Below are 57,671 nucleotides of genomic sequence, written 5' to 3'. Positions count from 1 at the left end.
TAAAGCGCGCGTGACAGAACTGCTGGAACTGGTCGGCCTCTCCGATAAGCACGATGCCTGGCCCGCTAACCTGTCGGGCGGTCAGAAGCAGCGCGTCGCCATCGCCCGCGCTCTGGCCAGCAATCCAAAAGTATTACTCTGCGATGAAGCCACCAGCGCCCTCGATCCTGCCACGACCCGCTCGATTCTGGAACTGCTGAAGGATATTAACCGGCGACTCGGGCTGACGATTCTGCTGATCACCCATGAGATGGACGTCGTGAAACGCATCTGCGACCAGGTTGCGGTGATAAGTCAGGGTGAGCTGATTGAAAAAGATAGCGTCAGCGAAGTCTTTTCACACCCTAAAACGCCCCTGGCGCAGCAGTTTATTCAGTCGACCCTGCATCTGGATATACCGGATGATTACCAGCAGCGTCTTTCTGCCACCGCGGCTGAAAACACCGTGCCTCTGCTGCGACTGGAATTCACCGGTAAATCGGTGGATGCGCCGCTGCTTTCTGAAGCGGCCCGCCGCTACAACGTGAATAACAATATTATCAGTGCCCAGATGGATTACGCCGGAGGCGTGAAGTTCGGCATCATGCTGGCTGAAATGCATGGCACAGAAAGCGATACCCGCGAGGCGATCGCCTGGCTGAAGGAGAATCATGTGAAAGTAGAGGTATTAGGTTATGTCTGAGGCGATGATGTGGTTGCTGGGACGGGGCGTATGGGAAACGCTGATGATGACCTTTGTCTCTGGCTTTTTCGGTTTTGTGCTGGGTCTGCCGGTGGGCGTTCTGCTCTATGTCACCCGTCCGGGACAGATTTTGCAGAATCAGGGCCTCTATCGGGTGCTTTCCGCGCTGGTGAATATTTTCCGCTCCATTCCTTTTATTATCTTACTGGTCTGGATGATTCCTTTTACCCGCGTCGTAGTCGGCACCTCGATTGGGTTACAGGCCGCCATCGTGCCGTTAACCGTCGGCGCCGCCCCTTTTATTGCGCGTATGGTTGAAAATGCGCTGCTGGAGCTGCCCACCGGCTTAATTGAAGCCTCACGCGCCATGGGTGCCACGCCGATGCAGATTATCCGTAAGGTCCTGCTGCCGGAGGCGATGCCTGGCCTGGTCAACGCGGCGACCATTACGCTGATCACCCTGGTGGGTTACTCAGCGATGGGAGGCGCGGTCGGTGCCGGTGGTCTGGGCCAGATCGGTTATCAGTATGGTTATATCGGTTATAACGCCACCGTGATGAATACGGTATTAGTGTTGTTAGTGGTTTTGGTGTATCTCATTCAATTCTGTGGTGACCGCATCGTCCGTGCGGTGTCCCATAAGTAAGCCAGCAATATCACAATATTAAGGAAAGGATATGTCTTTCAGATTTAAAAAAATTGCCGCTGTGGGTGCACTGATTGGCGCGATTGCGCTGGCAGGATGCGATCAAAAAGAGAAAGATCCTAACCACATCAAAGTGGGCGTGATTGTCGGCGCTGAGCAGCAGGTCGCTGAAGCGGCGCAGAAAGTTGCGAAAGAGAAATATGGTCTGGACGTGGAGCTGGTCACTTTCAACGACTACGTGCTGCCAAACGAAGCGCTGAGCAAAGGCGATATTGACGTCAACGCCTTCCAGCACAAACCTTATCTGGATCAGCAGATCAAAGATCGTGGTTACAAGCTGGTGTCAGTGGGTAACTCTTTTGTCTACCCTATCGCGGGCTATTCGAAAAAGATTAAGTCTCTGGATGAGTTACAGGATGGTGCGCAGGTCGCGATTCCAAACGATCCGACCAACCTGGGTCGTACCCTGCTGCTGTTGCAGAAAGTGGGCCTGATCAAACTGAAGGATGGCGTGGGCCTGCTGCCGACCTCGCTGGATATTATTGAGAATCCTAAGCATCTGAAAATCGTTGAGCTGGAAGCGCCACAGCTGCCACGCTCACTGGACGATCAGCAGATTGCCCTGGCGGTAATCAACACCACTTACGCCAGCCAGATCGGCCTGACGCCCGCTAAAGATGGCATTTTCGTCGAAGATAAAGATTCACCTTATGTGAACCTGATCGTGGCGCGTGAAGACAATAAAGATGCGGAAAACGTGAAGAAATTCGTTAAGGCTTATCAGTCTGACGAAGTTTACGCAGAAGCTAACAAAGTCTTTAACGGCGGCGCGGTTAAAGGCTGGTAATTTAGTCTTTCATCATCCCCAGGGGCGGCGCTATGCCGCCCTTTCTGTTACCGGGCCCCCCTGCCCGACTTGTTATTTATTCTGGTCCTTGTTTCAATAACGCCACTTTTAGAAACCTGAGGATGTTGCCATGCGTTTTTTACCGCTCTGCTTGTTAGCATTGATGCTGACAGGGTGTGTTCATGAGTATCACCCGATAAGCAGCGCACCCTCTCGTCCGCAGCCATCCAGTGAACCGACCCGTAAGCCAGCGACCCGCCCGGCCCCGGTTAAGCTTTACACCGATGCGGCCGATCTGGTCAGCAAACCGTTCCGCGATCTGGGTGAAGTCTCCGCGGAAGATTGTCAGATCAGCAATCAGAACTCCCCCGCCAACATCGCCACCGCCCGCAAGCGCTTGCAGGTCAGAGCGTCGCAGATGAAAGCCAATGCGGTGCTGCTGCATAAGTGTGAGATCGTGACAGGCACGCCAGGCTGCTATCGGCAGGCGGTATGTCAGGGATCGGCCTTGAAAGTCAGTAATCAATGAGTGAATTCGCCTTCACGCAGATCGGGGTTATTCGCTCTCCGTGGAAAGAGAAGTTCGCCGTGCCGCGCCAGCCCGGACTGGTGCAGGATGGCGGCGGCGAGCTGCATCTGCTGACGCCTTACAATCAGCCGGAAGCCGTCCGTGGGCTGGAAGCCTTTAGCCATCTCTGGCTGCTGTTTGTCTTTCATCAGACGATGGCCGGTGGCTGGCGTCCCACCGTGCGTCCGCCCCGGCTGGGCGGCAATGCGCGCATGGGCGTCTTTGCGACCCGCTCGACCTTCCGGCCAAATCCGATTGGCATGTCACTGGTTGAGCTAAAAGGCATTCATATTGAAAAGCAGCAGGTGATCCTGCAACTCGGCAGTCTGGACCTGGTGGATGGCACGCCCGTCGTTGACATCAAACCTTACCTGCCCTTTGCCGAGGCGCTGCCCGAGGCGCAGGCAGGTTTTGCCCAGGCACCACCGGCAGCCGATATGCCGGTCCGCTTCTCCGACCTGGCGCAGCAGCAGCTGCAACAGCTGGCGCACTACCCCAATCTGGCTCGCTTTATTCGCGAAGTGCTGGCGCAGGATCCCCGCCCCGCTTACCGTAAGGGCGAAACGCAAAACCGGGAATATGCCGCCTGGCTGATGGATTTTAATGTCCGCTGGCGCATCGACGATGCCGGTACGGAAGTGATGGCCATCGACCCGCGTTAAAACCCGCTTTTGAGGCGGTGATCTCACTGGTACACTAGCCGCCAGCAAAATTCTGTCTGTGACTTTCCGATCAACTGGAATCGTAATCAATGCGTACTACTCAATATCTGCTCTCTACTCAGAAAGAGACGCCTTCCGATGCTGAAGTGATCAGCCATCAGCTGATGCTGCGCGCCGGAATGATCCGCAAACTGGCTTCTGGCCTCTATACCTGGTTACCGACCGGGGTGCGCGTGCTGAAAAAAGTCGAAAACATCGTGCGCGAAGAGATGAACAACGCGGGCGCGGTTGAGATTTTAATGCCGGTGGTGCAACCCGCCGACCTGTGGCAGGAGAGCGGTCGCTGGGAGGAGTATGGCCCGGAGCTGCTGCGTATCGCCGATCGCAGCGAACGTCCGTTTGTGCTGGGTCCGACGCATGAAGAGGTGGTCACTGACCTGATCCGCAACGAGCTAAGCTCTTATAAGCAGCTGCCGCTTAACCTCTATCAGATCCAGACCAAATTCCGTGATGAAGTGCGTCCACGTTTCGGCGTGATGCGTTCGCGTGAGTTCATCATGAAAGACGCTTACTCGTTCCACGTTTCGCAGGAGTCATTGCAGGAAACCTACGATGCGATGTACCGCGCCTACAGCCAGATCTTCAGCCGCATGGGCCTGGATTTCCGTGCCGTGCAGGCCGATACCGGCTCGATTGGTGGCAGCGCATCCCATGAGTTCCAGGTACTGGCGCAGAGTGGCGAAGATGATGTGATCTTCTCCAGCGAATCGGATTACGCCGCCAACATCGAGCTGGCGGAAGCGGTCGCGCCCGCCGGTGAACGTGCCGCGCCATCGCAGGCGATGCAGCTGGTCGAGACGCCAGACGCAAAAACCATCGCGGAGCTGGTTGAGCAATTTAACGTGCCTGTTGAAAAAACAGTGAAAACGCTGATTGTGAAAGGTGCCGCAGAGAGTGGCCATGCGCTGGTTGCGCTGCTGGTGCGCGGCGATCATCAGCTCAATGAGATCAAAGCGGAGAAATCAGCGATCGTTGCTTCGCCGCTGGTGTTCGCCACCGAAGAAGAGATCCGCGCCGCAGTGGGTGCCGGTCCGGGTTCAATCGGTCCGGTCGGTCTGAATATGCCGATCATTGCTGACCGTACCGTGGCGAAGATGAGCGACTTCAGCGCCGGGGCTAACGTCGATGGTAAGCACTACTTCGGCATTAACTGGGAGCGCGATCTGCCGCTGGCCAGCGTCGCGGATATTCGTAACGTGGTCGAAGGTGATTTAAGCCCGGATGGCAAAGGCACCTTGCAGATTAAACGCGGCATCGAAGTGGGCCACATTTTCCAGCTCGGCACCAAATATTCTGATGCGCTGAAAGCCTCCGTTCAGGGCGAAGATGGCCGCAACCAGGTGATGAGCATGGGCTGCTACGGCATCGGTATCACCCGCGTTGTCGCGGCCGCCATTGAGCAGAACCATGACGAGCGCGGCATCATCTGGCCAGCCGCGCTGGCACCGTTCGAAGTGGCGATTCTGCCGATGAATATGCAGAAATCGTTCCGCGTTAAAGAGCTGGCGGAAGAGCTGTATGCCACACTGCGCGCCAAAGGCGTTGACGTCATTCTGGATGATCGCAAAGAGCGTCCGGGCGTGATGTTCGCTGATATGGAGCTGATTGGTGTGCCACATACCATCGTGATTGGCGACCGCAATCTCGACAATCAGGAGATTGAATATAAAGCGCGTCGTGCCGGTGAGAAGCAGATGATTAAGCAGGATGAAATCGTTGAATTCCTGCTGAAGGCACTGGATAAGTAAGTTCGTCGCGTTAGTCAAAGCGGGCTGAATCTGGCCGCAACGGATGAGTTCATCGCGAAGGGAACTGGGTCAGAAGAGGAAAGCGTCCCGCGCCAGGGACGGCGCGGGCCGAGCGGCCATGGATGGCTTTAGCGACTTTCCGATCTGACCCTGTTTTCTGAGCAGGCTCGATCTCTTCGCCGCTTGCCCCTGACGTTGTAAGCACTCAAAGGCCCCGCTTGCGGGGCTTTTTTTATTGCACCTTGCCGCGCATCGATTTGGTCGTACTGCGGCGTGATTTTCCTTCCAGCCGACGCTCTTTTGACGCGCGGGTCGGCCGCGTGGCGCGCCGCACTTTTTCAACCGTACTCAGTTCCCGGATCAAATTAACCAGACGCTGTAACGCGGCCTCACGGTTCATCTCCTGGCTGCGGTACTCCTGCGCCTTGATCACCACCACTCCTTCAGCGGTAATCAGATGATGGCTGGCCGTCAGCAACCGCTCTTTATAAAACGCGGGCAGCGAAGAGGCCGCAATATCGAAGCGCAGATGAATGGCCGTACTGGCTTTATTCACATGCTGTCCACCCGCCCCCTGGGCGCGGATCGCCGTCAGCTCAATTTCACTCTCCGGGATCTCAACCGTGCGTGACAGCATAATCATCTGCCACCTTCCCGTCTCACCATCACCTTTACTTCTGATAACCTGTTCATCAAATTAACCTTTTGTGCTCCAACTCTTTCCGCGCCAGCCAGCGGAATCTGTCACTTTAGCAGTGATTGGCGTAGTGATCCTGCTTTACGCGGGCTGATTTCCTGCAAATGGCTATGATATAGTCGCCAGTTAACCAGGGTATTTACGCTCTGCCGAAGGGGGTCATGTGCAAAATTATTGTGAGTTAGTTCGCCGGAAATATGCCGAAATTGGCAGCGGGGATTTAGGTTACATACCCGATGCGATTGGCTGCGCATTGAAGGCGCTTGATGATATTGCCGCAAATAGTGAGCTAAACTCTTCTGTCAGGGAACAGGCGGCCTGGGCCGCTGCTAACTTATTGGTGAGCGACTATGTTGATAAATGAAGCGTACCAACCCATCAATTGCGATGATTACGATAATCTGGAACTCGCCTGCCAAAACCACTGGATGCTGTCGCTGGAAATGAAAGATGGCGAGCAGCTTAAGGCAAAAGCCAAAGAGATCTTTTCACGCAAGAACGTGGAATACCTGGCTATCGATCTTTCGGGTGAAAATCGTGAGCTACGTCTTGACCATATCGCCAGCTTCACCCATCCCGAGCTGGGCACGGTAGTGGTCAGCGCAGAGTAATCTACGCATGCCGGGCGGGACTTTCCCGCCCTCTCCGTCTCAGGGCTGTAGCGAACCGTAGTACGCCGCTAAATCCGCCATATCGCTATCACTTAATCCCGCCACAAACGCTTTCATCACCTCAGCCTGACCGCCGCTGCGTTCACCTTTTTTATAGGCCTGCAAAGCCTGTTGCAGATAAGCTGCATGCTGCCCGGCCAGATTGGGATAAACCGGCACCGCTGCTTTTCCTGCCGCGCCATGACAGGCCATACAGCTGCCCGCCTTCTGCGCGCCACGCTCAGCATCCCCCGCCGCCCAGACCGGCAGCGCGGTAGCCAGTAAGCAGGCTACGATCCACTTGTTCATTGTTGTTCTCCTGTGCCGGATGCTGGCTGCCAGACCGCCTGCCAGCCCTCGCCATCACCCGCCGCTCCGTCGCCGGTGATAAACAGGCCCGGCGAACCGATCAGCGTCTGATTGTAAAAAATTAACGGCAGCCGTTCGCGCTGCCACGGAGGTACCTGCAACTCCTGCCACACTTTTTTCACTTCCCGGCTGCCGGTGCGCCCCGCCAGATGTACGCGGCCCTGTATATGAAACCGCACGCTGACCTGCTCATCCGGCCGAGGATAGCGCAGCAGACTCTGCGCCTGGCTGGCGAACAGCACCCCGGAGTGGTGCGGTAGCACCAGCGGCTGCCGCAGATCGGGCCACGCCAGCTGGATACCGCGCAGCGAGCTAAGCGGCGGCAGCCAATAGAGTCGCTGACGATAACGACGCACTTCAGCCGCCCCCAACCGCAGCTGCGGCTGGGCATCTTCCCGGCTCGCCATCACTTCATCGCGGATACGGTTCAGGGCATCACGCGACGGCATGACGCCCCCCTGCGCGGCGATCCAGCGACGAAGCAGCGCATTGGCGCGCGCCTCGCTCATCGTCAACAAGGGCGGAAAATGTAAACTGCCGTCGGGCTGGATCAGCGCGGCCAGCTGATCGGCCAGTAGCTCATCCAGTAACTGCTCCTGCTCACGGCATAATGCCGCACTGCGGGCCGTCGCCTCAGCAAAATGGGGCCAGCGCTGACAGAGTTCAGGCAGCAGCCGCTGGCGCAGAAAGTTACGGTCGTAGCGCAGATCCTGATTGCTCTCATCCTCGATCCACGCCAGCTGCCAGTGCCGGGCGTACTGCTCCAGCGACTGCCGGGAGTGATGAAGTAGCGGGCGTAACAGGCGATGCGCCCCCAGTGCGCGGGCGTGCGGCATCGCAGCTAATCCCGCCGGACCGCTGCCGCGCTTCAGCGCCAGTAAAAAGGTTTCACACTGATCGTCAAGATGCTGCGCGGTAAGCAACACCTCGCCGGGCTGAAGTGACGCGCTCAGCGCCTGGTAGCGGGCGGTACGGGCTGCCGCTTCAACTCCGCTGTTACTGCCGTCAACAGTGACGCGCAGTACCTCACACGAGAGCTGCCACTGCTGGCAGAGCGCCACGCAATGGGCCGCCCAGCGATCGGCATTCGGGCTGAGCCCATGATGAACATGCAGTGCCCGCAGGCGTGACTGAGGATGCTGCTGCTGCCAGCGCCAGAGCTGATGCAGCAGCACGGTGGAATCGAGTCCGCCGCTGAACGCAACCACCAGCGCGGCATCCGGTTGCAGCAGTGAGTCAAAAGCGGGCAAAGACATAACAGAATCCACAAAACCGGGCCGCCGGATGCGACCCGCAGAGGGCGCTATTTTACGCCTGATAAAGCTCAAGCGGCAAACCGTCTGGATCGGCAAAGAAAGTACAGGGCTTACCGGTCAGTTCATCGATGCGGATGGGCTCGCACTCGACCCCTTTTTCGGCCAGCGTTGCGACCGCTGCCGCCACGTCAGGCACGGTAAACGCCAGATGACGTAACCCACAGGCTTCCGGGTGGCTGACCCGGTCGGGCGGCTCGGGAAAAGAGAACAGCTCAATGGTATAGCGACCCTGTAAAGCGAGATCGCCTTTCCACGAATCGCGCGCTTCGCGGTAATATTCCCCAAGCAGAGTGAAGCCCAGCACATCGCAATAGAACGCTTTGCTGCGCTGATAGTCTGAGGCGATGATAGCGATGTGGTGAATAGCGTTTAACTGCAACATATCGATTCCTTAATGCGGGCAAAGCGCCTGCGTTATGCCGGCACTCCGCCACTGACAATGGATAAACGTTTAAACGGATGGCTCTTTCAGTACCCGCACGCGATACTCGCCCTCTTCCGTCAGCGTGGCGCCGTGAATATCGGTCTCGAAGCCCGGATAGTGTCGGCCAATGCTGCACAGCATCAGCAGAAAATCGAGCACCGCGCGGCTCTGTTCAGTAATCATCTCGCCCGGCATCACCAGCGGCACGCCCGGTGGATAGGGCAGTATCATGTTCGCCGAGACGCGCCCGACCAGTTCACTGATCTCCACCGTTTCGAGATTGCCTTTTACCTGCTGCTGAAACGCCTGGTAAGGGGTCATCTTCATTTCCGGCAGCACGTCGAACGCCTGCAACATTAAACGCGGCAGATCGTGATGACGGATCAGCTGATGGATCCCCTGCGCCAGCGTCTGAATCCGCATATTACGGTAGAAGTCGGGATCTTCCGCATAGAGATCCGGCAGCATGTTCTTTACCCGCAGGTTGAGATCGTAGGCGCGTTTGAACTCGGTCAGGCCGCGCAGCACGCTCATCGCTTTGGTTTTGTCGATGCCAATGCTGAACAGGAACAGCAGGTTATAGGGGCCGGTTTTCTCCACCACGATACCGCGCTCATCGAGAAACTTCGCCACCAGCGCCGCCGGGATCCCCTCTTCCGCCATCTCACCCAGCTCGCTCATGCCCGGTGTCAGAATGGTCACTTTGATCGGATCGAGATACATGTGATCGCGATCGGCCTGGGTGAATCCGTGCCACTCTTCTTCGCCGGGCTGGATCGGCCAGCATTGCGCTTCGTCGATCTGTTCCGGCTGCCAGATGTCAAAGAACCAGCTGTCGGACTCTTCGCGCAGGCGCTGGATCTCACGCCGGAAGTGCAGCGCGCGTTCCACCGAGCGATTGATCAGCCGCTTCCCCGGATTGCCGCGCAGCATCGCGGCGGCCGTTTCGATAGAGGAGACGATGGCGTAATTGGGCGAAGTGGTGGTGTGCATCATATAGGCTTCGTTAAACGTCTGTTCGTTGTAGTCGCCTTTAATGTGGATCAACGATGCCTGGGAAAAGGCAGCCAGCAGTTTGTGCGTGGATTGCGTTTCATAGACCACTTTGCCCGGCACTCGCTCGCCGCTCATACCGCTTTTTCCGGCGTAGATCGGATGGAAATTGGTGTAGGGCACCCAGGCCGAATCGAAATGAATCGACGGCACATCCAGCGTCTCTTTGATGTACCGGGTGTTGTAGAGCAGCCCGTCATAAGTAGAGTTGGTGATCACCGCATGAACCGGCCAGCTGGCGCGTTCGGTGGTCGCGACCTTCTGCGTAATGCTCTCGCGGGTGAACTCTCGCTGCGGAATACCGCCGAGAATACCCAGCGCATTGCGGGTCGGCTTCAGCCAGAGAGGGATCAGGTCACTCATCATCAGCAGGTGGGTGAGCGATTTATGGCAGTTACGATCGATCAGCACCGTGCTGCCCGCCGGTGCCGCGTACATACCCACAATTTTGTTGGAGGTCGAGGTGCCGTTGGTCACCATATAGCTCTGCTCGGCTCCAAAGGTGCGGGCGATATACTCCTCTGCTTCAAGATGCGGGCCGGTGTGATCCAGCAGCGAACCGAGTTCCGTCACCGAGATGGAGATGTCCGATTTCAGGGTGTTGGCACCGAAGAAGTCATAGAACAGGCAGCCGACCGGGCTCTTCTGAAAGGCGGTGCCCGCCATATGGCCCGGCGTACAGAAGGTGTACTTCCCCTCTTTCACATAGGTGAACAGCGCTTTGGTCAGCGGCGGCGTAATGTGATCGAGATAGTCGTCGGTATACTGCCGGATATGCAGCGCGATGTCGTCCGCGGCATTCAGCGCATACTCAAAAAAGTGCAGCGGCATACGCATCTCATTGATGCTGATGTCCATCTGTGAATGGGTGTTGATAAACGCATAGAGCGGCAGGTATTCGTTGAGCTGATTAATCTCCCCACACAGCTCAGGACTGTTGTGCGCATCCCAGTCGAAGATAACGCCGCTGATGCGCGGATTGTGTTCAATCAGTTTCAGCAGGTCGTCACTGTTTTTCGGATAGAGCAGCTGAAAGCCTTGCAGGTTCAGCGCCGCGTCGAGTTCGCGTAACGGCTCATCTTTGTAAAACACGCCGTGCGCGCCCATGATCGCCAGAATATTCAATGCCCTTCTCCCTCATTATTGTGGAACCGAACAAGCATATACGCTAACTCCCGGAAGGTGTAGCAAGCGGGCAAAGAGATGGCGGCGAACGCAGCAGCAAGGAGAGCGGGGTTAAACGGCGGGCATAAAAAAAGCGGACCGGAGTCCGCTTTAATTGATGAGGCTAAATCAGGCGTAGCCGTAGCTCATCAGGCGCTGATAACGACGATCAAGCAGCTCTTCCGTGCTCAATCCATCCAGCTCGGCCAGATCGGCCAGCAGCTGCTGCTTCAGGGACTGCGCCATATCGACCGGACGGCGATGCGCGCCACCCAGCGGCTCCGGGATCACCGAGTCAATCAGCTTCAGCTCTTTCAGACGGTGCGCGGTAATGCCCATCGCTTCGGCGGCCAGCGGCGCTTTATCGGCGCTTTTCCACAGAATCGAAGCACAGCCTTCTGGCGAGATCACTGAATAGGTGCTGTATTGCAGCATATTCACTTTATCGCCCACGCCAATCGCCAGCGCACCACCTGAACCGCCTTCCCCGATCACCGTACAGATCACCGGTACTTTCAGGCCAGACATTTCACGCAGGTTGCGGGCAATGGCTTCAGACTGCCCACGCTCTTCCGCACCCACGCCCGGATAGGCACCCGGCGTGTCGATGAAGGTAATAATCGGCATGTTGAAACGTTCAGCCATCTCCATCAGGCGCAGCGCTTTGCGATAGCCCTCCGGTGCGGGCATGCCGAAGTTACGGCGAATTTTCTCTTTGGTTTCACGGCCTTTCTGGTGCCCGATGATCATCACCGGACGTCCATCAAGACGTGCAATCCCGCCAACAATCGCTTTGTCATCCGCATAAGCGCGGTCGCCCGCCAGCTCATCGAAATCGTCGAAAGCGTTACGCACATAGTCAAAGGTATAAGGACGCAAAGGATGGCGCGCCAGTTGAGCGATCTGCCATGCGCCTAAATCGGCGAAGATTTTACGGGTCAGCTCAACGCTTTTCTCACGCAGACGCTGAACTTCTTCATCCAGATTAACGTGTTTATCATCCTGACGACCAATCGAGGTCAGCGAATCGATCTTCGCTTCCAGTTCTGCAATTGGCTGTTCAAAATCCAGGTAATTAAGACTCATAATGTTCCTGTTCTAGTCAAACTCCAGTTCCACCTGCTCCGATCCAATCAACGAGCGCAGATCGTTAAGTAAACGATCGCTGGGCGAAATGCGCCACGCTGCACCAAAGCGCAGCTTCGCTCGCGCGTCGGCTCTCTGATAGTAGAGATGCACCGGAATGGTCCCTGATCGATGGGGCTCAAGGGACTGACGGAGTCGGTTTAATAGCTGGTCATCAATTTGCCTGTCCGTCAGCGAGATAGCAAGTCCGCGCGCGTATTTTTCGCGAGCTTCGTCGATGTCCATAACTTCACGGGCAGTCATTTTAAGGCCGCCACTGAAGTCATCAAAGCTGACCTGTCCACTGACGATCAGGATTCGGTCTTTCTCCAGCAGCTGCTGGTATTTATCTAACGCATCGGTAAATAACATCACCTCAAGACGACCAGAGCGATCGTCCAGAGTACAGATACCAATTCGGTTGCCGCGCTTGGTGACCATTACCCGCGCGGCTATCACCAGACCGGCCGCAACGGTAATTTTCCCCCGGTCGGTCGGATGCATATCTTTCAGCCGTACCCCGCCAACGTAACGCTCAATTTCTTTCAGATACTGATTAATCGGATGGCCGGTAAGGTATAACCCCAGCGTCTCCCGCTCGCCATCCAGCTGCACCTGCTCAGGCCACGGCGTGACGCTGGCGTAGGATTTCTCCACCTGCTCCGGCTCTTCCGCCAGCACGCCAAACATATCCGCCTGACCAATCGCTTCCGCTTTCGCGTGCTGGTCGGCCGCTTTTAACGCATCACTGAGCGAACTCATCAGTGCGGCGCGGTGCGGTCCCAGGCGATCAAACGCCCCGGACATGATCAGTTTCTCCATCACCCGACGGTTGATCTTTTTGGTATCGGTCCGGGCGCAGAGATCAAACAGCTCGCGGAAATAACCGCCTTCGTTACGCGCATCGATGATCGCTTCGATCGGGCCTTCACCCACGCCTTTAATCGCGCCGATGCCATAAACAATCTCGCCCGCATCATTGACGTGGAACGGATAGAGGCCGGAGTTAATGTCGGGCGGCAACACCTTCAGCCCCATCCGCCAGCACTCATCGACCAGCCCCACCACTTTCTCGGTATTATCCATATCGGCGGTCATCACCGCCGCCATAAATTCGGCCGGATAGTGGGCTTTCAGCCACAGGGTCTGATAGGAGACCAGCGCATAGGCCGCAGAGTGTGACTTGTTAAAGCCATAACCTGCAAATTTTTCTACCAGATCGAAGATCTTCATCGACAGTTCGCCGTCGATGCCCATCTTTTCCGCCCCGTCGCGGAACACCGACCGCTGCTTGGCCATCTCTTCCGGTTTCTTTTTACCCATGGCACGACGCAGCATATCTGCGCCGCCGAGGGTATAACCGGAGAGCACCTGGGCGATCTGCATCACCTGTTCCTGATAGAGGATGATGCCGTAGGTCGGCTCCAGCACCGGTTTCAGGCTTTCGTGCTGCCACTGAATATCGGGATAGGAGATCGCTTCACGGCCATGTTTACGGTCAATAAAGTTATCGACCATGCCCGATTGCAGCGGACCGGGACGGAACAGCGCCACCAGCGCGATCATATCTTCAAAGCAGTCGGGCTTCAGGCGCTTGATCAGATCTTTCATGCCACGCGATTCCAGCTGGAACACCGCTGTGGTTTCCGAGCGCTGTAGCATGTCGAAACTTTTCTTATCATCCAGCGGGATAGAGGCGATGTCGATCGGCTCCAGCCCCTGCTTTGCCCGGCGCGGATTGATCATCTTCAGCGCCCAGTCGATGATGGTCAGGGTACGCAGCCCCAGGAAGTCGAACTTCACCAGCCCGGCATATTCCACATCATTTTTATCAAACTGGGTAACCGGGAACTGACCGTTTTCATCGCAGTAGAGCGGCGCGAAGTCAGTGATCTTTGTTGGCGCGATCACCACACCACCGGCGTGTTTACCGGCGTTGCGCGTCACCCCTTCCAGCTTGCGCGCCATATCAATCAGCGCCTTAACCTCTTCATCTGCCTCATACATGGCGGGCAGCTGCGGTTCAGCAATAAAGGCTTTTTCCAGCGTCATGCCGGGATCGGGCGGGATCAGTTTTGAGATGCGGTCAACAAAGCCGTAAGGATGACCCAGCACGCGGCCCACGTCACGGATCACCGCTTTGGCCGCCATGGTACCGAAGGTGATGATCTGCGAAACCGCCTCACGTCCATACATATCCGCGACGTGTTCAATCACCTGATCGCGCTTCTCCATGCAGAAGTCGACGTCGAAGTCGGGCATCGAGACACGTTCCGGGTTCAGGAAACGTTCGAACAGCAGGTCAAATTCCAGCGGATCAATATCGGTAATTTTCAGCGCATAGGCGACCAGTGAACCGGCACCGGAACCTCGTCCCGGACCGACCGGGACCCCGTTATCCTTCGACCACTGGATAAACTCCATGACGATCAGGAAGTAGCCGGGAAAGCCCATCTGGTTAATAACGTTGAGTTCGATCTCAAGGCGTTCATCATATTCCGGGCGCTTCTCCGCCCGTTCGGCTTCGTCCGGGAACAGGAAGACCAGTCGCTCCTCCAGTCCCTCGCGGGATTTGACCACCAGGTAGTCTTCGGTGGTCATGTCACCGGTCGGGAACTGAGGCAGGAAGTACTCGCCCAGCCGCACCGTGACGTTACAGCGCTTAGCAATCTCTACGCTGTTTTCCAGCGCTTCCGGGATGTCCGAGAACAGCTCGCACATCTCCGCTTCGCTGCGCATATATTGCTGAGGACTGTAGTTGCGCGGACGCTTGGGATCGTCCAGCGTATAACCATCATGAATGGCGACGCGGATCTCATGCGCGTCGAAATCCTCTTCATTGATGAAGCAGACTTCATTGGTGGCGACCACCGGGATACCCTCTGCAATCGCCAGCTCAACCGCCGCGTGCAGATAGCTCTCTTCATCCTGACGGCCGGTACGTACCAGCTCAAGATAGTAATGATCGGGGAAATGTTGCTGATAGAAGGCGAGGCACTGCGAAACCAGACCGCTGTTACCGCGCAGCAGGCTGCGTCCCACGTCACCACGTCGCCCGCCCGACAGCAGGATCAGTCCCTCTTTTAACTCCACCAGCCAGTCACGATCGATGGTCGGACCGGCCACGCCGTAGCCACGCTGATAGGCGCGGGAGATCAGCAGCGTCAGGTTCTGATAACCGGTATCGCTGGCGGCCAGCACGGTCAGCTGGGTCAGTTCATCCCCCATCAGCTCGCTGGCGACGTTGAAATCTGCGCCAATAATCGGTTTGATCCCGGCGCTGTGGGCGCTGCCATAGAATTTAACCAGACCACACAGGTTGGTGAAGTCGGTAATGGCGATTGCCGGCATGCCGAGTGCAGCCGCCTTTTTGACCAGCGGCCCGGTTTTCGCCAGGCCATCCACCATCGAATAGTCGCTATGGACATGCAGATGTATAAAACGGGGTTCAGCCATATCAGTTTCCGGTTAGAACAGCGTCAGGCTATTAAAGCGTAAGGGTCTGGCGGGCAGCCAGCACGTCAGCATCGATCAGCGCATTGCGTACGGGCGCAAAACTGCGACGATGGTGCGGGGTGGCGCCATGTTGCATCAGTTTTTCCATGTGCAGCGCGGTGGGATAACCTTTGTGCTGGGCAAAGCCATACTGCGGAAACAGCAGGTCCAGTTCGGCCATCTCACGGTCGCGCGACACTTTGGCGATAATCGAGGCGGCGCTGATCTCCGCGACCAGGCTATCACCTTTGACCACCGCCTGCGATGGCATCGGCAGTGGCGGACAACGATTACCGTCAATCAGCACATAATCGGGCTGGAGGCTCAGGCCAGCCACGGCGCGCTGCATCGCCAGCATGGTGGCGTGCAGGATATTAAGCTGGTCAATCTCTTCCGGTTCCGCCCGGCCAAGACTCCACGCCAGCGCCTTCTCTTTAATTTCGTCATAGAGCGCCAGCCGGCGCTTCTCTGACAACTTCTTGGAGTCAGCCAGGCCGGTAATCGGGTTCGCCGGGTCGAGGATCACCGCGGCGGTCACGACCGCGCCAACCAGCGGTCCGCGACCCACTTCGTCTACACCGGCAATCAGCCTGGCGGCAGGATAGATAAAATCAGGCATTCACCAGCTCCAGCACCGCATCCGCCGCTTGCTCATCGGCGTTCCAGCGGATCTGTTGATGTAATTCATGAAACGTATGCAGCAATGTGTCGCGCTCAGGTCCGGCATGTAGCAGCGGATCTAACGCCGCCGACAGCGCCTCTGGCTGACACTCATCCTGCAATAACTCTTTGACCAGTTCGCGTCCTGCCAGCAGATTAGGCAGTGACACGTAGGGGGTTTTCACCAGCCGCTTTGCCAGCCAGAAGGTTGAGGGCTTCATACGATACCCCACCACCATCGGGCATTTTGCCAGCATACATTCCAGCGCGGCAGTGCCTGACGCCAGCAATGCGGCGTCGCTCGCAATCATCGCTTCGCGTCCCTGACCATCCAGCAGATGCATTGGCAGCTCAGGGGCGACTTCCGCTTTAATTTTCTCAAACTGCTCGCGGCGACGGGCGTTAACCAGCGGTACCACAATCTCCAGCGCCGGATAGTGACGGCGCAGCAGCTGGGCGGTTTTAAGGAAATCGGCACTGAGCATTTCCACTTCCGCGCTGCGGCTACCGGGCAGCAGGGCCAGGCAGAGCGCGTCATCGGCAATGCCCAGATGACGGCGGGCGGCCAGCTTATCGGGTTGCAGCGGCATCGCATCGGCCATGGTATGGCCGATAAAGCGGCAGGGAACGTTATAGCGATCGTAAAAGGCTTTTTCAAACGGCAGGAACGCCAGCACCAGATCGGTGTTGCGGCCAATCTTAAAGACGCGCTTCTGTCGCCACGCCCAGACCGAGGGGCTGACATAGTGAACGGTACGAATGCCTGCGCGTTTCAGATTACCTTCGAGGGTAATATTAAAATCGGGCGCATCAATGCCGACAAAGATGTCGGGCCGCAGTTCGCTAAAGCGCCGGGTGAGATCGCGGCGAATCTTCAGCAGGCGTCCGAGGCGACCCAGCACCTCCACGATGCCCATTACCGCCAGCTCTTCCATCTCATACCAGGCTTCACACCCTTCCGCCTGCATCAGCGGACCAGCCACGCCAACAAAGCGCGCGTCAGGATGGCGCGCTTTTAACGCACGGATTAAGCCTGCACCAAGAATATCGCCGGAGGTTTCTCCGGCGACCAGGGCAATCGTCAGGGGACGCGCTGACATGGATTAACGAATCAATCCACGGGTTGAACGGGCGAAGAAGTCGTAGAAAGGCTGCACTTCGCTATGCTGCGCGGCGATGGCTTCAATCTCCGGCTTCACTTCGTCCAGCGTTCTGCCGCTGCGATAAAGCAGCTTGTAAGCATTACGGATGGCGTGCAGCGACTCTTTACTGAAGCCACGACGCTTAAGACCTTCGATGTTGATCCCGAACGGCGTCGCGTGGTTCCCCTGCGCAATCACGTAAGGCGGCACATCCTGCGCCACACCGGAACAGCCGCCCACCATCACATGTGCGCCAATGGTGCACCACTGATGTACCGCGGTCATGCCACCGATAATAGCGAAATCATCGACCGTCACATGACCACCCAGCGTGGCGTTGTTAGCGAAGATACAACGATTGCCGATCACGCAGTCATGCGCGATGTGCACATTCACCATCAGCAGATTATCGCTGCCAACAGTGGTGACATGGCCACCCTGGGTGGTGCCGCGATGAATGGTCACGCTTTCACGAATACGGTTGCGATCGCCGATCTCAACCCGTGTTGGCTCACCGGCATATTTCAGATCCTGATTCACTTCGCCGATAGAGGCGAACTGGTAGATCTGATTATCTTTACCGATACGTGTGTGGCCATTCACCACCACGTGTGACTTCAGTACCGTTCCTTCACCGATCTCAACATTCGCTCCGATAAAGCAGAACGGGCCAATGTGAACGTTAGCGCCAATGATGGCGCCCTCTTCAATGACGGAACTCGGATGGATAGTGGCGGTTGGATCAATCACGAATTATGCCTCCCGGCTACGGGCACACATCATGGTCGCTTCACAAACGATTTTACCGTCGACAGTCGCCACGCCTTTAAAGCGGGTCAGACCACGGCGGGTTTTCTCGAAAGTCACTTCCATGATCATTTGATCGCCTGGTACCACAGGACGCTTGAAGCGGGCACTGTCGATACCGGCAAAGTAGTAAAGTTCGCCTGGCTCCAGTTTACCTACGCTTTTAAACGCCAGAATACCGGTGGCCTGCGCCATCGCTTCCAGAATCAGAACGCCAGGAAAAATCGGTTTACCAGGGAAATGCCCCTGGAAAAACGGTTCGTTAACAGAAACGTTCTTCACTGCGCGCAGGTATTTGTGCTCTTCAAATTCCAGTACACGGTCTACCAGCAGAAAGGGGTAACGGTGCGGCAGCAGCTCTAAAATCTCTTCAATTTTCAGAGTATGAGTTTCAGTAGTCAAAATACTCTTCCTGTCCTAAAAATTTGATGACATCAATAACACGGCCTGCACCGATCAAAATGATCTTCCGCAGGCCGCAAATAGGTTCTGTGGCGCCGGGCTTCCCTGCTTAACATTTTTATTATGAAAGCCGGTCAGTTTTGGGATGGCGATCAGTCGTCTTTACCGACCTTGCGCTCGATGGCTTTTAAGCGTTTGCTCATGTCATCGATGTTCATCACCAGCGCTGCAGTTTTGCGCCAGGTTTTGTTGGGTTGCAGCGGAATGCCTGATGAATAAACCCCAGGCTCTGTGATCGGTCGCATGACCATGCCCATACCGGTCACGGTCACTTTGTCACAGATTTCCATATGGCCGTTAATGACGCTGGCACCGCCAATCATACAGTAACGCCCAATTTTCAGACTACCCGCCATGATCACACCGCCTGCAACCGCGGTATTGTCACCAATAACCACGTTGTGGGCGATCTGGCACTGGTTGTCTATGATAACACCATTGCCGATCAGAGTGTTATCCAGCGCGCCGCGATCGATGGTGGTGCAGGCACCTATTTCGACACGATCGCCGATAATCACCGCACCTAACTGCGGGATTTTCACCCAGTTACCGCGATCGTTGGCGTAACCGAAACCATCAGAACCGATTACGGTGCCGGATTGAATCAGACAATCCTTGCCGATTTCGATCTCATGATAGACAGAGACATTGGCCCAGAGACGGGTCCCGCTGCCGATCCGGGTTTTCTTGCCGACAAAGCAGCCCGCACCGATCACCACGTTGTCGCCCAGCTCCACATCCGCTTCGATCACCGCATTAGCGCCGATGGCCACATTGGCACCAAGTCGGGCGGAGGGGTCAATCACCGCGCTGGGGGCGATGTTCTGCGCCGGTTGTGGCGTGGTATCAAGCAGTTGTGCCATACGCGCATAGGTCAGGTAGGGATTTTTCACTACCAGGGCTGCGGTATTGCACCACTCCAGATCCGCTTCCGTCAGCACCACGGCTGAGGCCTTTATCAGGGCGAGCTGCTCGCGGTAACGGCTGTTTGCAAGAAAAGTGATTTGGCCAGTTGTGGCGGATTGCATAGAAGCAATGCCGGAGATGACGATATCGCCATCTCCGTGCAATTCTGCATCCAACTGCTGGGCTAAATCAGCCAGTCGAATAGATGACATGAATTATTTAACCTGTTTCAGCACGTCAGCCGTGATGTCTTTTGCGTTTGATGCATAAGCCACCGCGTTAGCGTCGATGACGACGTCATAACCATCGCTGTCAGCGACTTTCTTAACGGCATCCTGAATACGGCTCAGCAGTTTGTTACGCTCTTCCATCTGGCGACGGCGATTATCCTGCTCAAACGCCTGGGCTTTTGAAGAGAAAGCTTCACGCTGAGACATGACATCTTTTTCCATGCGGCTGCGCTCGCTGGCCTTCATGGTCGAACCGTCACGCTGCAAACGCTGCATTTTGGTTTGCAGATCGCGTTCCTGGCTCTGCAACTCAGTTGCACGACCTTTGAACTCGTTTTCCAGCTGTTTAGCAACAGTCGCACGTTGCGGTAACTGTTGGAAAATGCTGGACACGTTTACCACTGCAATTTTGTCAGCAGCCTGAACACCAGCGGAAACCGCTAAAGCAAGACCCAGACCTGCGGCACACAACAACTTTTTCACTATAAACTCCTTACCATCAACGTTTGTGTCAGCGACACAGTGTTTGCCCCGAACAGCACCAGGTGCTGCCCGGCGGCAATACTTCAGCTATGCATCCTTGCTCAGAACATTACCAGGTTTTACCAATGTTAAACTGGAACTGCTCTGACTTGTCTCCATCGACTTTCTTCACTGGCTGGGCGTAAGAGAACACCAGCGGGCCGAGCGGTGACATCCACTGCAACGCAACACCGCTTGATACGCGGATATTGTTAGGATCGCTGTAGTCAGGAATGCCCGCCGCGCGCGTTTCCGCGGTATTTTCCCAATGGGTATCCCACGCGGTACCGGCATCGACAAACACCGAGGTACGGACCGAGTTAGCATACTTCTCGCTCAGGAACGGCGTTGGCGTGATCAGCTCCAGGCTGGCAATCGCCATGGCGTTACCGCCCACCGCATCGTCAGACTTACAGATGCCATTAGGATCGGCGATTCGGCAGTTTGACGAGTTGTTATTGTAGTAAGCCGCCTTAGGACCAATGGTGTTGGACTGGAAGCCGCGAACGGTACTTGAACCACCGGCGTAGAAGTTCTCGTAGAACGGCATCTCTTTGCCGCCGAGTCCATCGCCATAGCCGACACGACCACGGCCTAACAGCACCCAGGTACGATCCTGGTTAATCGGCACATACTGCTGGGTGTCCAGCGTGGCCTTATAGAAGCTGTTATCCGAGCCCGGAATCGTCACCTTACCGTTCAGGTTGGTACGGTTACCCGAGGTCGGGAAGAAGCCGCGGTCCAGGGTGTTGTAAGTCCAGCCGTAGTTAAAGGTGAAGTCATCTGCGGAGAAATCACCCCGGTCATTAAGCTGCTGCGGCTTGCCGACCGAATCGAGATAACGCCACATCGCAACCTGCGGTTGCATGTTTGACAGGTCATTGTGGACATAGCCCAGACCGACACGCAGGGTGTTGTTTTCGTTAATCGGGAAGCCAAGCGTGCCGTCCAGACCATAACTTTTGTTGGTATAGTCAGAAAGGTCCGCATCATCCGCTTTAAAGTCGTTATAGAACAGACGACCACCCAGACTCACACCATCAACGGTGAAGTAAGGGTCAGTCAGCGAGAACTCAGCATAGGTCTGGTAGTCGTTTTTGGTGCCGCTGATGCCCACGGTATTACCGGTGCCCAGCCAGTTATCCTGGGTGACGCCAACCTGGAAGCTCACACCACTTTCGGTGCCGTAGCCGACGCCGAAGTTGAAGGTCCCGGTGTTACGCTCTTTAACCTTGTAGACCACGTCAACCTGGTCAGGTGAGCCCGGTACACGCTGCGTATCCACATCAACGGTTTCGAAGTAACCGGTACGATTCAGACGCTCTTTGCCCTGCTCAACCAGATCGCTGCCCAGCCACGCGCCTTCCATCTGACGCATTTCGCGACGCAACACCGAATCTTTCGAGGTGTCATTGCCTTCGAAACGAACGTTACGGACGTAGTAGCGGTTACCGGCATCGACATTGATATGCAGTTTTACGGTTTTATCCGCATCGTTAATTTCTGGCTGACTGACTACGCGCGGGTAAGCATAACCGTAGCGGCCCAGCAGTTTCTTGATGTCATCTTCCATTTTCGTGACTTTAGCGCCGTTATAGAGCTCGCCTGCCGGAATTTTGGTCAGATGTTCAATTTCTGCGGAATGGCCTGCCATGCTGCCATTGACGATCACGCCAGCGATTTTGTACTGGTCGCCTTCAGTGACGTTGACCGTGATGTAGATGCCCTTCTTATCCGGCGTCAGGCTGACCTGGGTCGAATCGATGTTAAAGCGGGCATAACCGCGATCGAGATAGAAGCTGCGCAGGGTTTCAAGGTCGCCTGCCAGTTTCTGTTTCTGATATTTACGATCGCCGACCACGTTCCACCACGGCACTTCATCGCGCAGCTGGAAACGGGAGATCAGTTCATCGGAGCTGAAGGCTTTGTTACCGACGATGTTGATCTGCTGAATTTTGGCAGAGACACCTTCAGTAAAGACCAGCTTCAGATCGACACGGTTACGCGGCAGTGGCGTCACCACGGCTTTCACGTTAGCGGTATATTTACCGACGCTGTAGTAGAAATCCTCAAGTCCCTTCTCGATAGAAGAGATGGTAGTACGGTCCAGCGCTTCGCCGACCCGGACGCCGGAGGCTTCAAGGTTTTGTTTGAGCTGATCCTCTTTCACCGCTTTGTTACCGGTGAAGGTAATGCTGGCAATGGTAGGACGTTCTTTGACCTGGACAATCAGCGTTGTACCGTCTCGCAGGACCTGAACATCCTCAAAGTTGCCAGTAGCGAACAGCGAGCGAATGGTATTTCTGACATCATCGTCATTCACCGTATCGCCAACCCGTACTGGCATGCTCAGCAGAGCCGCGCCGACGGCGACTCGCTGCAGCCCTTCGAAATGAATATCCTTCACCACGAAATCGTCTGCACCGTAAACGGTGGCGCTGCTAAACAGCAGCGACGCTATGAGCAACTTTTTCATCGCCATCGTTATTATGCGTTTTCCTAACACATCCCTCGAATGTCCGCGTTTCCGCGATTACAGACGTGAGAAATCATTGAAAAGTGCAAGCCCCATTAACAGCACCAGTAAAATCGAACCGATGCGGTAACTAAAGTCCTGAACTCGCTCGGACACCGGTCCACCCTTGATCTTTTCGATCGCCAGGAAGAGCAAGTGCCCACCATCTAAAACCGGCAGAGGGAACAGGTTGATGATGCCCAGGTTGACGCTAATCAACGCCAGAAACATCAGGTAGTAAATCAACCCATACTCCGCTGACAACCCCGCACCCTGCGCAATCGAAATTGGCCCGCTCAGGTTGTTCAGCTTCACATCGCCGGTTATTAACTTGCCCAGCATAGAAACGGTGAGCTTCATCAGTTGCCAGGTTTTTACACTGGCCTCGCCGATAGCCGCAAACGCGCCATACTGTCTTACCGTCTTATACTCTTCCGGCAGCGGAACAATGCGCGGAATCACGCCCGCAAAGCCCGCTTTACTGCCAGCTTTCGCTTCTGGCGTCATCGTCAGCGCGATTGAGTCACCGCCGCGATCCACCTCAAGCGCCATGCTTTTGCCGGGGTTATCCCGGACCTGAGTGACAAACGTCTGCCACTGCGCTAATGGCTGACCATCGACTTTAACGATCCTGTCGCCTGCTTGCAAACCGGCTTCACTGGCTGGCGAGTTCGCCTGGACTTCTGCCAGCGTGGTCTCAATCTGCGGACCCCGCGGCCGGATACCCAACGCGACCACCGGATCCTGCTTATCTGGCTCAAACTGCCAGTTGCGCAAATCCAGCTGTTTCTGTTGAGTGGCGTCTTCACCAAAACGCGCCACGGTTAAGGTGGTCGCGTTGTCACCGATTTTGCCGACCAGCGCCATACGCACAGCATCCCAGTCAGGCGTTTCGATACCGTCAACCGCCTTTAGTTCCATGCCGGGCGCAATTTGCGCTTCCGCAGCGACCGAACCGTTTAAAATTTCACCAACCACCGGGCGTACGCCGGGAACGCCGTGGATAAACACAACCCAGTAAGCAAAGATGGCGAAGAGGAAATTGGCGATGGGACCGGCGGCGATGATGGAGGCGCGTTGCCAGACAGCTTTGTTGTTAAACGCCTGATGGCGCAGTTCGGCCGGTACGCTCTCAACCCGTTCATCGAGCATTTTAACGTAGCCGCCGAGCGGGATAAGGGCGAGGACAAATTCGGTGCCGTGACGATCGCGACGCTGCCACAGCGACTTACCGAAGCCAATGGAAAAGCGCTCGACCCTGACACCACAGCGGCGAGCGACCCAGAAATGGCCAAACTCATGAACGGTAATCAGTACGCCCAGCGCAACGATAAAGGCGACAAAACTCCAGAGTATGCTCAACATCTTTGCCTGTCCTTAAAGGGTGCGAAACACCAGCAGCAATAAACAGGCAAACACCGGCACAGCCGCAGTCAGACTATCAATGCGATCGAGAATGCCACCGTGGCCGGGGATCAGATTACCGCTATCTTTGATGCCCGCTTCCCGTTTGAACATGCTCTCGGTGAGATCGCCCAGCACCGAGGCCAGCGTAGCGATCACCGCGCAGATCACCAGGGTCACCGGGGAAACCGTCAGCGGAGCCAGGGTGGCGAACAGCAGCGCAATCAGCGCCGAGGAGACCAGGCCGCCGAGAAAGCCTTCCCAGGTTTTGCCCGGCGAAACCTTTGGTGCCAGCTTGTGCTTACCGAACAGTTTGCCAAACATATAGGCTCCCGAATCCGCGCCCCACACCAGCAGCATCACAAACAGCAGCCACCAGGCGCCTGCGAAGTGATCGCTGTCGTAGTGATACTGGCGCAGCGCCATCATGCCCCAGAAAAAGGGCACCAGCGTTAACACGCCAAACAGCAGGCGAAGTGGACGCGAGTGACGCCAGAAGGCGGCAGAAGCGGGATAGGAGATCACCAACAGCAGCGCAACGACCCACCACACCAGCGACGCCCAGAGCGATGTCGCGACCTGTGGCAGATGCACATCATGTTGATAAGGTGGCAGTGTAAACAGCATCAGCGCCAGCAGCAGCCCACAGAGCACGGCCAGCCAGATGCGTTGTTGCCGGGACGCCATCCCAGCCAGTTGCCCCCATTCCCAGGCAGCCAGCATGCAGATAACGATAGTGGTAATTGCAAAGCCAACAGGCGGTAACCAGAACAGTGCAGCTATTACCAGCGGAATTAATATCAACGCGGTAATCAGACGAGACTTCAGCAAAGGTTACCCCCAGATTGCTCAGGCGCCGCCTGGTGCAGCGCCGCCAAAACGACGCTCCCGCAGAGAGAATGCATTCAGTGCACCTTCAAAAACGTTTTCATCGAAATCCGGCCAGAGCACATCGGTAAAATAGAATTCAGCATAGGCAATCTGCCACAGCAGGAAGTTGCTAATCCGATGCTCTCCCCCGGTCCTTATCACTAAATCCACTGGCGCCAGCTCATGCATGCAGAGCTGCGACGTCAGGCTCTCTTCGGTAATCTGGTCAGGACGTAATAAACCTTCCTGAACCTGTTCAGCCAGTTTTTTCACGCCTTCGATAATATCCCAGCGGCCGCCATAGTTGGCGGCAATGTTGAGCGTCAGCCCATCATTATTTTCGGTCAGCGCCTCAGAGCGGCGAATACGCTCCTGAATGCGAGGACTAAAACGACTGGTATCGCCGATGACACGCAAACGAACATTGTGTTTGTGCAGGCTCTTTACTTCACTGTCGAGCGCCCAGACAAACAACTCCATTAATGCGGTGACTTCCTGCGCCGGACGGCTCCAGTTTTCGCTACTGAAGGCGTACAGCGTCAGGGCTTCGAGATGATTACTGACGGCAAAGCTGACCGCGCGGCGCACTGATTTAACGCCCGCTTTATGGCCTGAAATACGCAATTTCCCCTGATTTTTAGCCCAGCGGCCATTGCCATCCATGATGATAGCGACGTGGCGCGGACCGTTTCCCTGCTGGTCATCAGTGTTGTTGTGATTGTTAGACGACATAACGCTTAACCAATTCCTTTCATCAGAAATGCTGTGTTTTCTGAATACATTGCGCCCGATTCAAATCCCGACACGGACGTTGTGCCGGGCCACACCGAATTCGGTGACAGACCGTGAAACGCGAGCCAGCGACTATACCATTTTCACCTGAAGCGAACAAATGGCCGCAAAGCGATCCCCATCACGACGTGAAGCGCGACAACATTTCTGTCGCCCGCGCGCGCGCAATACGATCGACTTCAAGGACCGCGTCCACCGAGTCCGGTTCAGGACACACCTGCGCCGCCAGTACCGCGCTGTTAAGCGCCGCAATGTCGGTAAAGCGTATCTGGTGATTCAGGAAAGCCGCGACGGCAACCTCGTTGGCCGCGTTCAGCGTGGTGGTGGCCGCCTGCCCGGCGTCACAGGCGTCAATGGCCAGCTTCAGACAGGGGTAGCGGTCAAAGTCAGGTTCAGCAAACGTCAGCGCCGACATGCGGGTAAAATCCAGCGGCGTCACGCCTGCGTTGATGCGCGCAGGCCAGGCCATGCTATGGGCAATCGGCGTGCGCATATCGGGAGAACCTAACTGAGCCAGCACGCTGCCATCGCAGTATCGCACCATGGAGTGAATCACCGACTGTGGGTGCAGGATCACTTCCATCTGCGCTGCGCTGGCATTGAACAACCAACGGGCTTCAATATATTCAAGACCTTTATTCATCATGGTGGCCGAATCAACCGAGATTTTTCTCCCCATTGACCAGTTCGGATGCGCACAGGCCTGATCGGGCGACATGGCGCTCAGATCGGCTAAATCTGTGTCACGAAAAGGACCACCTGATCCCGTAAGGATAATCGACTCAATGCCATTATCCCGCAGGTCAGCGTAACCTAACTGATGCTGGATGGTAGCGGGTAAACTCTGAAAAATGGCGTTATGCTCGCTGTCGACCGGTAGTAACTGCGCGTTATGATGGCGCACCGACTCCATAAACAAACGGCCGCAGGTGACAAGTGATTCTTTGTTGGCCAGCAGCACGGTTTTGCCGGCGCGAATGGCCGCCAGCGTCGGCAGCAGACCGGACGCGCCGACAATCGCCGCCATCACCTGATCCACCTCATCCAGCGCCGCCAGTTCACAGGCCGCCTGAACGCCGGAGAGCACTTCAGTGTTTACCTTGAGTGCTCTCAGTCGCTCACGCAGCGCCGCAGCCGATGCCTCATCAGCCATGCAGGCGTAGCGCGGGGTAAAGGTGACACACTGTTCTGCCATCAGCGCCACATTCTGACCGGCGACCAGTGCCGTAATCTGATACAGGTCTGGATTGGCGCGCACCACCGCCAGTGTACTGGTGCCGATCGAGCCGGTTGATCCCAGCAGAGTTAATCGCTTCATAAGGCTATCCGTGTGAAGTCAGCGTGCGCGGGGCACAATGTAAAACGCCGCCAGATGTCGCATTCATACGAATACCTCTCTGTACGGCGTTTTTTCCGGCAGTGATGGGATCAGAAATCCATCAGCTCCGTCTCTTTTTCTGACAGTGCAGCATCAACTTTCTTGATGTGTGCGTCAGTCATTTTCTGGATTTCATCCTGCGCACGACGCTCGTCGTCTTCGCTGATCTCTTTATCTTTCAGCAGCGCTTTGATTTTATCGTTGGCATCGCGACGGACGTTACGTACCGACACACGGCCCTGCTCGGCTTCGCCGCGCACGATTTTAATCAGATCTTTACGACGCTCTTCCGTCAGCGCAGGCAGCGGAACACGGATGTCGGTACCGGCTGAACTGGGGTTCAGACCGAGATCGGACGTCATGATCGCTTTTTCAACTGCCGGACCCAGTGAACGATCAAACACGTTGATTTTCAGCGTGCGTGAATCTTCCACAGTGACAGAAGCCAGCTGACGCAGTGGCGTCGGCGTGCCGTAATATTCGACGATGATGCCGTCGAGCAGCGAAGGTGAAGCACGACCGGTGCGCACTTTGCTGATGGTGGTTTTGAATGCCTCGACGCATTTATCCATGCGCGTATCAGCATCTTTTTTGATGTCGTTAATCACGTTGAAACCCTTGGATTCGGTTTGACCTGGCCAGTTCCGGCATAACCGGAAGCGGGATCGATAATCATCGATAATCCTGACTGGTGCACGATGCGTTATTATCGCGCTGACAGAATATACCTTATTTTATCTCGCCTCGGGTATTAATGCGTAATCAGGGTGCCTTCTTTTTCACCCATCACTACGCGACGCAGCGCGCCAGGTTTATTCATGTTGAAAACGCGGATAGGCAGTTTGTGGTCACGCGCCAGGGTAAAGGCCGCAAGATCCATCACTTTCAGCTCCTGATCCAGCACTTCGGCGTAGGTCAGTTGTTCATACAGCGTCGCGTCCGGGCTTTTCACCGGATCGGCAGAGTAGACGCCGTCAACTTTGGTCGCTTTCAGCACCACGTCCGCTTCAATCTCAATGCCGCGCAGACAGGCCGCAGAGTCGGTGGTGAAGAAGGGGTTGCCGGTACCGGCGGAGAAGATCACCACGCGGTTGTTACGCAGCAGGCTAATCGCTTCTGCCCAGCTGTAGTTGTCACAGACGCCATTCAGTGGAATCGCCGACATCAGGCGTGCGTTCACATAGGCGCGGTGCAGCGCGTCACGCATCGCCAGGCCGTTCATCACGGTCGCCAGCATCCCCATATGGTCGCCCACGACACGGTTCATCCCTGCCTGTTGCAGGCTTGCGCCACGGAACAGGTTCCCCCCGCCAATCACCACGCCAACCTGGATGCCCAGTTCAACCAGCTCTTTTACCTCTTGTGCCATACGGTCAAGCACACTCGCGTCGATACCAAAACCTTCAGCGCCTTGCAGGGCTTCGCCGCTGAGTTTAAGCAGGATACGTTGATAAACAGGTTTTGCGTTGGTCGCCATGGTCAGTTCTTCCTGGAAGATAGGGTGAAAATGAGAAGTAAATTCTGATCGATCATCCGCTTACCGCAATGAAATTGCTAGTGGGATGAAACTGAAAATGTGTCTGTTGCGGTTAACAGACAAAAAAGAACCGCCAGGATGGCGGTTCTTTCAGAGCATTAAGACTGTTTGGACATGGCTGCAACTTCAGCAGCGAAGTCAGACTCAACTTTCTCGATGCCTTCGCCCACTTCGAAGCGGATGAAGTTAATCACGTCAGCGCCCTGCTCTTTCAGAGCCTGGCCAACGGTTTTGCTTGGGTCGATAACGAAAGCCTGACCGGTCAGAGAGACTTCGCCGGTGAATTTCTTCATGCGGCCTTCAACCATCTTCTCTGCGATCTCTTTTGGCTTGCCAGACTGCATCGCGATGTCCAGCTGAACCTGGTACTCTTTATCGACCACGTCAGCAGAAACGTCTTCTGGCTTAACAAATTCAGGCTTGCTGGCAGCAACGTGCATCGCGATCTGTTTGATCAGATCTTCGCTTGCGCCTTTCGCTGAAACCAGAACGCCGATACGTGCGCCGTGCAGGTAGCTGCCCAGCTCTGCGCCTTCCAGGATCGCTACGCGACGGATGTTGATGTTCTCACCGATTTTCGCAACCAGTGCAACGCGCTCTTCTTCGAACTGCGCTTTCAGAACTTCAACGTCAGTGACGCGATCGGCCGCTGCCGCATCCAGAACTTTGTCTGCGAACGCCTGGAAACCGCCATCTTTCGCGACGAAGTCAGTCTGGCAGTTTACTTCCAGAATCACTCCGTAGTCGCCAACGATTTTGGTTTTGATTACGCCATCAGCCGCAACGTTACCTGCTTTTTTCGCTGCTTTGATTGCGCCAGACTTACGCATGTTCTCAATCGCCAGCTCAATGTCGCCGTTCGCTTCAGTCAGCGCTTTTTTGCAATCCATCATGCCCGCGCCAGTACGCTCGCGCAGTTCTTTTACCAATGCAGCGGTAATGTCAGCCATTCCAGAATCCTCGGTTCGTGTCTGAGTACATTTGCACCAGCAGACACTTATTTGCGGAAAATTTACTCTGTCCCGCCGTCCGGTTGGGGGCGTGACAGACTTAGATAAAATAAAGGGGCCAGTAGAGGCCCCTTACAGATCACATCTGAATGCTAAGGGCTCTTATGCAGAGCAAACCTTAATTAAGCGTTTTCTAAAGACGCTTCTTCAGCCTGCTCAGCCAGGTCCTGAGAGCGGCCTTCGCGAACGGTGGTCGCAACGGCAGTCAGGTACAGGTTTACAGCACGGATCGCATCGTCGTTACCTGGGATAACGAAATCAACGCCATCTGGATCTGAGTTGGTATCAACGATAGCAAATACCGGAATACCCAGGTTGTTTGCTTCTTTGATTGCGATGTGTTCGTGGTCAGCATCGACAACAAACAGCGCGTCTGGCAGACCGCCCATATCTTTGATACCGCCCAGGCTGTTTTCCAGCTTGGCCAGCTCACGCGCACGCATCAGCGCTTCTTTTTTGGTCAGTTTGTCGAAAGTACCATCCTGAGACTGAGTCTCCAGATCTTTCAGACGTTTGATTGACTGACGCACGGTTTTCCAGTTAGTCAGCATGCCACCCAACCAGCGGTGGTTTACGAAGAACTGGTCGCAGCTCAGTGCAGACTCTTTTACCGCTTCAGCAGCAGCGCGCTTAGTCCCTACCATCAGGATCTTACCTTTACGGGAAGCGATCTTGTTCAGTTCAGCCAGAGCTTCGTTGAACATAGGGACAGTTTTTTCCAGGTTGATGATGTGAACCTTGTTACGTGCACCAAAGATGAATGGCTTCATTTTTGGGTTCCAGTAACGGGTCTGGTGACCGAAGTGAACACCAGCCTGGAGCATGTCGCGCATGGAAACAGTTGCCATGATAAAACCTCTAAAGTTTGATTGGGGTTGGGCCTCCATGTATCCCATACAACCGACCTCTTTCAAGGCACCCCGGCGTATGTGTCGATACATGTGTGTTTTATTACACATAATGAGAGTTATGCGTTTCCTGCTGACCGAAACGGCCATACAGAGAATCGTCGGCGCGCTTTATATCACAAACTGCCAGGGGACGCCAATAAATGATCGCTGACCGAAGCCAGCGCGTTCTCTATTTGGCAGCCCATTTACTGGCTGCTAACATGACAGCACAGAGTTCATTATTGTCGAAAATTTCGACAACCGCGGATTAATTTAATGGCAATTTCAATTAAAACCCCTGAAGAAATCGAAAAAATGCGCGTCGCAGGCCGGCTGGCCGCCGAAGTGCTGGAGATGATTGAGCCGCACGTTCAACCCGGTGTCACCACCGGTGAACTGGACCGCATCTGCCACGATCACATCACCCAGCAGCAGCAGGCGATTTCCGCCTGTCTGGGTTATCACGGCTTTCCGAAGTCGGTCTGCATCTCGGTCAACGAAGTGGTCTGCCACGGCATTCCCAGCGACGATCGCCCGTTAAAAGATGGCGACATCGTCAATATTGACGTTACCGTAATCAAAGATGAGTACCACGGCGACACCTCAAAGATGTTTATCGTCGGCAAGCCGACCATCCAGGGCGAGCGCCTGTGCCGTGTCACCCAGGAGAGCCTCTATCTCTCGCTGCGTCTGATCAAGCCGGGCATCCGCCTGCGTGAACTGGGTCGCGCCATCCAGAAATATGTGGAAGCCAACGACTTCTCGGTGGTACGTGAATATTGCGGACACGGTATCGGCAAGGGCTTCCATGAGGAGCCTCAGGTGCTGCACTACGATGCCGATGATGGCGGCGTGGTGTTGCAGGCGGGCATGACCTTTACGGTTGAACCGATGGTTAACGCCGGGGATTACCGTATCCGCACCATGAAAGATGGCTGGACGGTAAAAACCAAAGATCGCAGCTTGTCCGCACAGTATGAGCATACTATTGTGGTGACGGAAAACGGCTGTGAGATCTTAACCCTGCGCAAAGACGACACGCTGCCTGCTGTGCTCGTCGCCGAAGGGTAATTCCCCGATTAGAGATCAGGCCGGCGCTAAGCCGGCTTTTTTTTGGCTTAAAAAGAGAAGAGCTGCATGAGCGTGAGCCTGTCGGAAGATGTGAAAAACGGCCTGATCGATTCGCCGGCCGAATGGGATGACCACCAGCTGACGCGCGAGACGCTAAAACAGCGGCTGGAGCAGTTTCAGCAGCATCTTGCTGCCGCCTTTGATGCGGGCGAAGCGGTTGAGCCGCTGATTGACGCCCGCACGCTGTTTATCGATCGGCTGCTGCGTCGTTTGTGGCGCTTCTTTGGCTTTGATGAGATGCCCGCCATCACCCTGGTGGCGGTTGGCGGCTATGGCCGCGCCGAACTGCATCCGCTCTCTGACATCGATGTACTGATCCTCAGCCGCCAGCCGCTGGATGAACAGGCCGCTCAGCGCACCAGCGCGTTGTTAACCCTGATGTGGGATCTCAAGCTGGAAGTGGGTCACAGCGTCCGCACGCTGGAGGAGTGTCTGCTGGAGGGCTTGTCCGATCTCACCGTCGCCACCAACCTGATTGAGTCGCGGATGCTGACCGGCGACGTGGCGCTGTTTCTGGAGTTGCAGAAAAACGTCTTCAGCGACGGTTTCTGGCCCTCAGCGGACTTTTTCGCCGCCAAGATCGAAGAGCAGCAGGAGCGTCATAAGCGCTACCACGGCACCAGTTACAACCTCGAGCCAGACATTAAAAGCAGCCCCGGCGGCCTGCGCGACATCCACACCCTGCAATGGGTGGCTCGCCGCCACTTTGGCGCCACCACGCTGGATGAGATGGTGGGCTTCGGCTTTCTCACCGAAGCTGAGCGCAGCGAGCTGAATGAATGTCAGGAGTTTCTCTGGCGCATCCGCTTTGCCCTGCATCTCTCCCTGCCCCGCTACGACAACCGTCTGTTATTCGATCGCCAGCTCAGCGTGGCGCAGCGCCTCAATTATCAGGGCGAGGGCAATGAGCCGGTCGAGCGGATGATGAAAGATTTCTATCGGGTCACCCGGCGCATCGGCGAACTGAATCACATGCTGCTGCAACTGTTTGATGAAGCGATTCTGGCGCTCTCCACCAGCGAAAAGCCCTGTCCGATTGATGACGATTTCCAGCTGCGCGGCGATCTGATCGACCTGCGCGATGAAACGCTGTTCCGACGCGAACCGCAGGCGATTCTGCGCATGTTTTACGTGATGGTGCGTAACGACAGCATCAAGGGCATCTACTCCACCACCCTGCGCCATCTGCGTCATGCCCGTCGCCATCTCAAACAGCCGCTCTGCCAGATCCCGGAAGCGCGCCGCACCTTTATGTCGATTCTGCGCCATCCCGGCGCGGTGAGCCGGGCGCTGGTGCCGATGCATCGGCACAGCGTGCTGTGGGCTTACACCCCGCTGTGGGGCCATATCGTCGGACAGATGCAGTTCGATCTGTTTCACGCCTACACGGTGGATGAGCACACCATCCGGGTGTTGCAGAAGCTGGAGAGCTTTGCCAGCGAAACCACCCGTCCACAGCATCCGCTCTGCGTTGAGCTGTGGCCACGGCTGCCGCAGCAGGAGCTGCTGCTGATGGCGGCGCTGCTGCATGACATCGCCAAAGGGCGCGGTGGCGATCACTCGATTCTCGGCGCGCAGGATGCGCTCGACTTCGCTGAAATGCACGGGCTGAACTCGCGTGAAACCCAGCTGGTGGCGTGGCTGGTGCGTCATCATCTGTTGATGTCGGTAACGGCGCAGCGACGCGACATCCAGGACCCGACGGTGATCCAGCAGTTCGCCGAGGTGATGCAGAATGAGAACCGGCTGCGCTATCTGGTCTGTCTCACCGTGGCTGACATCTGCGCCACCAATGAAAGCCTGTGGAACAGCTGGAAGCAGAGCCTGTTACGCGAGCTGTTTTTCGCCACCGAGAAACAGCTGCGGCGCGGGATGGAGAACAGCCCCGACCTGCGCGAACGGGTACGTCACCATCGCCTTCAGGCGCTGGCACTGCTGCGGATGGACAACATTGACGAGGAGCGGCTGCACCAGATCTGGAACCGCTGCCGCGCCGACTACTTCCTGCGCCATACGCCGAATCAGATCGCCTGGCACGCCCGTCACCTGCTGGTGCACGATCTGAAAAAACCGCTGGTGCTGGTGAGTCCGCAAGCGACACGCGGCGGGACCGAGATCTTTATCTGGAGCCCCGATCGGCCACATCTGTTTGCCGCCGTCGCCGGTGAACTCGATCGTCGCAATCTCAGCGTGCACGATGCGCAGATCTTTACCAGCCGCGACGGCATGGCGATGGACACCTTTATTGTGCTGGAGCCGGATGGCAGCCCGCTGTCACCGGATCGCCATCCGATGATTATCCAGGCGCTGGGTCAGGCGATTACCCAGTCAGAGTGGGTGCCGCCGCGCACCCGCCGTCAGTCCGCCAAACTCAAACATTTCAGCGTCGATACCGAGGTCAACTTTCTGCCGACCCATACCGACCGCCGCAGCTACCTGGAGCTGGTGGCGCTGGATCAGCCGGGCCTGCTGGCGCGGGTCGGTGAAGTGTTCGCCGATCTCGGGGTCTCGCTGCACGGTGCCCGCATCAGTACCATTGGCGAACGGGTCGAAGACCTCTTTATCCTGGCGAACAGTGAACGCCAGGCGCTGGACGAAGAAATGCGCAAAGCGTTGCAACAACGGTTGACAGAGGCCCTTAATCCAAACGATAAAGTGTGACCAGAGTCGATTTGTAAACATTCAATACTTTACAGGTGCCGGTGCGTTGCCCGGCATTGCACATCAGAGATCAGGAAAAAATATGGAACAGTTACAAAGCGTTATTGAATCCGCCTTCGAACGTCGTGCTGAGATCACCCCCGCCAGCGTTGACAGCGAAACCCGTGATGCCATCAACCAGGTGATCGCCCTGCTGGACAGCGGTGCGCTGCGCGTTGCTGAGAAGATCGACGGCGAGTGGGTAACGCATCAGTGGCTGAAGAAAGCGGTGCTGCTCTCTTTCCGTATCAATGAAAACCAGGTGATGGAAGGGGCTGAAACCCGCTTTTATGACAAGGTGCCGATGAAGTTCGCCGGCTGGGATGAGGCGCGTTTCAAAGAAGCGGGCTTCCGCGTGGTGCCGCCAGCGGCGGTGCGTCAGGGTGCCTATATCGCCCGTAACACCGTGCTGATGCCTTCCTACGTCAACATCGGCGCATTCGTTGATGAAGGCACCATGGTAGACACCTGGGCGACCGTCGGCTCCTGTGCGCAGATCGGTAAAAACGTTCACCTCTCCGGCGGCGTCGGTATCGGTGGCGTACTGGAACCGCTTCAGGCTAACCCGACCATCATCGAAGATAACTGCTTTATCGGCGCGCGCTCTGAAATCGTTGAAGGGGTGATCGTGGAAGAAGGCTCGGTGATCTCCATGGGCGTTTACATCGGTCAGAGCACCAAAATCTACGATCGCGAAACCGGCGAAGTCCATTACGGTCGCGTGCCTGCCGGTTCGGTGGTGGTCTCCGGCAACCTGCCCTCTAAAGATGGCAGCTACAGCCTCTACTGCGCGGTGATTGTGAAAAAGGTGGATGCGAAAACCCTGGGCAAAACAGGTATCAACGAACTGCTGCGTACCATCGACTGATTTTGTGACGGGCTGGAAACCAGCCCGTCATCTTTTCTTTACACACATTCCCGAATAACATGCTTCGCGTCGCGAATTAACTGGTGCGTTTACATTTCAACCAGGTCATAATCCGCGCCAGTTAAATCCTGTCGCGCAATGTTCATCCCGCTTATTTGTGGCTAAAGTTATCGGACGTCATGAACAAGACTGCGCGCTTCTCACTTTATGATGGAAACAACGCTATGTATGACAATCTGAAAAGTTTAGGTATCAGCAACCCGGATGACATTGACCGCTACAGCCTGCGTCAGGAAGCCAACAACGACATTCTGAAGATCTATTTCCGCAAAGATAAAGGCGAGTTTTTCGCCAAGAGCGTTAAATTTAAATATCCGCGCCAGCGCAAAACCGTGGTTGCCGATCACGCGACTCAGGGCTACAAAGAAGTGCAGGAGATCAGCCCGAATCTGCGTTATGTGATCGATGAGCTGGACCAGATTTGCCAGCGCGATCAGGTTGAAGTGGATCTGAAACGCAAAATCCTTGACGATCTGCGTCATCTGGAGAGCGTGGTTTCCCACAAGATAACCGAAATTGAATCGGATCTGGAAAAACTGACCCGCAACGGGCGTTAATTTTCATGCCGACAGCGAAGGCCAGCACTGCTGGCCTTTTTTATGCCGCCCGCTTCCCCTCTCAGCCCTGCTCATCCAGCTGTAACGCCACATAGAGCAGCAGCCGATCGTCAAAATGGCCAAGATTGAGCCCGGTCAGTTCAGAAATCCGGTTAAGCCGATACTCCAGCGTATTGCGATGGATAAACAGCGCCCGCGCGGTGGCGCTCGGCTGGACGTTATGGGTGAACCAGGCGATCAGCGTGCGGCGCAGTAAGCCGTTGCTGTCCATACTCCTGAGCTTCGCCAGCGGCCGGGCCAGCTCATTGGCCTGCCAGCCGCCGCGCAGGCTGTCGAGCAGCACCGGCAGCACCAGATCCTGATAAAAATAGCTGCGCAGGTCGGGCATTCGCTGTTTGCCGACCATCATGGTGGTCCGGGCGGTGCGGTAGGAACGGGCGATGCTGCCGGGACCGGTAAAGAAGTTGCCCAGCGCGATACGCATCCGCAAATGGCCGCTCTCTTTCATCCGTTGCAGGAGCTGTTCAACCCGGCGGCGATGCTCCTCCTGATCGTAACGGCCATGCCCGTTCAGCGCCGGTTTCAGCACCACCATTTCCGTCAGGGAAACGATGGCGATCAGATTGTCCCGTTCCGGCGTGGTCAGCAGAGTTTGCAGCTGTTGCAGTTCTGACATCGCGCTGTCGACGCCGAGCTGCCCGCTATCCACCTCCACCACCGCCACCACCCGTGGCTGATTGAGATCGATGCCGAGTCGCTGCGCCCATTCGGTCAGCTGGGGCGACAGGGTATCGCTGCGGATCAGATTCAGCACCAGCTCTTCCCGCAGGCGGCTATCCTGCGCCAGCATATGCAGCAGCCTCGCCTGCTCCAGCATCATCTCCGCCGTCATGCAGACCAGCTCGCCATAGTGACGCAGCGCCAGCGGCTCGCCGGTCAGACCGATTACGCCGACAATATCGCCATCAATGCGCAGCGGCAGATTAATGCCGGGCCGCACACCATGCAGATGTTTAGCGACGGCCTCATCAATATCCACCACCCGCCCCTGAGAGAGCACCAGCAGCGCGCCTTCGTGCAATTCCCCAATACGCTCGCGATCGCCGCTGCCGATAATCCGGCCGCGCGCATCCATCACATTGACATTGCTGTCAATAATTTTCATGGTGCGCGCCACAATATCCTGCGCCAGTCGGGCATCAAGATGATAGGTAGCCATCCATTACTCCTGAAGTGAGGGGGGGAGAAACAGAATACGCATGCACCGCATCCAGAACATTGTGCAATTGCACAGAGGAGGACGGACTTTTGCTGAATTTGCGGTCAGCATCACACTCTGGCCGCTGCGGTTAGCCGCATAAAAAAGGCGGACCGGAGTCCGCCTGAAAGTTAAGGGGTTGCGCTTACTGCATCAGCAGATAGATGCTGCTGTCACCGCGTTTCACGTTCAGCGCCAGCACGGAAGGCTTAGCGTCGAGGATTTTACGCAGCTCGCCCAGGTTGGTGACAGGCTGCTGGTTGACGCCCTGAATCACATCGCCCTTCTTCAGACCGATGCGCGCGGCGGCACTGCCCGCTTTCACGTTATCTACGCGCACGCCTTTATCGCCGGTTTCGACATTGCTGAGATCGGCGCCTTCAATGCCGGTGTAGATAGTGGCAGACTGCACTTTCGCCTGGCTGCTCTGCTGCAACTGAACAGAGACATCCAGCGGCTTGCCGTCACGCAGCAGGCCAAGTTTCAGGCTGGTGCCAATCGGCAGTGAACCCACTTCCGCACGCAGCGAAGCAAAGCTGCTAAGCGGTTTGCCGTTCATCGAGACGATCACGTCACCCGCTTTAATCCCGGCTTTCGCCGCGGCGGAGTTTGGCAGCACCTGGCTGACAAAGGCACCGCGCTGCGCGTCGACTTTCATCGCTTTCGCCAGCTCAGAGTTAAGCTCGGTGCCCATCACGCCCAGCTCGCCGCGTTTCACCTGACCAAACTCCACCATCTGCGCCGTCAGGTTTTTGACCATGTTGCTTGGGATAGCAAAGCCGATACCGATGTTGCCGCCGTCCGGGGCCAGAATCGCGGTATTGATACCGATCAGCTCGCCGTTGAGGTTGACCAGCGCGCCACCCGAGTTACCCCGGTTAATCGCCGCATCGGTCTGGATAAAGTTTTCATAGTTTTCTACATTCAGACCGCTGCGTCCCAGCGCGGAGACGATCCCTGAAGTCACGGTTTCGCCCAGGCCATAAGGGTTACCGATCGCCACGGTGTAGTCGCCCACCCGCAGGTTGTCCGAGTCGGCAATTTTAACCGCGGTCAGGTTTTTAGCATCTTTGAGCTGAATCAGCGCAATATCGGAACTCGGATCTTTGCCGATCACTTTGGCGTCATAGCGACGGCCGTCGCTCAGCTGCACCTGAATCTTGGTGGCGTTATTCACCACGTGGTTGTTGGTGACCACATAGCCTTTTTCGGCGTTGATGATCACACCCGATCCCAGCGCGCGGAATTTCTCCTGCTGGGTATCCGGCATCGCTCCGCCACCCTCACCGCCCTGGCACATCGGTGAACTCTGGAACGGCGACCCTTCCTGGCAGAACGGGGAATTATCGCCAAAGAATTGCTGGAACTGCTGCGGCATGCGTGGGGTTTTTACCGTGTTGGTTCCCTCAACGCTGATACTGACCACAGACGGCATTACCTTCTCCAGCATCGGTGCCAGGCTTGGCAGCTGCTGGCTATCTGAAGCTGAAGAGGCCGTTTGCGCCGCAGAAACAGTAACAGGGGCGAGCGCCATTGACAGGCTCAGCGCCAGCGCACTTAACATTAACGTCTTTTTTTTCATTTTTCGTTTCTCTTAAAGATTACTGTTCAGACCATTGCTGTGGTCGAAAGGTGAGATAAATGTTTTAGCGCGAAGTTCCTTTAAAAGTTTCAGGCAAAAGTAAAAATTTATTCGCGCTCTTTACAATTGGCGGCTTATTCTACCGCCATCAACCGCCGATACTCATCCCAGGCATAAAGATCGGTCATGCCGCTGATATAATCCTGAATCAGGCGGAAGCGATAATAACGTTCCCACAGCAACCGCTGATATTTATGCTCGACCACCAGCGTCCGCATTTTATGCAGATAGGCTTTTCGATGCTTCCCGGAGAGCTTGTGAAACAGCCGGGTCTCTATCGGATGCTGACGCAGGAAATCCTCATTTATCAGCGTGGTAAAGGCTTCATAGGTCAGGCGCATCAGCGGCTGATAGATCTCCAGCAGCCCTTTGATCACCCGATAGCCCTGCAACTCCAGCTGCTCAACTTCCGCGTGGTTAAACACCTGCTGACGCGCCACCGTTTTAAACAGTTGCAGCAGACGCCCCTCCTCGCCATCATCTTCCAGCAGCGCGTGGTTGAAGCTGCCGTCAAATATCGCGGGCAGATTATCGACAAAACGTTTCACCGCATAGCTCACCAGTACGCTCTGAACATTTACGCGCAATGACATAAAAAATTGATCGCTGCGGCTGCGGCGCTTTTTACTACAGGCTTCGCGCCATGCTTCGCCAATCGTCCGGCTGAAGGCGTCATTACTTTTAACCGGTCCCCAGGCTTTATTCAGGAACTCATACAAACTCTCAACATTAAATATATCTTTTTCAACAGCGTCGTCCAAATCGGCAATACAATAGGAGATATCATCCGCCGCTTCCATTATATAGGTGAGTGGAAAGCGATGATGTTCTTTCATATTGGTGGCGGCACGCAGATCGGCAATATAATCCTGTTCGGAGAGATAAAAGCCCGGTTTCTTCATTAATGCGCTGAATTCGGCCGGTTTATCGCCCTGCCACCAGGCGGGTGCCGTATATTTCAGAATGCAGGCGACCTGCGAATAGCTGAGATTGAGTTGCAGCAGCGTATGCACCATCCTGATCGCCTGGGCGTTGCCCTCAAAATGGCAGAGATCCTGACGGATCATCGCGTTCAGCTGGTCGAAGGCGCGGCGTTGCGCTTCCCCTTCCACCCCCGCCACCAGCGGATCGACCAGTTCGGCGGGCAGATTATCTTCAAACCAGTCGTTGATCGCCGCCTCGCCAAAGTGACCAAAAGGGGGATTGCCCACATCATGCAGCAGGCAGGCCATCTCAATCAGGCTTTCAAACGCCCCTTCCAGCTCATCCAGGCCATACTGCGCCAGCCCGCCCTGCATTTTCAGGGTTTGCAGGATCTCTTTGGTGATATAGCGGCCGGTCTGCTGCACCTCCAGCGAGTGGGTGAGACGGGAACGCACCGCGGCGTTGCGCTCCAGCGGAAAGACCTGGGTTTTCTGCTGCAAACGCCGGATCGCCGCGGAGTTAATGATTCTGCCGCGGTCGCTCTCAAAATGGCGGGTGATGTAATATTCGCCTTCTGGATCTTTTCGACTGGTATAAGGGCGCGAGAAGCTGATCTTCGTCCTGAAATTGATCGCCGACATGGATTACCCCTTATTTTTTCGTGAATTAATCCCCTGAATGCCATGGTAGACTATGCCCTAATTTTTGATTTTTTACATTAGCGGGACTCATTATGAAAGCAGGCATTATTGGCGCGATGGAGCAGGAAGTCACACTGCTGCGCGACAAAATTGAAAACCGTCAAACGCTGTCACTGGCGGGTTGCGAAATCTATACCGGCACTCTCCAGGGCGTTGAAGTGGCTCTGCTGAAATCGGGTATCGGTAAAACCTCTGCCGCGCTGGGTACTACGCTGCTGCTGCAACTCTGCAAGCCAGACGTGGTGATCAACACCGGTTCGGCGGGCGGCTTAGCGCCTTCTCTCAAGGTCGGAGATATTGTGGTGTCGGAAGAGGTGCGTTATCACGATGCTGACGTCACCGCCTTCGGCTATGAGCCAGGCCAGATGGCAGGCTGCCCGGCGGCGTTTGTGGCCGACAGCAACCTGGTGGCGGCCGCGGAAGCCTGTATTCAGCAGCTGGATCTGAATGCGGTACGCGGTCTGGTGGTGAGCGGGGATGCCTTTATTAACGGTGCTGAACCACTGGCCCGTATCCGTCACCTCTTCCCACAGGCGATCGCCGTTGAGATGGAAGCGACCGCTATCGGTCACGTCTGTCATCAGTTCCAGGTGCCGTTTGTGGTGGTGCGCGCGATTTCTGATGTCGCCGACCAGCAATCTCACCTCAGCTTTGATGAGTTCCTCAGCGTGGCGGCCAAACAATCTTCGCTGATGGTAGAGAATCTGCTGGCGCGTCTGGCGCGTGGCTAAAGCTCTGCTGTTCTGCTGGCTGCTGCTGTTGAGCGGCAGCCTGCTGGCTTCTGCCCCGCGCGTCATAACCCTCGCTCCCCACCTCACTGAACTCGCCTTCGCCGCCGGCATTACCCCAATTGCGGTCAGCGCCTGGTCCGACTATCCGCCACAGGCGAAACAGATTGAGCAGGTCGCCAACTGGCAGGGGATCAGGGTCGAACGCATAGTGCAGCTCAGGCCGGATCTGGTGCTGGCCTGGCGCGGCGGCAATCCGCAGCGGCAGATCGACCAGTTACAGCAGCTTGGCGTGAAGATCAAATGGATCGACCCGCTGACGCTGGATGAGATGATCGCGGCGCTGGCCGATCTCGGACACTGGAGCCCCAGGCCAGCGCTGGCGGCCAGTGCGGCACAGCAGTTACAACAGCAGGAAGCGGCGCTGCGTCAGCGTTACGCACAGCTGCCGCCGGTGCCACTCTTTCTACAGTTTGGTCAGCAGCCGCTGTTTACTGCCGCTAAATCCACGCTGCAAAATGAGATCATTACCTTATGCGCTGGCAGGAATATCTTTGCTGACAGCCGCGTCAGCTGGCCGCAGGTCAGCCGCGAACAGGTGCTGATGCGTCATCCGCAGGCGATTGTCATTGGCGGCGATGCGCAGCAGGCGGAAAATATCCAGCGGTTCTGGCAGCCACAGCTCAGCGTGCCGGTGATCGCCATCAACGATGACTGGCTCAGTCGCCCCGGTCCCCGCCTGCTGCTGGCCGCCCGCCAGCTCTGCGCCGCACTCCATACCGCACAATAAAGCGCCCCATCGATTAAAGAAAACGCTTTTTTTGCCGTTAATCAGAGTATGAGACGGCGCGCCACGTATGCTCTCCGTCCTTTTCAGCGCGAAGCGCTTTTACAACACCAGGAACCTGATATGACCAGAGCACTGCTGCTGGCCATCGGGCTGACGATCGCCGGATCGGCGGTTGCCGGATCGATAAATGGCGCTATCGGCGTCAGGCTAGTCATCTATTCACGTTGTGAAATTAAGCTGCCGGCGGCTCAGCCGACACCGCAGATCAACTGCGGCAGAGCGGCAGCCGCGCAGCCGCGCGTGACTGACAGCACGCTGTCAGGCGTGGGAAGTCAGAAGCAGGGAAACCGGCTGATTACAGTAGAGTGGTAAAAACGAGGCCGTCGGGGTGACGGCCTGCGCGATCAGATACTGAATGAGGAGCCACAACCGCAGGTGGTTTTGGCGTTCGGGTTGGTCACGATAAAGCGCGAGCCCTCCAGACCTTCGGTGTAATCCACCGACCCACCCACCAGATATTGCAGGCTCATTGGATCAACCACCAGCGAGACGCCCTGCTTTTCAATCGTCATGTCGCCATCATTCATCTGGTCGTCAAAGGTGAAGCCATACTGGAAACCACTGCAACCGCCACCGGTGATATAGACACGCAGTTTCAGCGCCGGGTTCTCTTCGTCGGCAATCAGGTTCTTCACCTTGGCGGCTGCGGCGTCGGTAAACTGCAACGGCAGTGCTACTACTTCATCACTCATGTTTTACTCCGGTAAACGTCCAGGTCAGAAAACGACCTCAATTACGCTATTATCAGTCAGCACCTCAGCGCAATCAAGCTCTGCCCTTCGCACTCTGTGCCGCTTTGACGCCGGTTAAGGGTGCCGGGGGTGAATCCACCTTTCGTCTGCTGCCCCTCTTCCGTAGAATGGCGTAATATTTTTCTGAACCGCTGGAGCCGAAAATGAGTAAGTCTGAACAACTGTTTGCCGAGGCACAACGCCTGATCCCGGGTGGGGTAAACTCGCCAGTACGCGCATTTACCGGTGTGGGCGGCGTTCCACTGTTTATCGAACACGCCGATGGCGCTTATCTCTATGACGCTGATGGCAAAGCCTATATCGACTATGTCGGTTCCTGGGGACCGATGGTGCTGGGCCATAATAACGCCGCAATCCGCAATGCGGTGATTGAAGCCGCACAGCGCGGTCTGAGCTTTGGCGCACCGACCGAAATGGAAGTGACGATGGCGCAGCTGGTGTGTGAGCTGGTGCCGAGCATGGAGATGGTGCGGATGGTTAACTCCGGCACCGAAGCCACCATGAGCGCCATCCGTCTGGCGCGTGGCTTTACCGGCCGCGATAAAATCATCAAGTTTGAAGGCTGCTATCACGGTCACGCCGATCATCTGCTGGTGAAAGCGGGTTCCGGTGCCTTAACGCTTGGTCAGCCCAACTCGCCCGGCGTACCGGCTGACTTCGCTAAGCATACCCTGACCTGCACCTATAACGACCTCGATTCGGTGCGCAGCGCTTTTGAGCAGTTCCCGCAGGCGATTGCTGCCATCATCGTTGAGCCGGTCGCAGGCAACATGAACTGCATCCCGCCGCAGCCCGACTTCCTGCCTGGCCTGCGCGCGCTGTGTGATGAGTTCGGCGCGCTGCTGATTATTGATGAAGTCATGACCGGTTTCCGGGTGGCGCTGGGCGGTGCTCAGGCGCACTACCATGTGCGGCCGGATCTGACCTGCCTCGGCAAGATTATTGGTGGCGGGATGCCGGTGGGTGCGTTTGGTGGCCGTCGCGATGTGATGGCGGCGCTGGCTCCGACCGGTCCGGTCTATCAGGCGGGTACGCTCTCCGGCAATCCGATTGCGATGGCGGCAGGTTACGCCTGCTTAACGCAGATTGCCCGGCCGGGCACCCATGAGAAGCTGGACGCCCTGACCCGCCAGCTGGCAGAGGGGCTGCGCGACGCGGCGCAGCAGCACAATATTCCGCTGGTGATTAATCACGTTGGCGGCATGTTTGGTATTTTCTTCACCGAGGCAGAGAGCGTGACCTGTTACGCCGATGTCACCCGCTGCGATGTGGAGCGCTTTAAAACCTTCTTCCATCTGATGCTGGAGGAAGGCGTTTACTTCGCGCCATCCGCCTATGAAGCGGGCTTTATGTCGCTGGCGCATAGTGAAGAGGATATTCAGCGCACGGTCGATGCGGCGCGTCGCTGTTTCGCGAAGCTGTAATTTCGACAGCGTTGAAGGAAGAGGACCGGCAGCCGTCGCCGGTCCCGGATTTATCACAACCCGGTTCAGGGTAAATCTTACAGCAACGCCAATCTCCACGCGCAGGGAACACGGTCAGAGGAGGAAAGCGTCCCGCGCCAGGGACGGCGCGGGCCGAGCGGCCAGGGATTGGCTTAAGCGACTTTCCGATCTGACCGTGTATCCTTCGCAGGCTCCATCTCAAAGCTAATCGAGCCAGACTTTGTAAACACTCTCAGACCGGCTTTTGCCGGTCTTTTCTTAACCTGAACGCCGCAGCAGCCAGATAAAATAAGGCGCGCCTAAAAAGGTCGCCATCAGCCCGGCGGGGATCTGATCCGGGAACGCCAGCATCCGTCCGCACCAGTCAGCCAGCACCATCAATCCGCCTCCCAGCAATCCCGACAGCAGCAGCTGTGGCAAAGCCCGCCGGAATCCCAGCATTCGCGCCATATGCGGAGCCATAAGTCCGACAAAACTCAGCGGCCCGATGGTCAGCGTGGCGCTGGCGGTCAGCGCCGCGGCCAGCAGCAGCAGACTTAGCCGCGCGGGGGTTAACGCCATACCGGCCGAGCGCGCGGTGGCACTGCCCAGCGGCAGCAGCGTCAGCCAGCGGCTGGCCAGCGGTGCCAGTGAAACCAGCAGCAGCGCACAGACCGCGCTCTGCATCGCCTGACTGCCGCTGATGTTATAGGTGGAGCCGGAAATCCAGCTCAGCAGCCCGCCCATACGCGGATCGCCACTGGCCAGCAGCAGCATCAGCAGCGTGACAAAGGCGCTGTTAAGCGCCATACCCGCCAGCAGCATCCGCTCAGGCGAGAAACCACCGCGACTGGCCACCGCCATAATCACCAGCAGCGTCAGCGCCGCGCCCAGCGCCCCGGCGGGCAGCAGCCACGCCAGCGCATCGCCCGGCACCAGCAACATCACCACCACCACGCCACATGCGGCACCTGAACTGATGCCCAGCACTTCCGGGCTGGCCATCGGATTGCCAGTCAGCCGCTGGATCAGGCTTCCCGCCACGCCCAGCATCACTCCCGTCACCAGCGCAGCCAGTACCCGTGGCGCGCGCCACGGCCACAGGGCATGCAGCATCTCGCCCGCCGACCAGCTCCAGCCCTGCGCATCACGCCCAAACGCCAGCCCCCACCACGCCAGCAGCGCCAGTATGACAAGACCAATCACTGCCCAGCGCCACAGATTCTGCCGCTCGGCGGGCACCTTATCGCCCTGATTCAGGGCGGGCGGCACCGAGCCGGTACGCAGACGCGGCAGCAGCCACAGCAGAATCGGCACGCCCAGCAGCGCCGTGGCGGTGCCGGTCGGAATATCGCGCCAGTGCGCGCTGAGCCACACCACGCAGCTATCCGCCAGCCACAGTAGCAGCGCACCCATCAGCGGTGCCAGCAGCATCCGGCTGAGCAGCCGCCGTCCGCCCAGCAGCTTCGCCAGCAGCGGCGCAAACAGCCCGATAAAGCCGATGATCCCGGCGACGTTCACCAGCTGTGCACTGAGCAGGATCGCCAGCGCCAGTCCACCGATGCGCGCCACAGAAAGCGCCAGACCGAGGTTTCGGGCGACGCCATCATCCAGCCCCATCAGCGTCAGCGGCCGCAGCAGCGCCAGCGCAAGCAGCAACGCCAGCAGCAGACGCGGCCAGAGTTGCTGCACATTTTCCCAGCTCATCTGATTCAGCGCACCGCTGCTCCACAGGAACATGTTCTGCAACTGGTCATGATTGAAAATAGCGAAGATTTGGTTCACCGCGCCGCTGTAGAGGCTTAGCACCAGCCCGGCGAGGATCAGCGTCACCGGCGAGAGCCGCTTACTCCAGGCGACGCCAAACACCAGCGCCCCCACCAGCAGAGCCCCGCTCAAGGCGGCAAACTGCTGCGTCAGCGCGCCACCGGGCAGATGCCACAGCGTCGCCACGGTAATACCGAGCTGCGCACCGGACGAGACGCCCAGCGTGGTCGGTTCCGCCAGCGGATTACGCAGCACCTGCTGAAACAGCAGCCCCGCCAACCCCAGCCCGGCACCCACCAGCAACGCCAGCACCGTGCGCGGCAGCAGGCTATAGTGGAACACCATCTGCGGCACGCTATCCGTTGCGGGCGACCAGAGCGCCTGCGACCATCCGGCCAGCGGCAACGCCTGTTGCAGATTGACCAGCGTCAGGCTGAGCGCCAGCAGAAACAGCAGGCTGAGCAGCAGCGCGGGAAACAGAATGTGGCGCATCAGGATCGCTCCAGCGCGTGTTCCAGCACGCGAACAAAGTGCAGCGCCGAGAGCGTCGCGCCGTAGTACCAGACCGCCGGCACCCGCTGAAAGCGTCCGCTGCGCACAAACGGCATCGACTGCCAGAGCGGACTGCGCATCAGTTGCGCCATCTCCGCATCGTTGTCGTGATCAAAGCAGATCGCCTCGGCATCACCGCATTGCGCCAGCTGTTCGATGCCAATCACCGCACTGCCCCAGAAGTTAGTTTCACCCTGCCAGCCATTTTTCAGGCCCAGCAGGGTCATCACTTCCAGGAACAGACTGTTTTTGCCAAAGGTGATGGCGTGACGACTGTCGAGCAGCGACATCAGCAGAATCGTGCGCCCGGCATAGGGAGCCAGACGCTGACGCGCCGCCGCCAGCTGTTCATCGACCTCGCGCAGGTGCTGCTCCGCCCGATCGCTTAAGCCCAGCCGCGCCGCCAGCTGACGCAGCGAGGCGCGGGCGGCGCTGAAGGGTTTGCCATCCCCGCGGTGCAGGTCGAAGCCCATAATTGGCGCGATGCGCATCAGTTTCTCTTTCGGCGGGCCGTAGCCGTTGGAGCAGAGGATCAGCGAAGGCTGCATCTGCGCCATCAGTTCAAGATTGGGTTCAGTGCGCAGGCCCACGTCGATCACCCCACCAGGCAGTGCCGGCTGGCCCACCCAGATGTTGTAGTTGTGCAGATCCGCCACGCCATAAGGGGTAATCCCCAGCGCCAGCAGCAGTTCGGTGGGTAGCCACTCCAGCGCGATAATCCGCCCGAGGTTCGGGCTGGCGGCACGTAACGGCAGTGAACAGAAAAGCGGCGAGACCGCCAGCGCCAGCATCAGTCGGCGGCGATAAAGATCGGGCATCATCCTTTCCTTAACAGACAAAACTGACCGGCGCGCCACCCTGCGGGTGCGGTAAAATACCCATCGGAATACCGTAAATCGCACCCAATACCTCAGGCTGCATAATCGCCTCCGGTCCCCCCTCTGCAATCATGGTGCCCTGACGCAGCGCCACCAGGCGATCGCAGTAGCGCGCCGCCATATTGATGTCATGCAGCACCGCGATCACGGTTAAGCCGCGCGCCAGGCTGAGATTTTTGATCAGCGCCAGCACCTCAACCTGATGGGCAATATCCAGCGCTGACGTCGGTTCATCCAGCAGCAGACAGCGGCTGTTCTGCGCCACCATCATCGCCAGCCAGGCGCGCTGCCGCTCGCCGCCCGATAAGCTGTCCACCAGCCGTCCGGCAAAAGGCAGCAGGCCAACCTGGGCAATCGCATCCTCCACCCGATCGCGATCCTCCTGACCAAACCGTCCCAGCGCGCCGTGCCAGGGATAGCGGCCAATCGCCACCAGCTCCCGCACCGTCATCCCTTCGGCGGCCGGTAGCTGCTGCGGCAGATAGGCCACCGCACGGGCAAAGGCTTTGCTGTTCCAGCGCCCGACCGGCTGCTGATTCAGCAGTACCTCGCCGCGGCTGGCCGTATGGTGACGGCCCAGCATTTTTAACAGCGTTGATTTGCCCGAGCCATTATGACCAATCAGCGCGGTCACTTTACCCGGCTGAAACGTCAGTGACAGCGGCTGAAGGAGGATACGACCCGGCACTTCAAAACTGGCATTCTCCAGCGTGAAGGTCGCCTCGTCTGCGTGCGGATGCGGCATGGTTATTCCTGTGAACGGGCGCCGCAGCGCCCGGTTAAATCAGAATCTGAAGGTGGCGGTGCCGACAATCTGACGCTCCGCGCCCCAGTAACAGGCGTATTCACGGTAGCAGCTGGCGACATACTCACGGTCAAACAGATTGTTAACGTTGATGCCCACCGACGAACCCGGCAGACCGAAACGGCCCAGATCATATTTCAGCGCCGCGTCCACCGTGGTGTAACCGGCCACTGTAAAGTTCTGGTTCTGCTGGGTGCCCGCGCTGTAAAGCCCCTGACTTTCACCCACGTAACGCACACCCGCGCCCAGCGTCACGCCCGACAGGGCAGTTTCGTGGAAGGTGTAGTCGCTCCACAGGGAAGCCATATGCTTCGGCACCTGTACCGGCGTTTTGCCTTTCAACTGGGTATCTTCGGTGTACTCCGCGTCGGTATAGGTGTAGGAGGCGGTCAGGTTGACGTTGGCATTGAGCGCCGCTTTAGCTTCCAGCTCGACGCCGCGCGACCGGATTTCGCCGCTCTGCACGCTGAAGAAGGGATGATTCTTCGTGTCAGGATCGGCGGTCAGGTTTTTGGTTTTGGTCAGCTGATAAAGCGCTGCCGTCAGCACCACCGGACGATCTTTCGGCACATACTTCACGCCCGCTTCGTACTGTTTCGCGCGTGACGGATCAAACGCCTGGCCTTCATAGTTCGCACCGGCATTGGGAATAAAGGCTTCGCTGTAACTGAAATAAGGGGCGATACCGTTATCAAACACATAGTTCAGCCCCCCGCGCCAGGTGAAAGCCTGATCGTTCTGGCGATCGACACTGTCCGCCACCCGATCGTAAACCGAGGTCATGGCGTAATCGTAGCGACCGCCCAGCGTCAGCACCCAGCGGTTCCACTCCATCTGATCCTGGGCATAGAGACCGGTCTGGCGCTGCTTGTTGAGATGCTGATAAGGCGAGGCAAACGGTGTCACGCTGTCGTTGCCATATTGCGGATTAACCGCGTTCAGGCTGGAGGCGGAACCAAACTGCGCGTCAATATCATTGCGGGTGCGCTGGAAATCCACCCCCAGCAGCAGCGTATGATCGACCTGGCCGGTGGCAAACTTCGCCTGCGCCTGCGTATCCACCGCAAACTGGTTCAGCGTCTCCTGGGAAGTCGCCGAACCACGGGTAATCTGCTGCGTCTCAGGCAGGAAACCATTGCCATAGATACTGCGGTAATCGGTGCGCAGGTCGGCGTAACGCAGGTTCTGGCGCAGCGTCCAGGTGTCGTTAACGCTATGCTCGGCGTTATAGCCGACCATTTTAGTGGTGCGCGAAATCTTATTGCTCTGTTCGCCTTCATCGAAGTTGGTCGGCAGTTTGTACTGGCTGCCATCGGCGCGGGTGATCGGCACCACCGTGCCCTGACGCGGCAGCCAGCCGTAGTAGCCGGTTTCCGGTTCGTTCTGGAAATAGCTCAGCAGGTCAACGCGGGTGCGATCGTCGGGACGCCAGCTGAATGACGGAGCGATGGTGTAGCGCTTCTCTTTGTTCATCGCCTGCTGCGCATCCTGGCTGCGCGCCTGACCGGTCAGGCGGTAGCTGTAGACGCCGTCATCATCCAGCGCGCCGCTGAAGTCGAAACCGGTTGAGAAGAGGTTATCACTGCCCATCTGGAACTGCACTTCACGCAGGGTTTCCTGGGTTGGGCGCTTACTGACCAGCGCCACGACCCCGCCAGGGTTGCTTTTGCCATAAAGCACCGACACCGGACCGCGCAGCAGTTCCGCGCGCTCCAGGAAATAGGGATCGATGGCAAACTCAGAGTAGTTGTCTCCCTGAAGTTTCAGCCCATCCAGATACTGATTGGTATTGGTTTCGCTGAAGCCGCGAATCGACAGCGCATCAATCACGTCTGAACTGCCGCGGTTGCCGGTCAGCACGCCCGGCGTGTAGTTAAACGCCCCTTTGACGCTGGTGACGTTACGCATCGCCATCTCTTCGCGGGTGACGACGGAGATGGACTGCGGCGTTTTTTCAATCGGCGTATCCGTTTTGCTGCCGGTGGCGCTCTGTTTCGCGGCGATGGTGGCGGCCGGCCCCCAGGCGCTTTCCGCTCCGGCGTCACTGCCGCCCGCGGCCGAGACCACCATCGTCTCTTCTGCATGGAGGCGGCTGCTCAGGCTGCTGAGTGCCAGCGTCATCATTACGGCCAGCAGGGATCGGGAAAAGTGTATTTTGGTATTGTCAGAAAAAGTCGTTCGCGCATTCATAAAAAGTGTCTCGTAACAATCAGGGATGGGCAGGCGAATCGAAACGATAATGATTATTATAACCGTTGGATAATATGCGAAACCTGAGCGGCACTGCAAGGAGAAATCCCAGCCGTGACGCCGTTTGCAGGCCGATTAACCGGTATTGATCGCGAACAAAAAAAGGGCGCCGAAGCGCCCTTTTTAACCTGTCTGACCGATTTATTTGCCAAACATATCTTTTATCCAGCCCGCTACGCCGTCGCTGTCTTTCTGCTCCGACGGCTGCTGAGCCGGTTGTTGCGGCTGCTGTTGCTGCTGTTGTTGCTGCTGCTGATCGAACAGCTGTTGCTGCTGCTGGATCTGCTGCTGCTGTTGCTGACACAGCGCGTTAGGATCGAGCGCCCACACCGGCAGCGAGCGCCAGGTGCTGCTGCCGGTGCCGCAGACAAAGTTACCGGCAGAGTCGATATTCATCAGCGACACATCTTCCGGCGGCGTCAGCTGCAACGGCATCGGTGCCTGATTATCCAGGTAACGGCGATAGAGCTGCATCGCCCCGCTGGCCCCATAGAGCTTCGTCGGCTGGTTGTTATCGCGCCCTACCCAGGTGATCGCCACCTCTTTGCCATCAATACCGGCAAACCAGCTGTCGACCAGATCGTTGGTGGTACCGGTTTTTCCGGCCAGATGCGCTTTCGGGAAACGCGCGCCCAGCGCACGGGCGGTGCCGTGATCGGCCACCTGCTGCATGGTGTAGAGCGTCAGATAGGCGGCCTGCGCCGGTTCAACCCGCTGCGCCTGCGGATAGCTCTGATAGAGCACGCTGCCATCTTCAGCGATCACCGAACGCACCGCCGACAGCGTCGCGCGGTTACCGCCGCTGGCGATCGACTGGAACGCCTGCGCCACTTCAACCGGCGTCAGGTTTAACGCGCCCAGCAGCATCGCCGGAACCGGATGAAGCTGATCGGTCGGGACACCCAGCTTGTTCCAGGTATCGACCACCGCGTCCAGCCCCAGCGTCATGCCGAGGTTAACCGTCGGCACGTTCATCGAGTTGGTCAGCGCATCCACCAGCATCACTTTGCCGCTGAAGCGACGATCGTCATTCATTGGCTTCCAGACGCTGCCGTTTGGCTGTTTCAGGGCAATCGGCTCATCGGCGATCCAGCTGTTGAGCCGGTAGCTGTTGGGCTGACTCAGCGCGGTGAGATAGGTCGCCGGTTTCGCCAGTGAGCCGATAGAGCGGCGCGCCTGCAACGCACGGTTATAACCGGCGAACTGTGGATCGGCTCCGCCGACCATGGCGCGCACTTCACCGCTGAAGCGGTCCACCACCACCATCGCCGTTTCAAGATCTTTCAGGCCGCGCTGTTTTTTCAGCGTCGGGATGCCGTCAATCACCGCTTTTTCCGCCGCATCCTGCGACACCGGATCGAGCGTGGTGAAGATTTTCACCCCGGAGAGATCTTTCACCTTGTCGCCCAGCTTCGCCTGAAGCTCGTTACGCACCATCTGCATAAAGGCGGGCTGTGGCGTGATCACGCCGCCTTTTGGCTGCACGCCCAGCGGACGTGCCGAGAGCATGTCATACAGCTCCTGGTCGATCACTTTCTGCTGCTGCAACAGGCGCAGCACCAGGTTGCGGCGTTCCAGCGCCAGTTTCGGGTTGCGCCACGGGTTATAGAGCGACGCCCCTTTCACCATGCCGACCAGCATCGCCTGCTGATCGAGGCTCAGCTCATCCACCGGACGGCCAAAGTAGTAAAGGCTCGCCAGCGGGAAGCCGCGGATCTGATCGCTGCCCGCCTGACCGAGATAGACCTCATTCAGGTAGAGTTCCAGAATACGGTCTTTGCTGTAGCGCGCATCCATGATCACCGCCATATAGGCTTCACGCGCTTTACGCCACAGCGAACGCTCGTTGGTGAGGAACAGGTTCTTCACCAGCTGCTGCGTCAGGGTACTGCCGCCCTGCACCGCTTTTCCGGCGGTGATATTCGCCAGGAAGGCGCGGCCAATCGAGTAAGGGCTGATACCGTCATGCTCATAGAAGTGGCGATCTTCGGTGGCGATCAGCGTATCGACCAGCAGATCCGGGAAACCGGTGCGCGGCACAAAGAGTCGCTGTTCACCGTTCGGCGATTGCAGCATGGTGATCAGGCGCGGATCGAGGCGGAAAAAGCCGAAATCACGGCCGGTGTCGAGGTTTTTAATCTCGCTCAGCTCATCTTTCGTAAAGCTCATGCGCGCGTGGATCTGCCCCTCTTTACTGTCGGGGAAATCAAACGGGCGGCGCAGCAGATCGATGGTGTTGCCTTTGACCGAAAACTCGCCGGGGCGGGTAATGCGTGACACTTCGCGATACTGCGTACCTTCCAGCAGCGCCACCATTTCACTTTTGTTGTAGGCCATGCCCGGTTCCAGGCTGACCATGCGGCCATAGACGGTGGCGGGCAGCTGCCACACTTTACCGTCAATCCGGCTGCGAATTTCTGAGTCGAGGTAGATGCCCCAGGCGGCCATCACTACCACAAACACCAGGAACAGTTTGATTACCCATCCCAGCCAACGGCGTTTGCCGCGCGGCGGTTTTCCACCTTTACCTTTACGTGGCACCGGCGCTTCCTCCTCGTCATCATAAAAATCGTCCTGCGTATCCTGTTCGATACCTCTGCGTCGTCCCCGGCCCGCACTGCTGCGCGGCGACAACGGTTTACCTTTGCGCCCGATAGGTTCGCGATCGTTCCCCGACATTACTTTTCTTCTCCAGGCAGTGCTTACGGCAGCGCCGCTACTCTAACCGCTTTCTCGCGTGTCGCATGGCAGAACCCTCTGAATTCGATCCAGCTGACTCAACCCTGCGGGGACATTTTTTTGGTGCGCCTTGTTGGCAAGGCGGTGGCCGGGTCCTCTGGCCAGAGATGTTTCGGATAGCGGCCCTTCATCTCTTTACGGACCTCCGGCCAGGCACCGCGCCAGAACGCCGCCAGATCACGGGTGATCTGCAACGGGCGCTGCGCCGGCGATAACAGCTCCAGCACCAGCGGAATGCGGCCTTCCGCCACGCTGGGATTACTCGCTTCGCCAAACATCTCCTGAATCCGTACCGCCAGCGCGGGCGGCTTATCCGCGTGGTAGCGAATCGGCAGCCGGCTTCCGGTCGGCACAGTGTAATGAGTTGGCAGCGCACTATCCAGCCGCTGACGTTGTGACCATGTGAGTAAATGTAATAGCCCGCTGGTCAGATTGACCGCCTGCAAACTTCTGAGATCGCGCACCGCCGCCATCTGCGGCAGCAGCCACTGCGGCAGGCTCGCCAGCAGCGCCTCATCATCGGTGGCGGGCCAGCTCTCTTCCGGCAGCCACTGCGCGGCACACTGGATACGCAGCCGCAGCTGTTCCGCCTCCGGGGTCCAGCCCAGCACCGCCAGCCCCTTTTCGGCGATCCAGCGCAGCATTGCCGCGTGCAGCAGCGCCGGTTCCGGGCGCGCCAGCGGCTGCGCCTTCAGGATCAGCGCGCCAATCTGCTCACGCTTCAGCGCGCGCAGCGTGCCCTTCTCTTCATCCCACTCCACCTCAGTGCGGCGCTCAATCAGCCCAGGCTGCTGCTGGCACAGCGCCTCAATATCGACCGGCAGCGCCAGCAACATGCGGGCATCCGGGGCGGCGCTGCCCTGTAATAAAGCGGGCGCGATCAGCCATTCATTGCGCGTCAGGCCATCCTGCTCATCCAGTCTCGCGCCCAGCCCGTTGGCCAGCTGATAGCGACCGCTCTGGTCACGTCGCCGCGCCAGCCGATCGCCAAACCCCGCCGCCAGCAGGCCAGCGAGGCGATCTTCATCCATCTGCCCGCCACCGATTTTCAGCCGCTGCTGCCATTGCCTGGCCCGCCGCTGCCAGTGCGGTTGCGGCCGGTGCAGCGCATCCCGCAGATCGGCACTGCCGCTGCGCGGCGGATCTTCCAGAATCGCCACCAGCAGCGCGGCGCTGGCCACCGCATCCGGCTCCTCGCCCGCCGCGCAGAGCACGGCGGCCAGCCGCGGATCGCAGCCGAGCCGCGCCATCCGGCGTCCCATCGTATTGAGCAGGCCGTTGTCGTCCAGCGCGCCCAGCTGAGTAAGCTGACGCTGCGCCGCCTCCAGATGTCTGGCTGGCGGCAGATCCAGCCACTGCAACTGCTGCGGCTGACGACAGCCCCATTGCAGCAGATCGAGCCACAGCGACGCGAGATCGCTCTGCACGATTTCTGGTTCGCTCTGCACCGCCGCGCGGGATGCCTGCTCCTGCGGCAGCAGATGCAGGCAGATACCGGGCATCAGACGCCCGGCGCGTCCGGCGCGCTGGATCATCGACGCCTGGCTGATGCGCTGGGTTTGCAGTCGCGTCACGCCGCTGCGGGCGTCAAACAGCGCCGTGCGCTCCAGCGCGCTGTCGACCACCAGCCGGATACCCTCAATGGTCAGGCTGGTTTCGGCGATATTGGTGGCCAGTACCACTTTGCGGCGGCCGCTGGCGGCGGGCAGGATCGCCCGGCGCTGCGCGGCCAGCGGCAGTGCGCCATAGAGCGGCGTCAGATCCACCTCATCACTGATGCGCGATTCCAGCTCACGCTTCACCCGCTCGATCTCCGCCACGCCCGGCAGGAACAGCAGCAGCGATCCGCTCTCCTCCCGCAGCAGCTGCGCCACTTCCCGCGCCACCGCCTCTTCAAAGCGCACCTGCGGATTCAGCGCGGCGTAACGTCGCTCAACCGGATAGCTGCGTCCCTCTGAGACGATCAGCGGCGCGTCGGGCAGCAGCGCCGCCAGCCGCGCGTTGTCCAGCGTGGCGGACATCAGCATGATCTTCAGGTCGTCGCGCAGACCCTGCTGCACATCGAGCAGCAGCGCCAGCGCCAGATCCGCCTGCAAACTTCGCTCATGAAACTCATCGAGGATCACCAGCGACACCCCCTCCAGCATCGGGTCGTGCTGTAACATCCGCGTCAGCATCCCTTCCGTGACCACCTCCAGCCGGGTCTCTGGTCCGACGCAGCTTTCGCCGCGCATGCGGAAGCCCACCGTGGCACCCGGCTGTTCGCCGAGTTGCTCCGCCAGCCGCTGCGCCACATTGCGCGCCGCCAGCCGCCGTGGCTCCAGCATGATGATCCGGCCCGGCAGTCCGGCCTGTTGCAGCAGTTGCAGCGGCAGCCAGGTTGACTTGCCCGCGCCCGTCGGCGCAGCCAACAGGATTTGGGGGGCACGACTCAGCGCCGCCAGAATGTCAGGCAGCACCGCGCTGACCGGTAAATCGCTCACAGCAAACTCCGCTTCTGCCTGTGCTAAGATGGCGCGCATTGTAGCATCCATCCGTGATATTTGCCGGAGAGCGCCATGGCGACACAACGCTTATTTTTTGCCATCAGCCTGCCTGAAGAGATGCAGCAACAGCTGGTGCGCTGGCGGGCCGACACCTTTCCTGCCGAGGCGGGCCGGCCGGTGGTGGCGGCGAATCTGCATCTGACGCTGGCGTTTCTGGGGGAGGTCGCGCCTGACACCGCTCAGCGCCTGCAAACCCTGGCGTCGCGCATTGTGCAGCCCGGCTTTGATCTCGATCTCGATGACGCTGGCCACTGGCCGCGTCCCGGCGTGGTCTGGCTCGGCTGCCAGCGTGCGCCGCGTGGCCTGTTGCAGCTCGCCAGCCTGCTGCGGGCGCAGGCCGCCCGGCATGGCTGTTACCAGAGCCCGCAGCCGTTTCATCCGCACATTACGCTGTTACGCCACGCCACCCAGCCGGTGGCTTTACCGCCGCGCGGTTTTCACTGGCGCTTTCGCGTCACCACCTTCTCGCTGTTCGCCTCTGAATATGCGCGGGGGCGCAGCCACTATCGCACGCTGGCCAGCTGGCCATTATCGCCGCAGGAACCCTATGCACTTCACCCCACCGCTTAAGCCCGCGCGCCTGATCGCCCGCTATAAACGCTTTCTGGCCGATGTCGAGACGCCCGACGGCGAGCTGTTGACCATCCACTGCGCCAACACCGGTGCCATGACCGGCTGCGCCACGCCGGGCGACCGGATCTGGTATTCGACATCCGACAGCCTGACGCGCAAATATCCCCACAGCTGGGAGCTGACCGAAACGCAGCAGGGCCACTGGATCTGCGTCAATACCCTGCGCGCTAATCAGCTGGTGGCCGAGGCACTGGATCAAAACAGGCTGCCCGCGCTGGCGGGATATACCCATCGTCAGGCTGAAGTAAAATATGGCAGTGAAAAAAGCAGAATTGATTTCCTGCTCAAAGCAGAGGGTCAGCGCAACTGCTATATTGAGGTGAAATCCGTAACCCTTTTACAGCAGGGAAAAGGTTATTTTCCGGATGCGGTGACGGTTCGGGGCCAGAAACATCTGCGCGAGCTGGCTATGGTCGCGGCAGAGGGCCATCGGGCCGTTTTATTGTTTGCCATTCTGCACACGGGGATTGAGGACGTCTCTCCGGCGCGTCACATTGACGCGGTCTATGCAGAACAACTGGTCCAGGCGCAGCGGAGCGGTGTAGAGGTTTTAGCGTATCGGGCAGACTTATCGGCGCAAGGTATGATTCTTAAAACGCCGATCAACGTAACCTTGTAATATCTTTTGCAATTTGTTGTGTTAAGAATGTTCTGAGCTAAAGTTCAACTACGCTGTTCCTCACAGGTTTGTCAAGGTGCGTTCATGAGTAATTGCCAACCCTGACGGCTTCTGTTATTTATAGCGGCCTGTTTTTTTCCCCATATGGGGATCGATGTACCCCGTCATCGTCAGAGGGCAGGCGAGCAGCAACGCACCTGCAAGACGTCAGTCAGAGGGTATAGTGCGTGTTATCCAGGAGAAGCAACATGCAAGAAGGGCAAAACCGTAAAACATCGTCCCTGAGTATTCTCGCCATCGCTGGGGTGGAGCCTTATCAGGAGAAGCCAGGCGAAGAGTATATGAACGACGCGCAGCTGACCCATTTTCGCAAGATTCTGGAAGCCTGGCGCAACCAACTGCGGGACGAAGTCGATCGTACCGTGTCGCATATGCAGGATGAAGCCGCTAACTTCCCGGACCCGGTTGACCGTGCCGCGCAGGAAGAGGAGTTCAGCCTGGAGCTGCGTAACCGCGATCGCGAACGCAAACTGATTAAAAAGATCGAGAAGACGCTGAAGAAAGTGGAAGATGACGACTTCGGCTACTGCGATTCCTGTGGCGTAGAGATTGGTATCCGCCGTCTCGAAGCGCGTCCTACCGCCGATCTCTGCATC

At 57.5% G+C, this 57,671-nt stretch carries 51 protein-coding genes (2 of these 51 cut by a window edge); 19 read left to right on the top strand and 32 right to left on the bottom strand.

Annotated features, from left to right (window positions below):
• The 6 genes from metN to proS all read left to right on the top strand — a co-directional run.
• Positions 1-682, top strand: the 3' portion of a protein-coding gene (gene metN / locus ACCW71_RS12110) for a methionine ABC transporter ATP-binding protein MetN (protein ID WP_436371644.1). The gene continues 350 nt to the left of window position 1, outside the view; the window shows 682 of its 1,032 coding nt (coding positions 351-1,032); its start codon lies beyond the left edge, outside the window; its stop codon occupies positions 680-682.
• Positions 675-1,328 (top strand): methionine ABC transporter permease MetI, encoded by a 654-nt coding sequence (locus ACCW71_RS12105; RefSeq protein ID WP_436371642.1) that lies wholly within the window; start codon positions 675-677, stop codon positions 1,326-1,328. Before metN ends, ACCW71_RS12105 begins: the two co-directional genes overlap by 8 nt.
• Before the next feature lie 31 nt (positions 1,329-1,359).
• Complete coding sequence (locus tag ACCW71_RS12100; protein ID WP_436371640.1) at positions 1,360-2,175, top strand: MetQ/NlpA family lipoprotein; 816 nt, start codon at positions 1,360-1,362, stop codon at positions 2,173-2,175.
• 130 nt (positions 2,176-2,305) lie between these two features.
• Complete coding sequence (rcsF, locus tag ACCW71_RS12095) at positions 2,306-2,704, top strand: Rcs stress response system protein RcsF (protein ID WP_436371638.1); 399 nt, start codon at positions 2,306-2,308, stop codon at positions 2,702-2,704.
• Complete coding sequence (tsaA, locus tag ACCW71_RS12090; protein WP_436371637.1) at positions 2,701-3,405, top strand: tRNA (N6-threonylcarbamoyladenosine(37)-N6)-methyltransferase TrmO; 705 nt, start codon at positions 2,701-2,703, stop codon at positions 3,403-3,405. Before rcsF ends, tsaA begins: the two co-directional genes overlap by 4 nt.
• Before the next feature lie 89 nt (positions 3,406-3,494).
• The gene (gene proS / locus ACCW71_RS12085) at positions 3,495-5,213 is read left to right on the top strand and encodes a proline--tRNA ligase (protein ID WP_436371635.1); all 1,719 of its coding nucleotides are present in this window, start codon (positions 3,495-3,497) and stop codon (positions 5,211-5,213) included.
• Positions 5,214-5,445: 232 nt separating this feature from the next.
• Here the strand turns inward: proS and arfB are convergent, their stop codons facing one another.
• The gene (gene arfB, locus ACCW71_RS12080; protein WP_436371633.1) at positions 5,446-5,856 is read right to left on the bottom strand and encodes an alternative ribosome rescue aminoacyl-tRNA hydrolase ArfB; all 411 of its coding nucleotides are present in this window, start codon (positions 5,854-5,856) and stop codon (positions 5,446-5,448) included.
• A gap of 217 nt (positions 5,857-6,073) precedes the next feature.
• Between arfB and ACCW71_RS12075 the strand changes: the two genes are divergently transcribed.
• Positions 6,074-6,274 carry a YaeP family protein gene (locus ACCW71_RS12075; RefSeq protein ID WP_436371631.1) on the top strand — a complete coding sequence of 67 codons (201 nt, stop codon included), beginning with the start codon at positions 6,074-6,076 and terminating at the stop codon, positions 6,272-6,274.
• Complete coding sequence (rof, locus tag ACCW71_RS12070; protein ID WP_436371629.1) at positions 6,261-6,521, top strand: Rho-binding antiterminator; 261 nt, start codon at positions 6,261-6,263, stop codon at positions 6,519-6,521. Before ACCW71_RS12075 ends, rof begins: the two co-directional genes overlap by 14 nt.
• A 39-nt stretch (positions 6,522-6,560) precedes the next feature.
• On the opposite strand, the gene ACCW71_RS12065 is transcribed toward rof, so the two are convergent.
• The 21 genes from ACCW71_RS12065 to rpsB all read right to left on the bottom strand — a co-directional run bounded on the left by ACCW71_RS12065 (position 6,561) and on the right by rpsB (position 30,589).
• Positions 6,561-6,869 carry a c-type cytochrome gene (locus ACCW71_RS12065; protein WP_436371627.1) on the bottom strand — a complete coding sequence of 103 codons (309 nt, stop codon included), beginning with the start codon at positions 6,867-6,869 and terminating at the stop codon, positions 6,561-6,563.
• The gene (gene tilS / locus ACCW71_RS12060; RefSeq protein ID WP_436371625.1) at positions 6,866-8,185 is read right to left on the bottom strand and encodes a tRNA lysidine(34) synthetase TilS; all 1,320 of its coding nucleotides are present in this window, start codon (positions 8,183-8,185) and stop codon (positions 6,866-6,868) included. The genes ACCW71_RS12065 and tilS overlap by 4 nt, the downstream gene beginning before the upstream one ends.
• Positions 8,186-8,237: 52 nt before the next feature.
• Complete coding sequence (locus ACCW71_RS12055; RefSeq protein ID WP_436371623.1) at positions 8,238-8,627, bottom strand: VOC family protein; 390 nt, start codon at positions 8,625-8,627, stop codon at positions 8,238-8,240.
• 69 nt (positions 8,628-8,696) lie between these two features.
• Positions 8,697-10,847 carry a lysine decarboxylase LdcC gene (locus ACCW71_RS12050; RefSeq protein ID WP_436371621.1) on the bottom strand — a complete coding sequence of 717 codons (2,151 nt, stop codon included), beginning with the start codon at positions 10,845-10,847 and terminating at the stop codon, positions 8,697-8,699.
• 168 nt (positions 10,848-11,015) lie between these two features.
• Positions 11,016-11,972 carry an acetyl-CoA carboxylase carboxyl transferase subunit alpha gene (accA, locus tag ACCW71_RS12045; RefSeq protein WP_436371619.1) on the bottom strand — a complete coding sequence of 319 codons (957 nt, stop codon included), beginning with the start codon at positions 11,970-11,972 and terminating at the stop codon, positions 11,016-11,018.
• Between the two features lie 12 nt (positions 11,973-11,984).
• Positions 11,985-15,467 carry a DNA polymerase III subunit alpha gene (gene dnaE / locus ACCW71_RS12040; RefSeq protein WP_436371617.1) on the bottom strand — a complete coding sequence of 1,161 codons (3,483 nt, stop codon included), beginning with the start codon at positions 15,465-15,467 and terminating at the stop codon, positions 11,985-11,987.
• A gap of 31 nt (positions 15,468-15,498) precedes the next feature.
• Positions 15,499-16,125 carry a ribonuclease HII gene (gene rnhB, locus ACCW71_RS12035; RefSeq protein ID WP_436371615.1) on the bottom strand — a complete coding sequence of 209 codons (627 nt, stop codon included), beginning with the start codon at positions 16,123-16,125 and terminating at the stop codon, positions 15,499-15,501.
• Positions 16,118-17,266, bottom strand: coding sequence for a lipid-A-disaccharide synthase (gene lpxB / locus ACCW71_RS12030; RefSeq protein ID WP_436371611.1), 1,149 nt, complete (start codon positions 17,264-17,266; stop codon positions 16,118-16,120). The genes rnhB and lpxB overlap by 8 nt, the downstream gene beginning before the upstream one ends.
• Positions 17,267-17,269: 3 nt before the next feature.
• Positions 17,270-18,058 (bottom strand): acyl-ACP--UDP-N-acetylglucosamine O-acyltransferase, encoded by a 789-nt coding sequence (lpxA, locus tag ACCW71_RS12025; protein WP_436371609.1) that lies wholly within the window; start codon positions 18,056-18,058, stop codon positions 17,270-17,272.
• Between the two features lie 3 nt (positions 18,059-18,061).
• Positions 18,062-18,517 carry a 3-hydroxyacyl-ACP dehydratase FabZ gene (gene fabZ / locus ACCW71_RS12020; RefSeq protein ID WP_003852639.1) on the bottom strand — a complete coding sequence of 152 codons (456 nt, stop codon included), beginning with the start codon at positions 18,515-18,517 and terminating at the stop codon, positions 18,062-18,064.
• 152 nt (positions 18,518-18,669) lie between these two features.
• Positions 18,670-19,695, bottom strand: coding sequence for a UDP-3-O-(3-hydroxymyristoyl)glucosamine N-acyltransferase (gene lpxD / locus ACCW71_RS12015; RefSeq protein WP_436371606.1), 1,026 nt, complete (start codon positions 19,693-19,695; stop codon positions 18,670-18,672).
• Positions 19,696-19,698: 3 nt separating this feature from the next.
• Positions 19,699-20,196, bottom strand: coding sequence for a molecular chaperone Skp (gene skp / locus ACCW71_RS12010; protein ID WP_003852644.1), 498 nt, complete (start codon positions 20,194-20,196; stop codon positions 19,699-19,701).
• Positions 20,197-20,305: 109 nt separating this feature from the next.
• The gene (gene bamA / locus ACCW71_RS12005) at positions 20,306-22,717 is read right to left on the bottom strand and encodes an outer membrane protein assembly factor BamA (protein WP_436371604.1); all 2,412 of its coding nucleotides are present in this window, start codon (positions 22,715-22,717) and stop codon (positions 20,306-20,308) included.
• 51 nt (positions 22,718-22,768) lie between these two features.
• Positions 22,769-24,115, bottom strand: coding sequence for a sigma E protease regulator RseP (rseP, locus tag ACCW71_RS12000; protein ID WP_436371602.1), 1,347 nt, complete (start codon positions 24,113-24,115; stop codon positions 22,769-22,771).
• Between the two features lie 12 nt (positions 24,116-24,127).
• Positions 24,128-24,985, bottom strand: a complete 858-nt coding sequence (gene cdsA, locus ACCW71_RS11995) for a phosphatidate cytidylyltransferase (RefSeq protein WP_436371600.1) — start codon at positions 24,983-24,985, stop codon at positions 24,128-24,130.
• Between the two features lie 18 nt (positions 24,986-25,003).
• Positions 25,004-25,756, bottom strand: coding sequence for a (2E,6E)-farnesyl-diphosphate-specific ditrans,polycis-undecaprenyl-diphosphate synthase (gene ispU, locus ACCW71_RS11990; RefSeq protein WP_436371598.1), 753 nt, complete (start codon positions 25,754-25,756; stop codon positions 25,004-25,006).
• 181 nt (positions 25,757-25,937) lie between these two features.
• Entirely contained in the window at positions 25,938-27,134 is a 1,197-nt protein-coding gene (gene ispC, locus ACCW71_RS11985; RefSeq protein WP_436371596.1) for a 1-deoxy-D-xylulose-5-phosphate reductoisomerase, read from the bottom strand.
• Between the two features lie 110 nt (positions 27,135-27,244).
• Positions 27,245-27,802, bottom strand: coding sequence for a ribosome recycling factor (gene frr / locus ACCW71_RS11980; RefSeq protein ID WP_436371594.1), 558 nt, complete (start codon positions 27,800-27,802; stop codon positions 27,245-27,247).
• A 143-nt stretch (positions 27,803-27,945) separates the two neighbouring features.
• A complete protein-coding gene (gene pyrH, locus ACCW71_RS11975; protein ID WP_010254099.1) occupies positions 27,946-28,671 on the bottom strand; it encodes a UMP kinase in 726 nt (241 codons plus the stop codon).
• 158 nt (positions 28,672-28,829) lie between these two features.
• A complete protein-coding gene (tsf, locus tag ACCW71_RS11970) occupies positions 28,830-29,681 on the bottom strand; it encodes a translation elongation factor Ts (RefSeq protein WP_436371591.1) in 852 nt (283 codons plus the stop codon).
• Between the two features lie 182 nt (positions 29,682-29,863).
• Positions 29,864-30,589, bottom strand: coding sequence for a 30S ribosomal protein S2 (gene rpsB, locus ACCW71_RS11965; protein WP_436371589.1), 726 nt, complete (start codon positions 30,587-30,589; stop codon positions 29,864-29,866).
• Positions 30,590-30,907: 318 nt separating this feature from the next.
• Between rpsB and map the strand changes: the two genes are divergently transcribed.
• The 4 genes from map (at position 30,908) to ACCW71_RS11945 (ending at position 35,947) form a co-directional block, all read left to right on the top strand.
• Positions 30,908-31,702 carry a type I methionyl aminopeptidase gene (gene map / locus ACCW71_RS11960; protein WP_436371587.1) on the top strand — a complete coding sequence of 265 codons (795 nt, stop codon included), beginning with the start codon at positions 30,908-30,910 and terminating at the stop codon, positions 31,700-31,702.
• Positions 31,703-31,768: 66 nt separating this feature from the next.
• Positions 31,769-34,423: a bifunctional uridylyltransferase/uridylyl-removing protein GlnD gene (gene glnD, locus ACCW71_RS11955; RefSeq protein WP_436371585.1), complete on the top strand. Its 2,655-nt coding sequence runs from the start codon at positions 31,769-31,771 to the stop codon at positions 34,421-34,423.
• Positions 34,424-34,505: 82 nt separating this feature from the next.
• Positions 34,506-35,330, top strand: a complete 825-nt coding sequence (gene dapD / locus ACCW71_RS11950; RefSeq protein WP_436371583.1) for a 2,3,4,5-tetrahydropyridine-2,6-dicarboxylate N-succinyltransferase — start codon at positions 34,506-34,508, stop codon at positions 35,328-35,330.
• Positions 35,331-35,554: 224 nt separating this feature from the next.
• A complete protein-coding gene (locus ACCW71_RS11945; RefSeq protein ID WP_010254085.1) occupies positions 35,555-35,947 on the top strand; it encodes a DUF3461 family protein in 393 nt (130 codons plus the stop codon).
• Between the two features lie 61 nt (positions 35,948-36,008).
• Here ACCW71_RS11945 and ACCW71_RS11940 read toward each other — a convergent pair whose 3' ends face one another.
• The 3 genes from ACCW71_RS11940 to dgt form a co-directional block, all read right to left on the bottom strand.
• Complete coding sequence (locus ACCW71_RS11940; RefSeq protein ID WP_436371580.1) at positions 36,009-37,166, bottom strand: CdaR family transcriptional regulator; 1,158 nt, start codon at positions 37,164-37,166, stop codon at positions 36,009-36,011.
• A 184-nt stretch (positions 37,167-37,350) separates the two neighbouring features.
• The gene (gene degP, locus ACCW71_RS11935) at positions 37,351-38,787 is read right to left on the bottom strand and encodes a serine endoprotease DegP (protein ID WP_436371578.1); all 1,437 of its coding nucleotides are present in this window, start codon (positions 38,785-38,787) and stop codon (positions 37,351-37,353) included.
• A gap of 134 nt (positions 38,788-38,921) precedes the next feature.
• Positions 38,922-40,412 carry a dGTPase gene (gene dgt / locus ACCW71_RS11930; RefSeq protein WP_436371576.1) on the bottom strand — a complete coding sequence of 497 codons (1,491 nt, stop codon included), beginning with the start codon at positions 40,410-40,412 and terminating at the stop codon, positions 38,922-38,924.
• A 92-nt stretch (positions 40,413-40,504) separates the two neighbouring features.
• On the opposite strand from dgt, the gene mtnN reads away from it, so the two are divergent.
• The 3 genes from mtnN to ACCW71_RS11915 all read left to right on the top strand — a co-directional run bounded on the left by mtnN (position 40,505) and on the right by ACCW71_RS11915 (position 42,362).
• Positions 40,505-41,203 carry a 5'-methylthioadenosine/S-adenosylhomocysteine nucleosidase gene (gene mtnN, locus ACCW71_RS11925; RefSeq protein ID WP_436371574.1) on the top strand — a complete coding sequence of 233 codons (699 nt, stop codon included), beginning with the start codon at positions 40,505-40,507 and terminating at the stop codon, positions 41,201-41,203.
• Complete coding sequence (gene btuF / locus ACCW71_RS11920; protein ID WP_436371572.1) at positions 41,196-41,990, top strand: vitamin B12 ABC transporter substrate-binding protein BtuF; 795 nt, start codon at positions 41,196-41,198, stop codon at positions 41,988-41,990. The genes mtnN and btuF overlap by 8 nt, the downstream gene beginning before the upstream one ends.
• A 120-nt stretch (positions 41,991-42,110) precedes the next feature.
• Positions 42,111-42,362 carry a hypothetical protein gene (locus ACCW71_RS11915; protein ID WP_436371570.1) on the top strand — a complete coding sequence of 84 codons (252 nt, stop codon included), beginning with the start codon at positions 42,111-42,113 and terminating at the stop codon, positions 42,360-42,362.
• Between the two features lie 32 nt (positions 42,363-42,394).
• Here ACCW71_RS11915 and erpA read toward each other — a convergent pair whose 3' ends face one another.
• Positions 42,395-42,742: an iron-sulfur cluster insertion protein ErpA gene (gene erpA / locus ACCW71_RS11910; RefSeq protein ID WP_436371568.1), complete on the bottom strand. Its 348-nt coding sequence runs from the start codon at positions 42,740-42,742 to the stop codon at positions 42,395-42,397.
• A 203-nt stretch (positions 42,743-42,945) separates the two neighbouring features.
• Between erpA and hemL the strand changes: the two genes are divergently transcribed.
• Positions 42,946-44,226, top strand: coding sequence for a glutamate-1-semialdehyde 2,1-aminomutase (hemL, locus tag ACCW71_RS11905; RefSeq protein ID WP_436371566.1), 1,281 nt, complete (start codon positions 42,946-42,948; stop codon positions 44,224-44,226).
• Positions 44,227-44,505: 279 nt separating this feature from the next.
• On the opposite strand, the gene fhuB is transcribed toward hemL, so the two are convergent.
• The 6 genes from fhuB to hrpB form a co-directional block, all read right to left on the bottom strand.
• Entirely contained in the window at positions 44,506-46,485 is a 1,980-nt protein-coding gene (gene fhuB, locus ACCW71_RS11900) for a Fe(3+)-hydroxamate ABC transporter permease FhuB (protein ID WP_436371564.1), read from the bottom strand.
• A complete protein-coding gene (gene fhuD, locus ACCW71_RS11895) occupies positions 46,485-47,363 on the bottom strand; it encodes a Fe(3+)-hydroxamate ABC transporter substrate-binding protein FhuD (RefSeq protein WP_436371659.1) in 879 nt (292 codons plus the stop codon). The genes fhuB and fhuD overlap by 1 nt, the downstream gene beginning before the upstream one ends.
• A gap of 10 nt (positions 47,364-47,373) precedes the next feature.
• Positions 47,374-48,168, bottom strand: a complete 795-nt coding sequence (fhuC, locus tag ACCW71_RS11890) for a Fe3+-hydroxamate ABC transporter ATP-binding protein FhuC (protein WP_436371563.1) — start codon at positions 48,166-48,168, stop codon at positions 47,374-47,376.
• A 39-nt stretch (positions 48,169-48,207) separates the two neighbouring features.
• Positions 48,208-50,418 carry a ferrichrome porin FhuA gene (fhuA, locus tag ACCW71_RS11885; protein WP_436371561.1) on the bottom strand — a complete coding sequence of 737 codons (2,211 nt, stop codon included), beginning with the start codon at positions 50,416-50,418 and terminating at the stop codon, positions 48,208-48,210.
• 201 nt (positions 50,419-50,619) lie between these two features.
• Complete coding sequence (mrcB, locus tag ACCW71_RS11880) at positions 50,620-53,157, bottom strand: bifunctional glycosyl transferase/transpeptidase (RefSeq protein ID WP_436371559.1); 2,538 nt, start codon at positions 53,155-53,157, stop codon at positions 50,620-50,622.
• A gap of 98 nt (positions 53,158-53,255) precedes the next feature.
• Positions 53,256-55,739, bottom strand: coding sequence for an ATP-dependent helicase HrpB (gene hrpB / locus ACCW71_RS11875; RefSeq protein ID WP_436371558.1), 2,484 nt, complete (start codon positions 55,737-55,739; stop codon positions 53,256-53,258).
• Positions 55,740-55,775: 36 nt separating this feature from the next.
• Between hrpB and thpR the strand changes: the two genes are divergently transcribed.
• The 3 genes from thpR to dksA form a co-directional block, all read left to right on the top strand.
• On the top strand, positions 55,776-56,333 hold the full coding sequence (gene thpR / locus ACCW71_RS11870; protein WP_436371556.1) for an RNA 2',3'-cyclic phosphodiesterase: 558 nt from the start codon (positions 55,776-55,778) through the stop codon (positions 56,331-56,333).
• Complete coding sequence (sfsA, locus tag ACCW71_RS11865; RefSeq protein WP_436371554.1) at positions 56,311-57,015, top strand: DNA/RNA nuclease SfsA; 705 nt, start codon at positions 56,311-56,313, stop codon at positions 57,013-57,015. Before thpR ends, sfsA begins: the two co-directional genes overlap by 23 nt.
• 248 nt (positions 57,016-57,263) lie before the next feature.
• A protein-coding gene (gene dksA / locus ACCW71_RS11860; protein WP_031375735.1) for an RNA polymerase-binding protein DksA crosses the window boundary here: on the top strand, positions 57,264-57,671 show its 5' portion. 48 nt of this gene lie beyond the right edge of the window; the window shows 408 of its 456 coding nt (coding positions 1-408); it begins with the start codon at positions 57,264-57,266; its stop codon lies off the right edge, out of view.

Source organism: Pantoea sp. C2G6, from assembly GCF_051336815.1.
GTDB lineage: Bacteria > Pseudomonadota > Gammaproteobacteria > Enterobacterales > Enterobacteriaceae > Pantoea.
Note: the sequence above shows the minus strand (reverse complement) of the source record. Positions and strands in the feature narration are given on the sequence as shown.

What these genes read in the sequence shown, in the direction of transcription:
- fhuD (WP_436371659.1), bottom strand. Translation starts at nt 47,363, where the DNA reads ATGCCCGATCTTTATCGCCGCCGACTGATGCTGGCGCTGGCGGTCTCG.
- ACCW71_RS11945 (WP_010254085.1), top strand. Translation starts at nt 35,555, where the DNA reads ATGTATGACAATCTGAAAAGTTTAGGTATCAGCAACCCGGATGACATT.
- lpxD (WP_436371606.1), bottom strand. Translation starts at nt 19,695, where the DNA reads ATGTCATCTATTCGACTGGCTGATTTAGCCCAGCAGTTGGATGCAGAA.
- rof (WP_436371629.1), top strand. Translation starts at nt 6,261, where the DNA reads ATGTTGATAAATGAAGCGTACCAACCCATCAATTGCGATGATTACGAT.
- degP (WP_436371578.1), bottom strand. Translation starts at nt 38,787, where the DNA reads ATGAAAAAAAAGACGTTAATGTTAAGTGCGCTGGCGCTGAGCCTGTCA.
- dnaE (WP_436371617.1), bottom strand. Translation starts at nt 15,467, where the DNA reads ATGGCTGAACCCCGTTTTATACATCTGCATGTCCATAGCGACTATTCG.
- fhuA (WP_436371561.1), bottom strand. Translation starts at nt 50,418, where the DNA reads ATGAATGCGCGAACGACTTTTTCTGACAATACCAAAATACACTTTTCC.
- dgt (WP_436371576.1), bottom strand. Translation starts at nt 40,412, where the DNA reads ATGTCGGCGATCAATTTCAGGACGAAGATCAGCTTCTCGCGCCCTTAT.
- fhuC (WP_436371563.1), bottom strand. Translation starts at nt 48,168, where the DNA reads ATGCCGCATCCGCACGCAGACGAGGCGACCTTCACGCTGGAGAATGCC.
- mrcB (WP_436371559.1), bottom strand. Translation starts at nt 53,157, where the DNA reads ATGTCGGGGAACGATCGCGAACCTATCGGGCGCAAAGGTAAACCGTTG.
- tsf (WP_436371591.1), bottom strand. Translation starts at nt 29,681, where the DNA reads ATGGCTGACATTACCGCTGCATTGGTAAAAGAACTGCGCGAGCGTACT.
- glnD (WP_436371585.1), top strand. Translation starts at nt 31,769, where the DNA reads ATGAGCGTGAGCCTGTCGGAAGATGTGAAAAACGGCCTGATCGATTCG.
- tsaA (WP_436371637.1), top strand. Translation starts at nt 2,701, where the DNA reads ATGAGTGAATTCGCCTTCACGCAGATCGGGGTTATTCGCTCTCCGTGG.
- rnhB (WP_436371615.1), bottom strand. Translation starts at nt 16,125, where the DNA reads ATGCCTGATTTTATCTATCCTGCCGCCAGGCTGATTGCCGGTGTAGAC.
- rseP (WP_436371602.1), bottom strand. Translation starts at nt 24,115, where the DNA reads ATGTTGAGCATACTCTGGAGTTTTGTCGCCTTTATCGTTGCGCTGGGC.
- sfsA (WP_436371554.1), top strand. Translation starts at nt 56,311, where the DNA reads ATGCACTTCACCCCACCGCTTAAGCCCGCGCGCCTGATCGCCCGCTAT.
- tilS (WP_436371625.1), bottom strand. Translation starts at nt 8,185, where the DNA reads ATGTCTTTGCCCGCTTTTGACTCACTGCTGCAACCGGATGCCGCGCTG.
- rpsB (WP_436371589.1), bottom strand. Translation starts at nt 30,589, where the DNA reads ATGGCAACTGTTTCCATGCGCGACATGCTCCAGGCTGGTGTTCACTTC.
- proS (WP_436371635.1), top strand. Translation starts at nt 3,495, where the DNA reads ATGCGTACTACTCAATATCTGCTCTCTACTCAGAAAGAGACGCCTTCC.
- dapD (WP_436371583.1), top strand. Translation starts at nt 34,506, where the DNA reads ATGGAACAGTTACAAAGCGTTATTGAATCCGCCTTCGAACGTCGTGCT.
- ACCW71_RS12065 (WP_436371627.1), bottom strand. Translation starts at nt 6,869, where the DNA reads ATGAACAAGTGGATCGTAGCCTGCTTACTGGCTACCGCGCTGCCGGTC.
- hrpB (WP_436371558.1), bottom strand. Translation starts at nt 55,739, where the DNA reads ATGCGCGCCATCTTAGCACAGGCAGAAGCGGAGTTTGCTGTGAGCGAT.
- map (WP_436371587.1), top strand. Translation starts at nt 30,908, where the DNA reads ATGGCAATTTCAATTAAAACCCCTGAAGAAATCGAAAAAATGCGCGTC.
- hemL (WP_436371566.1), top strand. Translation starts at nt 42,946, where the DNA reads ATGAGTAAGTCTGAACAACTGTTTGCCGAGGCACAACGCCTGATCCCG.
- rcsF (WP_436371638.1), top strand. Translation starts at nt 2,306, where the DNA reads ATGCGTTTTTTACCGCTCTGCTTGTTAGCATTGATGCTGACAGGGTGT.
- bamA (WP_436371604.1), bottom strand. Translation starts at nt 22,717, where the DNA reads ATGGCGATGAAAAAGTTGCTCATAGCGTCGCTGCTGTTTAGCAGCGCC.
- ACCW71_RS12100 (WP_436371640.1), top strand. Translation starts at nt 1,360, where the DNA reads ATGTCTTTCAGATTTAAAAAAATTGCCGCTGTGGGTGCACTGATTGGC.
- ispC (WP_436371596.1), bottom strand. Translation starts at nt 27,134, where the DNA reads ATGAAGCGATTAACTCTGCTGGGATCAACCGGCTCGATCGGCACCAGT.
- ACCW71_RS11940 (WP_436371580.1), bottom strand. Translation starts at nt 37,166, where the DNA reads ATGGCTACCTATCATCTTGATGCCCGACTGGCGCAGGATATTGTGGCG.
- lpxB (WP_436371611.1), bottom strand. Translation starts at nt 17,266, where the DNA reads ATGTCAGCGCGTCCCCTGACGATTGCCCTGGTCGCCGGAGAAACCTCC.
- thpR (WP_436371556.1), top strand. Translation starts at nt 55,776, where the DNA reads ATGGCGACACAACGCTTATTTTTTGCCATCAGCCTGCCTGAAGAGATG.
- mtnN (WP_436371574.1), top strand. Translation starts at nt 40,505, where the DNA reads ATGAAAGCAGGCATTATTGGCGCGATGGAGCAGGAAGTCACACTGCTG.
- erpA (WP_436371568.1), bottom strand. Translation starts at nt 42,742, where the DNA reads ATGAGTGATGAAGTAGTAGCACTGCCGTTGCAGTTTACCGACGCCGCA.
- ACCW71_RS11915 (WP_436371570.1), top strand. Translation starts at nt 42,111, where the DNA reads ATGACCAGAGCACTGCTGCTGGCCATCGGGCTGACGATCGCCGGATCG.
- accA (WP_436371619.1), bottom strand. Translation starts at nt 11,972, where the DNA reads ATGAGTCTTAATTACCTGGATTTTGAACAGCCAATTGCAGAACTGGAA.
- pyrH (WP_010254099.1), bottom strand. Translation starts at nt 28,671, where the DNA reads ATGGCGACCAACGCAAAACCTGTTTATCAACGTATCCTGCTTAAACTC.
- ACCW71_RS12055 (WP_436371623.1), bottom strand. Translation starts at nt 8,627, where the DNA reads ATGTTGCAGTTAAACGCTATTCACCACATCGCTATCATCGCCTCAGAC.
- arfB (WP_436371633.1), bottom strand. Translation starts at nt 5,856, where the DNA reads ATGATTATGCTGTCACGCACGGTTGAGATCCCGGAGAGTGAAATTGAG.
- ispU (WP_436371598.1), bottom strand. Translation starts at nt 25,756, where the DNA reads ATGTCGTCTAACAATCACAACAACACTGATGACCAGCAGGGAAACGGT.
- fhuB (WP_436371564.1), bottom strand. Translation starts at nt 46,485, where the DNA reads ATGCGCCACATTCTGTTTCCCGCGCTGCTGCTCAGCCTGCTGTTTCTG.
- ACCW71_RS12105 (WP_436371642.1), top strand. Translation starts at nt 675, where the DNA reads ATGTCTGAGGCGATGATGTGGTTGCTGGGACGGGGCGTATGGGAAACG.